This window comes from Paeniglutamicibacter sp. (assembly GCF_046714615.1).
In the GTDB taxonomy this organism is placed as follows: domain Bacteria; phylum Actinomycetota; class Actinomycetes; order Actinomycetales; family Micrococcaceae; genus Paeniglutamicibacter.
Genome location: NZ_JBKKAP010000003.1, coordinates 1 through 46143, shown reverse-complemented (window position 1 = coordinate 46143; position 46143 = coordinate 1). Strand labels below are relative to the sequence as shown.

At 60.3% G+C, this 46143-nt stretch carries 40 protein-coding genes; 21 read left to right on the top strand and 19 right to left on the bottom strand.

Features of this window, described 5'->3' with window-relative positions; all coding sequences use genetic code 11:
- The 12 genes from ACLQ7E_RS00300 to ACLQ7E_RS00245 all read right to left on the bottom strand — a co-directional run.
- On the bottom strand, nucleotides 1–104 hold a 104-nt coding region (locus ACLQ7E_RS00300), incomplete at its 3' end, for a pseudouridine-5'-phosphate glycosidase (protein WP_411730520.1).
- Nucleotides 105–692: 588 nt separating this feature from the next.
- Nucleotides 693–1610: a formylglycine-generating enzyme family protein gene (locus tag ACLQ7E_RS00295; protein WP_411730516.1), complete on the bottom strand. Its 918-nt coding sequence runs from the start codon at nucleotides 1608–1610 to the stop codon at nucleotides 693–695.
- 269 nt (nucleotides 1611–1879) lie between these two features.
- A complete protein-coding gene (locus ACLQ7E_RS00290; RefSeq protein WP_411730519.1) occupies nucleotides 1880–4204 on the bottom strand; it encodes an arylsulfatase in 2325 nt (774 codons plus the stop codon).
- 165 nt (nucleotides 4205–4369) lie between these two features.
- Nucleotides 4370–5140 (bottom strand): amino acid ABC transporter ATP-binding protein, encoded by a 771-nt coding sequence (locus tag ACLQ7E_RS00285; RefSeq protein WP_310293448.1) that lies wholly within the window; start codon nucleotides 5138–5140, stop codon nucleotides 4370–4372.
- Between the two features lie 14 nt (nucleotides 5141–5154).
- Nucleotides 5155–6003: an amino acid ABC transporter permease gene (locus ACLQ7E_RS00280; protein ID WP_310291107.1), complete on the bottom strand. Its 849-nt coding sequence runs from the start codon at nucleotides 6001–6003 to the stop codon at nucleotides 5155–5157.
- A gap of 23 nt (nucleotides 6004–6026) precedes the next feature.
- Complete coding sequence (locus tag ACLQ7E_RS00275) at nucleotides 6027–6944, bottom strand: transporter substrate-binding domain-containing protein (RefSeq protein ID WP_411730518.1); 918 nt, start codon at nucleotides 6942–6944, stop codon at nucleotides 6027–6029.
- A 597-nt stretch (nucleotides 6945–7541) separates the two neighbouring features.
- Entirely contained in the window at nucleotides 7542–9029 is a 1488-nt protein-coding gene (locus ACLQ7E_RS00270) for an aldehyde dehydrogenase family protein (protein WP_411730514.1), read from the bottom strand.
- A gap of 30 nt (nucleotides 9030–9059) precedes the next feature.
- Nucleotides 9060–10160 (bottom strand): NAD(P)-dependent alcohol dehydrogenase, encoded by a 1101-nt coding sequence (locus ACLQ7E_RS00265; RefSeq protein WP_411730513.1) that lies wholly within the window; start codon nucleotides 10158–10160, stop codon nucleotides 9060–9062.
- 46 nt (nucleotides 10161–10206) lie between these two features.
- The gene (locus ACLQ7E_RS00260; RefSeq protein WP_411730512.1) at nucleotides 10207–11712 is read right to left on the bottom strand and encodes a flavin-containing monooxygenase; all 1506 of its coding nucleotides are present in this window, start codon (nucleotides 11710–11712) and stop codon (nucleotides 10207–10209) included.
- Nucleotides 11713–11773: 61 nt separating this feature from the next.
- Nucleotides 11774–12622 carry an alpha/beta fold hydrolase gene (locus ACLQ7E_RS00255; RefSeq protein WP_411730511.1) on the bottom strand — a complete coding sequence of 283 codons (849 nt, stop codon included), beginning with the start codon at nucleotides 12620–12622 and terminating at the stop codon, nucleotides 11774–11776.
- Between the two features lie 111 nt (nucleotides 12623–12733).
- Nucleotides 12734–14071: an MFS transporter gene (locus ACLQ7E_RS00250; RefSeq protein ID WP_411730510.1), complete on the bottom strand. Its 1338-nt coding sequence runs from the start codon at nucleotides 14069–14071 to the stop codon at nucleotides 12734–12736.
- 49 nt (nucleotides 14072–14120) lie between these two features.
- Nucleotides 14121–14885 (bottom strand): SDR family NAD(P)-dependent oxidoreductase, encoded by a 765-nt coding sequence (locus tag ACLQ7E_RS00245; RefSeq protein ID WP_411730509.1) that lies wholly within the window; start codon nucleotides 14883–14885, stop codon nucleotides 14121–14123.
- Nucleotides 14886–15096: 211 nt separating this feature from the next.
- Here ACLQ7E_RS00245 and ACLQ7E_RS00240 point away from each other — a divergent pair, with 211 nt between their 5' ends.
- The 4 genes from ACLQ7E_RS00240 to ACLQ7E_RS00225 all read left to right on the top strand — a co-directional run bounded on the left by ACLQ7E_RS00240 (nucleotide 15097) and on the right by ACLQ7E_RS00225 (nucleotide 18755).
- Nucleotides 15097–15888 (top strand): IclR family transcriptional regulator, encoded by a 792-nt coding sequence (locus ACLQ7E_RS00240; protein ID WP_411730508.1) that lies wholly within the window; start codon nucleotides 15097–15099, stop codon nucleotides 15886–15888.
- Between the two features lie 59 nt (nucleotides 15889–15947).
- A complete protein-coding gene (locus ACLQ7E_RS00235; protein WP_411730507.1) occupies nucleotides 15948–16763 on the top strand; it encodes a 3-ketoacyl-ACP reductase in 816 nt (271 codons plus the stop codon).
- A 310-nt stretch (nucleotides 16764–17073) separates the two neighbouring features.
- Nucleotides 17074–17724: an alpha/beta hydrolase gene (locus ACLQ7E_RS00230; RefSeq protein WP_411730506.1), complete on the top strand. Its 651-nt coding sequence runs from the start codon at nucleotides 17074–17076 to the stop codon at nucleotides 17722–17724.
- Nucleotides 17721–18755, top strand: coding sequence for an LLM class flavin-dependent oxidoreductase (locus ACLQ7E_RS00225; RefSeq protein ID WP_411730505.1), 1035 nt, complete (start codon nucleotides 17721–17723; stop codon nucleotides 18753–18755). The genes ACLQ7E_RS00230 and ACLQ7E_RS00225 overlap by 4 nt, the downstream gene beginning before the upstream one ends.
- Nucleotides 18756–18814: 59 nt before the next feature.
- Here the strand turns inward: ACLQ7E_RS00225 and ACLQ7E_RS00220 are convergent, their stop codons facing one another.
- From ACLQ7E_RS00220 to ACLQ7E_RS00210, 3 genes are all read right to left on the bottom strand, one after another.
- Nucleotides 18815–19111 (bottom strand): hypothetical protein, encoded by a 297-nt coding sequence (locus ACLQ7E_RS00220; protein WP_411730503.1) that lies wholly within the window; start codon nucleotides 19109–19111, stop codon nucleotides 18815–18817.
- 432 nt (nucleotides 19112–19543) lie between these two features.
- Nucleotides 19544–20386, bottom strand: coding sequence for a prephenate dehydratase (locus ACLQ7E_RS00215; protein ID WP_411730502.1), 843 nt, complete (start codon nucleotides 20384–20386; stop codon nucleotides 19544–19546).
- 123 nt (nucleotides 20387–20509) lie between these two features.
- A complete protein-coding gene (locus ACLQ7E_RS00210; RefSeq protein ID WP_411730501.1) occupies nucleotides 20510–22027 on the bottom strand; it encodes an IclR family transcriptional regulator in 1518 nt (505 codons plus the stop codon).
- 185 nt (nucleotides 22028–22212) lie between these two features.
- Between ACLQ7E_RS00210 and ACLQ7E_RS00205 the strand changes: the two genes are divergently transcribed.
- From ACLQ7E_RS00205 to ACLQ7E_RS00195, 3 genes are read left to right on the top strand one after another with little or no spacing between them, the layout of a single operon-like run.
- Nucleotides 22213–23535, top strand: a complete 1323-nt coding sequence (locus ACLQ7E_RS00205; protein WP_411730500.1) for an MFS transporter — start codon at nucleotides 22213–22215, stop codon at nucleotides 23533–23535.
- Nucleotides 23536–23543: 8 nt separating this feature from the next.
- Nucleotides 23544–24530 (top strand): hydroxyacid dehydrogenase, encoded by a 987-nt coding sequence (locus ACLQ7E_RS00200; protein WP_411730499.1) that lies wholly within the window; start codon nucleotides 23544–23546, stop codon nucleotides 24528–24530.
- Nucleotides 24531–24552: 22 nt separating this feature from the next.
- Complete coding sequence (locus ACLQ7E_RS00195; RefSeq protein ID WP_411730498.1) at nucleotides 24553–25188, top strand: RraA family protein; 636 nt, start codon at nucleotides 24553–24555, stop codon at nucleotides 25186–25188.
- 273 nt (nucleotides 25189–25461) lie between these two features.
- Here ACLQ7E_RS00195 and ACLQ7E_RS00190 read toward each other — a convergent pair whose 3' ends face one another.
- The 3 genes from ACLQ7E_RS00190 to ACLQ7E_RS00180 all read right to left on the bottom strand — a co-directional run bounded on the left by ACLQ7E_RS00190 (nucleotide 25462) and on the right by ACLQ7E_RS00180 (nucleotide 30570).
- Nucleotides 25462–26745, bottom strand: coding sequence for an MFS transporter (locus tag ACLQ7E_RS00190; protein WP_411730497.1), 1284 nt, complete (start codon nucleotides 26743–26745; stop codon nucleotides 25462–25464).
- A gap of 311 nt (nucleotides 26746–27056) precedes the next feature.
- Nucleotides 27057–28334, bottom strand: coding sequence for a dihydrolipoamide acetyltransferase family protein (locus ACLQ7E_RS00185; protein ID WP_411730496.1), 1278 nt, complete (start codon nucleotides 28332–28334; stop codon nucleotides 27057–27059).
- A gap of 25 nt (nucleotides 28335–28359) precedes the next feature.
- Nucleotides 28360–30570, bottom strand: coding sequence for a thiamine pyrophosphate-dependent enzyme (locus tag ACLQ7E_RS00180; RefSeq protein WP_411730495.1), 2211 nt, complete (start codon nucleotides 30568–30570; stop codon nucleotides 28360–28362).
- A gap of 214 nt (nucleotides 30571–30784) precedes the next feature.
- Between ACLQ7E_RS00180 and ACLQ7E_RS00175 the strand changes: the two genes are divergently transcribed.
- Nucleotides 30785–31540: an SDR family NAD(P)-dependent oxidoreductase gene (locus ACLQ7E_RS00175; RefSeq protein WP_411730494.1), complete on the top strand. Its 756-nt coding sequence runs from the start codon at nucleotides 30785–30787 to the stop codon at nucleotides 31538–31540.
- Nucleotides 31540–32283, top strand: coding sequence for an SDR family NAD(P)-dependent oxidoreductase (locus tag ACLQ7E_RS00170; RefSeq protein ID WP_411730493.1), 744 nt, complete (start codon nucleotides 31540–31542; stop codon nucleotides 32281–32283). The genes ACLQ7E_RS00175 and ACLQ7E_RS00170 overlap by 1 nt, the downstream gene beginning before the upstream one ends.
- Before the next feature lie 292 nt (nucleotides 32284–32575).
- On the opposite strand, the gene ACLQ7E_RS00165 is transcribed toward ACLQ7E_RS00170, so the two are convergent.
- Nucleotides 32576–33145 (bottom strand): VOC family protein, encoded by a 570-nt coding sequence (locus tag ACLQ7E_RS00165; RefSeq protein WP_411730492.1) that lies wholly within the window; start codon nucleotides 33143–33145, stop codon nucleotides 32576–32578.
- 318 nt (nucleotides 33146–33463) lie between these two features.
- Between ACLQ7E_RS00165 and ACLQ7E_RS00160 the strand changes: the two genes are divergently transcribed.
- From ACLQ7E_RS00160 to lhgO, 12 genes are all read left to right on the top strand, one after another.
- Complete coding sequence (locus ACLQ7E_RS00160) at nucleotides 33464–34141, top strand: GntR family transcriptional regulator (protein ID WP_411730491.1); 678 nt, start codon at nucleotides 33464–33466, stop codon at nucleotides 34139–34141.
- Between the two features lie 309 nt (nucleotides 34142–34450).
- Entirely contained in the window at nucleotides 34451–35647 is a 1197-nt protein-coding gene (locus ACLQ7E_RS00155) for an iron-containing alcohol dehydrogenase (RefSeq protein ID WP_411730490.1), read from the top strand.
- A 23-nt stretch (nucleotides 35648–35670) separates the two neighbouring features.
- Entirely contained in the window at nucleotides 35671–37122 is a 1452-nt protein-coding gene (locus ACLQ7E_RS00150; RefSeq protein WP_411730489.1) for an aldehyde dehydrogenase family protein, read from the top strand.
- A 20-nt stretch (nucleotides 37123–37142) separates the two neighbouring features.
- Nucleotides 37143–37901 carry an SDR family NAD(P)-dependent oxidoreductase gene (locus tag ACLQ7E_RS00145; RefSeq protein ID WP_411730488.1) on the top strand — a complete coding sequence of 253 codons (759 nt, stop codon included), beginning with the start codon at nucleotides 37143–37145 and terminating at the stop codon, nucleotides 37899–37901.
- A gap of 54 nt (nucleotides 37902–37955) precedes the next feature.
- A complete protein-coding gene (locus tag ACLQ7E_RS00140; RefSeq protein ID WP_411730487.1) occupies nucleotides 37956–39218 on the top strand; it encodes an ABC transporter substrate-binding protein in 1263 nt (420 codons plus the stop codon).
- A gap of 16 nt (nucleotides 39219–39234) precedes the next feature.
- Nucleotides 39235–40122 (top strand): branched-chain amino acid ABC transporter permease, encoded by an 888-nt coding sequence (locus tag ACLQ7E_RS00135; RefSeq protein ID WP_411730486.1) that lies wholly within the window; start codon nucleotides 39235–39237, stop codon nucleotides 40120–40122.
- Nucleotides 40119–41153: a branched-chain amino acid ABC transporter permease gene (locus ACLQ7E_RS00130; protein WP_411730484.1), complete on the top strand. Its 1035-nt coding sequence runs from the start codon at nucleotides 40119–40121 to the stop codon at nucleotides 41151–41153. Before ACLQ7E_RS00135 ends, ACLQ7E_RS00130 begins: the two co-directional genes overlap by 4 nt.
- On the top strand, nucleotides 41146–41868 hold the full coding sequence (locus ACLQ7E_RS00125; protein ID WP_411730483.1) for an ABC transporter ATP-binding protein: 723 nt from the start codon (nucleotides 41146–41148) through the stop codon (nucleotides 41866–41868). The genes ACLQ7E_RS00130 and ACLQ7E_RS00125 overlap by 8 nt, the downstream gene beginning before the upstream one ends.
- Nucleotides 41869–41880: 12 nt before the next feature.
- The gene (locus ACLQ7E_RS00120; protein WP_411730482.1) at nucleotides 41881–42585 is read left to right on the top strand and encodes an ABC transporter ATP-binding protein; all 705 of its coding nucleotides are present in this window, start codon (nucleotides 41881–41883) and stop codon (nucleotides 42583–42585) included.
- 9 nt (nucleotides 42586–42594) lie between these two features.
- Nucleotides 42595–43608 (top strand): zinc-dependent alcohol dehydrogenase, encoded by a 1014-nt coding sequence (locus ACLQ7E_RS00115; protein WP_411730481.1) that lies wholly within the window; start codon nucleotides 42595–42597, stop codon nucleotides 43606–43608.
- Nucleotides 43605–44594: an ornithine cyclodeaminase family protein gene (locus tag ACLQ7E_RS00110; RefSeq protein WP_411730480.1), complete on the top strand. Its 990-nt coding sequence runs from the start codon at nucleotides 43605–43607 to the stop codon at nucleotides 44592–44594. Before ACLQ7E_RS00115 ends, ACLQ7E_RS00110 begins: the two co-directional genes overlap by 4 nt.
- A 2-nt stretch (nucleotides 44595–44596) precedes the next feature.
- Nucleotides 44597–45799 carry an L-2-hydroxyglutarate oxidase gene (gene lhgO / locus ACLQ7E_RS00105; protein ID WP_411730517.1) on the top strand — a complete coding sequence of 401 codons (1203 nt, stop codon included), beginning with the start codon at nucleotides 44597–44599 and terminating at the stop codon, nucleotides 45797–45799.
- Nucleotides 45800–46143 lie beyond the last annotated feature (344 nt).

Genomic DNA, 46143 nt, shown 5'->3' with positions numbered 1-46143 from the left:
GGATACGGCAACCCGTGAGCGACGAGCGTGGATTCGAGCGCGACGACGGGGCGCTTGTCGACTTTTGCCTCCGCCAGCTCAGGAGACAGGATCAAATCGAGCACGAAGCCATGCTAACGCAGCTCGTGCAGAACCAACTCAACGCAATTCGAATTCCTTACAAAACGCGACTTCCGTCGGAGTTTCTCCGTTGGAGTCTTTCGCATCGAGTGGCAAACGACGCTGACCCTCGTCGGGCCAATCGTGTTTGCACGTCTCGCGATCTGCGTCGAAGTAGAAGCAATGCCCACACGACGACCGTAGCTCGAAGCGCTTCGCTTCCTCGATCAGCTGCAGCGTCAGCGGAAACTTCATGGCGCCGCCGGCTTCGCGCTGCCCGAGCCTGCCGAGCCTGCCGAGCCTGCCGAGCCTGCGGAGCCGGGTGATGGTGGTACTTGCCCCGGTTGCGGCCGTGGCATATATTTCACGCTGCGCAAACGTTACGTACTGGCAGCCCGTGGGGGTGCCGAGGAGCGGACCGGGCGGATGTCGTAGCGGTGCTCGCCATGAGCGCTGCGGTACGCGGGCTGGGCATCTAGCGGCCGGTTGCGGCGTGCACCGTGTCAACGTTTCGGCAGGCCATTGTTTGCTCGTGGTTGGACTCCACAGGTTCGGACCGTCCCATAGTCTTGGTTCGTCTATGCCTGTCAAGCTCAGGGCAGGGCGACAGTGCGGAATCCGCAATTTCCACTGGAAGAATCTGGCGTGTTCGAAGTGCGGGCGGCGACGCGATACCTATTGCAGTATGAGTCATGGCAAAGGTACGATCCTCCGCGCATGACTCGTCCCGTCCCGATCGTCGGCCCTTGGGGATTATTCTTCGGGGATTTCCGGTAGTACTTCGGCAGGAACCAGTCGGCGCACCATTCCCATACGTTGCCTGCAACCTCGTACAATCCGTATGCATTGGGTTGGAATGACCTTACTGGTGCGGTGCCGAGGTAACCGTCTTCCACAGAATTCTCAGTGGGAAAGCTTCCTTGCCAGATATTGCAGGCGTGGTTTCCTTGTGGCTCCAGGTCGTTGCCCCATGCATAACGCAATTGGCCAAGTCCTCCCCGAGCCGCGTATTCCCATTCGGCTTCGGTGGGAAGGCGTCGCCCTGCCCACTGGCAGTAGGCAAGAGCGTCATTGTGCGAGATATGAACCGCTGGGTGATCGGGGGCTTCCTTCCAATCTGATCCGGGGCCGGTGGGATGGAGCCAGCTGGCACCGCGAATACTTAGCCACCACGGTGCACCCTCGACGGATCCGACTATTTCGCTGCGTGCCGCTGTGGCCAGGAGGTGGAACACGGCTGATGAGCCATAGACCTGGGCCTCGCTCCTGTAACCCGTATCGTTTACGAACGCAGCGAACATGTTGTTGGTTACCGTGGTTGCATCAATCCGGAAGCCTTCCAAAGACACCTCATGTACAGGGGTCTCTCCATCAGCCTCATACCCCTCGTTGAATGCGTCGCCCATCTGGAAGTGCCCTCCAGGTACTTGAACATCAACATGGTGCGCCTTCGCCCGGTTCGCCGTCACGGATGGCTCGCGGCGGTCGATATCGTTGGTTTGATGTTCCATGCGTGCCGGGGAACAGCAGCATGGGGGAGACGAGTCAGTGCCGGCTGCCATGTATATGAATGTCCTTGCGTTCTGGTTTTCCGTTGCTGTGTTCGTCTGGCATGACCGAAGTTCAGATTCTTGTTGGATGGTAGCCCAGCACTGGCACCGCACCAGTGTGAGATGCCAGTGCTGGGCATCGCCAGCGGGAAAATATCATCGTTCTTGTCGAGGGTACATGGCAAGCCCGGGTTGCATCCTGACTCAATATTTCCGGGTCTGCACCGATCCTAATCAAAGACCACGGCGACACGTTCCTCAAGTTCGGCAAAGAGCTCGGGGTTCAGATCGGTTTTCGCTCCCGGTATGTACGTGACAGGACCGAGGGACCCGGTGAAAGGGAAACTCCTGTGTCGTTCAGAGAGGTCCCAATCCACCGGGCCGCATCGATCGGCCCCGACACTAATGCCGGTGAACGGCGCCATTCCGACCATCATGGGAACCACATCAATGAGGACCTTGTTCATGCCATCCCGGTCCGTTAGCGAAATCTGCCACTGCGCATCCGGAAGCGAAAGGAAATGCACCGTCAAGTGGTGATGTCCGGTGTCCAGCGCGTGCCGCCCCCGCAGGACGGTGCCGTAGGCATTGTAGGACAGGTGGAGTTCGTGGTCCTTCACGTAGAGCAGATATCCGCCGCCTTGGTCGCCATGGGAGACCAATACACCGGCGTCGCGGTCGGTGAACTCAAAATCCAGCTCTATGTCGAAGGAACGGAGTTTGGTCAGCTTCAAAGACCTGAACCGTTCCAGGACGCCCGAGGAACGGTAAAGGGTCAGCGGGTTTTCGAGTTCCAGTTCGGATGCCGGGCGAACCCGCAGCAGTGTGCCGTCGTCGTTGAGCGGGAATACGGTGTTGCGCCAGGCCTCGGAGTCCCACCGTGCAGCGAGCTCGCGAACGATCCCGGGGTGTTCAGCGGCCAGATCATGAATCTCCGTGGGATCTGTGAGCACGTTGTATAGCTGCCAGGCGTCGGGATCCCAGCTTGGGCCGAGACGATCGGGGGAGAGCAGCTTCCATTGGTGGGTGCACAGGGCTCGACGGCCCTGAAGCTCAAAATATTGGGTATGGTCCTCGGGTTCGCCGCCAACAAGGGTCTGGACCCGAGAGACTCCATCGAGTTCCAGGGCCATTTCGCCCTGGACGTGTGTCATCGGCGGAACCCCTGCAAGCTCGAGTAACGTTGGCATGACATCGGCGCTGAACATGAAGGCGTTGCGTATGCCGTGAAGTCCTTGACCTTTCCCGGCTGGCCACGACAGCACCAAGGGAACCCGCACGCCTCCGGCCATGGTGTGCGTTTTGTACTTGCGGAAAGGGGTGTTGGATACTGCGGCCCAACCGCGTGGGTAATGAGAATAGACCTGCGGTCCGCCGATAAGATCGATCGGCCGCGGGACGTCGCGTTCCCAACTTCCGGGCAAGCCCGGCATCGATGCGAATTGGCTGAAGTAGCTCCGGGTTCCTTCGGAACCACCCTCGGCGGTGCCGCCGTTATCGGAAGTGAAAACGAAAATCGTGTTGTCGTACTCGCCGATCAACTTGAGGTGTTGGACCAAACGCCCGACGTTCTGGTCCACGTTGTCGAGCGTTGCGGCATAGACCTCCATATGGCGGGCGAAGCGGATTTTCTGCTCGGCAGTGAGGTCCTTCCACGGCTCGACGCCATCCAATGCGCTTTCATCCCTGGCCGGCAGTGAAGTGTTTCCGGCAAAGAGTCCCTTGTCCAGTTGTCGTTTGAAGCGCTGTTCACGCAGGACATCCCAGCCCTCGTCGTAGATGCCTCGATATTTTTCGATGTCTCGGTCCTTGGCTTGGAGGGGGCCGTGGACGGCTTGCTGGGCGAAATACATGAAGAAGGGGCGCCGCGCGCCGGAACCCGCCTGGTGCGATGAAATCATGCCCATAGCTTCGTCAGTCAACGCATCGGTAAGGTAGAAATCTTCGGGGTATTCCTCGGTGTGAACTGCGGAGTTGTCCCGGACCAAACGGTGCGGATGGAACAGGGATGTGAAGCCATCCATGCAGCCAAAATACTTGTCAAAGCCCCGTTGCAAGGGCCACGAGGACTTGTCCCCGCCGTCGGACAGATTGGTTTCCAATGTCAGGTGCCATTTGCCCAAGGCAAATGTCGAATATCCCGCGTTGCGCAGGGTCGCGGCGAGTGTGGGGGCCCGGGCGGGAAGTTCCATGGCATAGTTCGGGAACCCGGGGTCGGCATGCGGAACATAGGCAAATCCTGCCCGGTGTGGGTTGACCCCGGTCAGGAGCGACGCCCTGGCCGGAGCACACATCGGGGGAGTGTGATAGTTGGTTTCCAGTACTCCGGCTGATGCGATGGCGTCGAGGTTAGGAGTGTCGATCTCGCTGCCGTAGGCGCCGATGTCGCTGAAACCCATGTCATCCATCACCATCAGGATTACATTAGGGGCGCCCCCTCCTGCGCGGGGTTGAGCGCTCCAGGAAGGCCGGGAGTTCGACGCCTTCCGATCGATGCGGCCGTCGAAATTCTCGTAGCCGCGTGCCTGTGCGGGGATTCCCGGCGCGGGTTCCATCATCTTCCTCGTTCCTGTAAGACGGAGTGTGACGTTTAAGTGCCTTTAGACCGATATGCCCACAAGTGCGCGATCGATGGGAAATGGGGCCAGAGGTTTCGATCCCGATCCGTTTCCGGCGCCTTTTCCATGGGGCACGTTAGCGGCCTCGGTGTTGTGGCCGTTCTAGATCTCTGACGTCGCCCGCAAGAAGCGTTGGGTACGCTCATGACGAGGATTCTCCAGGACTTCGCGGGGGGTTCCTCTTTCGACGATGAGCCCACCATCCATGAAGACAAGCTCATCACCGACGTCCTTTGCGAACTCCATTTCATGTGTCACCACGATCATTGTCATCCCAGTGGAGGCAAGACCCCTCATCACGTCGAGAACCTCACCAACCAGTTCGGGGTCCAGCGCGGAGGTAGGCTCGTCGAAAAGCATGAGCTTCGGTTCCATGGCCAGTGCCCGTGCTATTGCCACACGCTGCTGCTGGCCTCCGGAGAGCTGGGCAGGATATTTGCGTTCATGCCCGGTCAGTCCGACGCGTTCCAGCGCGGCTTGTGCTCGTTCCCGCACTTCGGCCTTTGGGCGCTTGAGGACCCGCAAAGGAGCTTCCATGACGTTTTCAAGGGCCGACATGTGCGCAAAGAGATTGAACCTTTGGAAGACCATGCCAATGTCCCGCCGCTGGCGCGCCTGTTCTGCCTCAGTGAGGTGGTGCAGCCGGCCGTTCTTTTCCTTGTAGCCGACAAGTTCACCTCCGACACGGATTCGTCCCGCATCGATGGTTTCCAGGCGGTTCATGCAGCGCAGGAAGGTGGATTTGCCCGACCCGGAAGGGCCAAGAAAACACATGACTTGGCCATTACCTACCTCTAAGTCGATGCCTTTGAGGACTTCATGCGCACCAAAAGACTTGCGGACACCTTGTGCCAGGACCATGGGGGTGTTCATTGTTGTTGCTTCTTTCATCGGGTGTATCCACGTGCGGCACGGCGTTCAAGGAAGCCTTGTCCGATGCTGAGGACGGAAACTATGACCAGGTACCAGAACGAGGCGACGAAGAACATCTCGACAGTTCGGTAGTTGACCGCGGCGATGTCATTGATGGCGGTCATGATCTCGCCGCCTGCGATGACCGAAACCAAGGAACTGGACTTGAGCAAAAGAATGAGCTGATTGCCTGTCGGAGGGATGATCATCCGCAGTGCCTGGGGCAGGACGATGCGCCACATGGCAATGCTCGAGCGCATGCCCAAAGCAGCCGCGGCTTCCTTTTGCCCCTCATCGATCCCGAGGATTCCGCCCCGCACGATTTCTGCCATGTAGGCGCCTTCGTGGATGGATAATGCCAAGGCAGCGGCAACGAAAGTGGTCATGACGGCATTGGTTTCCACTTCGAAGAACATGATCCCGGTAAACGGTATCCCGATGCCCAACGTTTCAAATAGCAGTGCAAAGTTTCCGAAGATCAAGATGAGCACCAGCAGAGGAACACCTCGGAAGAACCAGACGTATCCCGAGGCCAGCCCACTGAGGACCTTGTTGTGCGAAAGCTTGGCAATAGCAAGGAGCACGCCGATGATGGTGCCAGCTACGATGCTCACCGCAGTGAGCTGGAACGTGACGAGAAGCCCCTTGAGGATGGATCCGGCGAATAGGTTCGAAGCGACTACGGAGTAGTCAAGGTTTTCGTTGCGCGCCATGGCGAGCAGGAAAGCCGCAAGCAGGACGGTGGCGGCGGCGGCCATGATCCACTGGCCGTAGTGCTTGACCGGAACGGCATCGATGCGCAGATCGTCTGCCTTTCGGTGCACGGTTGGCGAAGTAATTACCACGGCTACTTGCTCTCTGTCCGCACGACGTCGTCGAGAACGCCGCTTGTAGCTGGATTCAGCACGATTTGCTCGGCGGTGAACGTTTCGTTTTCGGCGCCGTACTTTGCGAGGATTTCTTTGTATCGGCCGCTATCGATGACTACCTTGAACGCGGCCTGCAGCGCAGCCGCAAGGTCGGTGTCGCCCTTGGCCAAAGCGATGGCTTGCGCGCCACCAAGGTATTCGATGGGGGCAACGGTGAAGACCGAACCGTTTTCCACGGTATCGGCGACGTAGCGAACCGGCACCGTGATCCCTGCGAACGCATCTACGCGGCCTGAACGCAGCTGGGTCTGTGCCGTGGCTGGGTCGTCGAACAGCGAGATTTCCGGACGGCCGTGAGCCGCCTTTTCGCAATCTTCGGCGATGGAATCAAGAAGTATTTGCGATGTCCCGCCACGCACGGTTGAAAGATGCAGGGAACACAGTGCTTCGGTATTTTCCACTGGCGCCGCGTCCGCTAGCGTCATGAAACTTTGGGAGTTCTTCATGTAGGAGATCATCTCCAGGGTGGTTTCGCGCTCTTCGGTCGCCTGCATCAGGGTCCAGATCCCGTCGATTCGCTTGGCGGTCAATGCCGGGACCAGCCCGGGGAAGGCCATTGCCTCAAATTGGACGTCGACACCCAACACGGCACCCACCTCAGTACCAAGCTCCGGCAACATGCCACCCATCGTGTCGCCGGTTTTCATGGTGAAGGGGGCGTTGTTGGCCGTGCTGCCAAAGACCAGCTTCCCGTCATTGCGGATGTCCTCGGGCAGTAGATTCCGTGCTGATTCGTTGACCGCGCTCTGGGCGGTGGATCCATTCGTTGCCTGTGGGGCTCCCTCCGCCGTGGTGCTGCATGCGGTGAGCGCAATCAGGGCTGCAGTCAGGACCATTGCTCTGGAAAGTTTGCGAGTGCTCATGGTGGGGGTATCTCTTTCGTTGGCGATCGACGCCGTGTCGGCGGAACGATTAGTTCATCTAATGAACTATTTGTGATCTAAGTCTTACGTGATTATTCGATTGTGCCCTACATCACGCAACGTATCAAGCGCAATTCACTACATTTCGTTGACTTTTCCCGATGTTTCTATCGTTTCAAAACAGTCCATTAAATGAACTTTTTGGGCTTGGCTCATGGAAAGTGTGTATCAAGGGTTCCTGAGCTTCCGATCGACCCCTGCCTCAAGCAGGCCTCATTTTGGGCGGCGGGATATGCGCAGGGGAGAGTGATCCCACTGGCGGACCACCATGCAACGTGGCAGGGGTTCTGGGGCAGCATCGTTCGCGGTATCCGTGGCCAGGCTCGAACCTGCCCATTTCCCGGACCATGGCGCGGCTGGCTAAAAGCTGTTTCCTTGGCACATGCGAGTGCCAATCGCCTACCTCCTGTGTCGTACGATTCGACATATGGCGGGCGGCGGGGCCGGCACCGTTTAGGTATCGACCCCGCCGTGGCAGGATTTCAGGCCAAGACCATACTTGGAGAACGACTAGCGTTGGATGCCGATCCAGTGGTCGGTGGTGAATTCGCTGATGGCCCAGTCACCGTTGAAGCGGCCGAGGCCGGAGTTTCGTTCGCCGCCGAAGGGGATATGGGCTTCGTCGTTGATGGGCATGTCGTTGATGTGTGTCATGCCTGCCCTGATCTCCAGCCCGAAGCGGACGCCGCGGTCCACGTCGGTGGTGAACACCGAGCTGCTGAGCCCGAAGCGCGTGTCGTTGGCCAGCTCGAGGGCGTGGGCTTCATCCTGGGCGCGGAGGATTCCGACCAAGGGGCCAAAGATCTCTTCGCGGGCGATCTCCATGTCGGGTGTGACATCGGCGAAGGCGAACGGCGAGACAACCCGCCCGGTGATGGTGCCTTCGAGGGCCATGCGTGCACCCTCGGCCTTGGCCTGGTCGATTTTTCCGGCAATGCTGGCCAGTTGACTGTCGTTGATAATCGGTCCGACCACGGTTTCCGGCAGGGAAGGATCCCCGACGGGCAGTTGGGCCGCGGCGGCGGCGAAGCGTTCCACGAATTCGTCATAAACCGGGGCCTCGACGATGATTCGGTTCACCGCCATGCAGATCTGGCCCTGGTGCAGGTAGGAGCCGAGCACCGCCGACTTCACGGCCAGGTCCAGGTCCGCATCAGCCAGGACGACGAGGGGGCTGTTGCCTCCCAGTTCCAGGGCCACGTGCTTGAGGTGTTGGCCGCCGGTGGCGATGCGTCCGACGTTTTGACCCACCGGGGTGGAGCCGGTGAAGGAGATCAGTGCGGGGACGCGGTGGGCGACGAAGTGGTCCCCGATTTCCGATCCGGCGCCGACAACGACGTTGAGCACGCCGGCCGGTAGCCCAGCTTCCTCGAAGATGCGGGCCAGGAGCAGTGCGCCGGTGACGGGGGTGTCACTGGCCGGCTTGATCACCACCGCATTGCCTAGGGCGAGGGCCGGGGCGACCGAACGCTGGGAGAGGTGCAGCGGGAAGTTCCATGGGCTGATGACCCCGACGACGCCGAGAGGGCGGCGATAGATGCGGTTTTCCTTGCCGGGGTTGTTGGATTCGGCGATGCGGCCGTGGACACGGCCCGGGAAGGATGCTGCCTCCAGGGTGATACCCGCGGCCGCGGAGACCTCGATGTTGGCCTTGATCACGGTGGAGCCGGATTCCTTGACCAGCCAAGCGACAAGTTCCTCGCGGTGTTCCTCCAGCAGTGCTGCTGCACGGAACATGACCTGGGCCCGGACCGCAGGGATTTGGGCGGCCCATGACTTCTGGGCTGATTCGGCAGCGGCGTAGGCCTTGTCGAGATCCGTGGTCGATCCCTGGCGCAGGGTGGCCAAGACTGAATCGTCGTAGGGGTTGGTGACAGTGAGGGTCTTTTCGGATTGGCCCTGAAGCCAGTGGCCGCCGATGAACTGGGCGGCGACGTCAATGTCGCCGAAATCCGGTGCCAGGCGGTGCCCGGTGGTGGTGGTGATGGTGGTGGTCATTGCCGTGCTCCTGTGAAAGAAGGAAAGGGATTAGAAGGTGACGATGGGCTTGATGGTTTCGCCGCTGGCAGAGGCGTCGAAGGCTTCGTTGATCTGCGCGAAGGCGAAGAACTTGGTGAGCTTGTCGAACGGGAACCGGCCCTGGCGCCAGAGGGTAATGAGCTTGGGGATGAAGACCTGAGGCACCGAGTCGCCCTCGATTATGGTGCGGAAATGCCAGCCCTTGGTCAGCGAGGCACCTATTTCGAAGGAGACCTCGGTGCCTGGGGCCGGAGCCCCGACCAGTGCAACGGTCCCGCCGATGGCCAAGACGTCTGCGCCCTGGCGCAGGACGGCAGGGATGCCTGTGGTGTCCAAGGCGAAGTCGACGCCGCGGCCGCCTGTGATGCGCGTGATCTCCTGGGCGACGTCCTGTAAGCGGCTGTTAATCACGTGGGTGGCACCCAGGGTGGCGGCCAGCTCCAGGCGGGAGTCGACGATGTCAACTGCCACGATGGTGGTGGCTCCCGCAACCACTGCCGCCATGAGGGCCGCACAGCCGACTGCCCCGGTTCCGAAGACGATGAAGCTTGATCCGGCGGGTACCTTCAGGGAATTGAGCACAGCTCCGGCACCGGTCTGGATGCCGCAGCCCAACGGGCCAAGCAACTCCAGCGGCAAATCCGCATCGACCTTGACGACACTGCGTTCAACCGCGTTGACGTGGCTGGCAAAGGAGGACTGCCCGAAGAAGTGCGAGGAGACCTTTTTTCCGCCTTCAGTGAATGCGGTACTGCCATCGGCGCGGCTACCGCCGAAATTGCGGTTGAAAAGGTCGGTGCAGTAAGACAAACGCCCGGTCAGGCACGATTCGCAGGTGCCACAGCTATTGGCCGAGAGCACCACGGCGTCCCCGGGTGCCACCGTGGTGACGGCCGAGCCGACGGCCTCGACAATGCCCGCTCCCTCGTGTCCGAGGACAGCGGGAAGCGGTGTCGGGTATACCTGGTCGCGGACAATCGCGTCGGTGTGGCAGACGCCTGTGGCCACCAGCCGGACCCTGACTTCGTCGGCCCGCAGGTCGTCGAGCTCAAGGGTGGTGATTTCGAAGGGCTTTGACTCGCCTCGGACAATTGCTGCGGTAACTTCCATGATTCTTCCTTTGGCTGGTGGTGGATGGTGGGGCGTGCGGTGAAAGTCAGACTCCGGCGAGTTCGCCGGAGCGCGCGGTGGACAGGTATCCCCCGGGCTTGAATGTTCCGTTGGCGTCGCGGAACGCGAACCCGAAGTCGGGCCAAATCAGGGTCAGCCTGCCGCTGCGCTCGTCGACGTACCAGCTCTTGCAGCCGCCGTCGATCCAAACGGTTCCCTGGGCTGCCGCCTGGATCTGCTCGACGTAGGCTTCCTCGGCCCGACTGCTGGGCTCCAGGATCTCGATGTCCAAGGCATCGGCGTGGTCGATCGCCCCGAGGACGTAGTTCACCTGGGATTCGATGATGTACACGATCGAGTTGTGACCCAGGGAAGTGTTGGGTCCGTTCAGGACAAACATGTTGGGGAATCCGCTGACCGTCACGGAATCGTGTGCCTGCATGCCCGACTTCCAGTGCTCAGACAGGTTCAGTCCGTCGCGTCCGTGCACGAGTGCGGCAAAAGGCGGCTCAGTGGCCTCGAAACCGGTGGCGAAGACCAGTACATCGAGTTCGTAGCCGGCGCCGGAGGCTGCCACCACGCGACTGCCCTCGATGCGATCGAGCGCCGATGCCTCGACCGTGGTGGTTTCGGCCTGCAGGGCCGGGTAATAGGTGTTGGAAATCAACAGGCGCTTGCAACCCGGCTCGTAGTCGGGGGTAAGGACTTCCCGCAATTCCGGGTCGGTGATTTGTGCCGCCAGATGGCCAAGCGCCATGCTCCGGGCTGCTTCCAGGTATTGGGGTACGCCGCGCCGCTGCGCATAGTTGTTCTCTCCGGTCCAGAAGAGGTCTGAGCGCAGCGCCGATATGGCCGATGGGTCGCGGCGGAACAGCCGCTTTTCCCCCTCGGTGTAAGATCGTTCCACGCGTGGAATCACATAAGCCGGGGTGCGTTGGAAGACGACCAGTTCGGCTGACGTCCTGGCCAGTTCCGGGATGACTTGGATAGCCGATGCGCCGGTGCCGACCACCCCGATGCGCTTGCCCTCCAATGACGTGGAATGGTCCCAGCGGGCCGAGTGGAACTTGTCTCCGGTGAAGGTTTCAATTCCCGGGACGGAGGGAAAGCGCTCGTCGGCTAGGTGCCCGGTGCCGGTGATCAGGAACTGTGCGGTGAACAGCCCCAACGGAGTGCTGACCCTCCAGCGGCGGGAGGACTCGTCCCAGCTGGCGTCCTGCATATCGGCACCGAAATGGATATGCCCCAGCAGTCCCTCGTCCTTGGCGCAGGCGCGCAGGTAGGCCTGGATTTCCGGGCCGGGGGAGTAGACCCGCGACCAGTCGGGATTGGGACGGAAGGAGAAGGAATAGAGGTGCGAGGGGACGTCGCAGGCAGCACCGGGGTAGTCGTTGTCGCGCCAGGTACCGCCGACGTCGTTGGCTCGTTCGAGAATTGCGAAGTCGTCGTCGCCGCGTCGCTTGAGTTGGATGGCCATCCCCAGCCCGGCGAAGCCGCTGCCGATGATGAGGGACTTGACGTCCCGGGTCATTGTGGTGGTGTTCGTGGTCATTGCGTGTTGTACCAATCTGGGGATATTCGGGCCCGCCCTATGCGGTTGCCCGGGTGCGAGGCTAGGGGCGGGGAGTTGCGATGACGGTGCCTGCCGGGTGTTCTTCCGGTGCGTCCATGAAGCGCTGGATGTGGTGGCACAGTTCGCTGGGGCGTTCGAAAACGACAGCGTGGCCGGTGGGGATTTCGGCGAACCGGGAGTCCTCGATGGCTCCGAAGAGCGCCTTCTGGTGCCGGACGGGAACCATTTGGTCGTGCGTGCATCCGATCACCAGCGTGGGTGCCTTGATGCGGTGCGCGTCGGCCACGATGTCGATGCGCCGGTTCAAGTCCATCTGGCTGTCGCCGAAGCCGTCGAAGGACATCAGGTCCATGCCCGCCTGGATCTCTCCCATGGTCTTTTCCGCGAGGAACGGGCCGCCGAAGGCGCAGAATGTCGAGTAGGCCCGAATGGCCTGGCTGCCGCTGCGGCGCAGGTCGAGCCAGACGTCGTTGCGCAGCTGCTGCTGCAGGTCGGTCTTCATCCATCCGGCGACAAGGACAAGGCGCTTCACCAGCTCGGGATGCCGCGCTGCCAGGGATGCGGTGACGACGGCACCGAGCGAGTAGCCCAGGAGGACCACCTTCCGGCCCGGAAGGATGCCGGCGATGGCCCCGGCGACCTGGGCCACGAGGTCCTCCAGCTCGAGGTTCCCGCGGTGTGCAGGGTAGGCCATGTCGATGGAGACGACTCGCTGCTTTGAGGAGAGGATGGGGAAAAGGAAGCCGAAGTGGCTGGTGGTGGAGCCACCGGTGCCATGGAGCAGGACAAGCACATCGTCGTGGCCCCGGGAATCCTGTGAGTCGTGGTAGGTGATTTGGGTGCCGTCGATGGACAGTATCGATGGTTCTAGGGTGGCAGTGTTCGACATGCTCGTTCCTTTATCTATAGCGCGTTGGACGCGGTGGATCGGGTTGGCCAGGGAGGAGGCGCGGGATGCGCGGTGGCTTCATCGCGCCGCCTCCCTGGTGCGGGGGTTGACCTAGCGCACGTCGCGGAGGTCGATTCCCTTGGTTTCCTTCCAACGCCAAACGACGAAGGCCGAGCCGAGGCAAACCGCAATCATGTAGACGTTGAAGGCCCAGCCGAGATCCACGGAATTGAAGTAGGTGTTCAGGTACGGGGCAGTGCCGCCGAAGAGGGCTACGGCGAGCGGCATTGCCGTTCCCATGATCAAGGTGCGGTAAGCGGTGGGGACCTGTTCGGCCATCATGGCCGGTTGCGTGCCGGCGATGCAGGCGCTGATGCCCATCATCACGGACTGGGCCACGAACAGGGTCCACGCCGAGTCGTTGATCATCGCGAACATCGGAAAGGTAAGCGCGGCGGTGGCCACGTTGTAGAAAATCACCGGTGGGCGGCGGCCGATCTTGTCGGAGACCCAGCCCATGATCGGGGTCAGCGCGATGTTGATGAGCATTGCCCCGAGTGTGGCCCCGAAAGCCGCGGCGGGATCCATACCGTGCTGGGAGATGGCGAACACCGCGGCGTACGAGGACCAGATGTAGTACGGCAGGGTGGTGCCAGCCATGTAAAAGAAGATTTGCACCGAGCGCGAGAAGATCTTGCCGCGCGACCAGTTGGGGAGCGCCGCCGTCTTTTCCTGCAAAGTGGTTCCGGTAGCCTCGACGTGTTCGGTGTGGACCTCGGATTCCATCATGTTCCGGCGGAGCCACAGCACGGCCAGGGCCAGGAGCGCGCCGAAGAAGAACGGGATGCGCCAGCCCCAGGAGGCCATGTCCACGGGTTCGAGCTGTTGGGCCAGAAGACGGCCGAACAGGGTCGCCAGCAAGGTGCCGCCGCTCATCGCTACACCGATGGTCGAGCCGAAGAGGGCACGCTTGTTCTTGGGTGCAATTTCGGGCAGATACACGTTGGAGGCAGTTGACTCGCCACCGTGGGCGAAGCCCTGGATGAGGCGGGCCAGAACCAGCAGGACAGAGGCGAACCCGCCGATGGTTTCGTAGCTAGGGATCAGCGCGATCATCAGGGAACCGCCGGCCATCGTGAGCATGGTGACCATCAGGACCCACTTGCGGCCTTTCTTGTCGGCCAGACGTCCAAAGAACCATCCACCCAGCGGCCGCATGACGAATCCGACGGCAAAGACGGCCAGGGTGCCAAGCAACGCGGAAACCGGGTCCGCCTTGTCGAACAGTGCGCCGGAAATATAGGTGGCGAATACCGCATATACCGCCCAGTCGAACCACTCGAGCAGGTTTCCTACACCCGTCGCAATCAGGGAGCGGCGCTGGTCGGGCCGGGTGGTGGCTGCTTGGTTCTCCGGGATTCGGGTCTGCTCGTAATTCAAATTCGTCATTAAGTCCGTCCTTGCGGGTTTCAACTTGAAGGGTTTTCGAGGATGGAGATTAATAGGTGGCGCGTCCGCCGGAAAGGTCAAAGACTGCCCCGGTGGAGAAGCTGACGGCGGGGCTAGTGAGAAAGGCAATCATCTCCGCCACTTCTTCCGGTTCGCCAACTCTCCCCATGGGAATGCGTCCGAGCAGCTTTTCCTTGACCTCGTCGTTGAACCACGCTTGTTGGAGCATGCCTGAACCGATCAGCGCCGGGGCGATCGCGTTGACGATGACGCCCTGGGCTGCCAGTTCCTTGCCCAGGACCTTGGTCATCGCGATGACCCCGGCCTTGGCCGCCGAGTAGCCGCCGGAGAGCGCATGGCCCTCCATCCCCGCGGCCGAGGCGACATTGAGAATTCGGCCGTAGCCGCTGGCGATCATGGAGGGAACCACCGCCTTGCACATCATGAATTGGCTGGTGAGGTTGATGTCGATATCCCGGCGCCACTCTTCGAGTTCCACTTCCCACAGGGGGCGCATGGCGCTTCCCATGCCGGCGTTGTTGACCAGGATGTCGACACTGCCGAACGTTTCCTGCGCCAGGACAGTAGCGGATAGCCCGAGTGAGGGATCCGTGACGTCGCCGGCGAGGGAAACCGCTTGTCCGCCGGCAGCCACGATCGAAGTGGCCACCTCGGCCGCGGCGTCTGAATCCAGATCGACACAGACGATGCCGGCACCCCGGCCAGCGAGCTTGTGAGCGGTGGCGGCGCCGATTCCACCGGCTGCACCGGTGACAATGGCCGCCTGGCCCCGAAGATCGGAAGTACTAGGCATGGGTCCTCCTGAGGGAAATGTGGTTACTGTTTCAGCTGCAACATGCATAGTCCGATTAGTGAACTTCTTTAATTGATGCCGTACAGTTTTCCATGAGACATAAATGTGTTGACCATCACCGTGTGGCGGCGAATGCAACAATACATAAGGATTAATCGGTGGTAAAGCCGCCAAGCGTCATGTAACGTCGAAATTCCGGAGAGTGGACTTGATGACAGAGAATGAAGTGCCAGAGAGTGGAACCCGAACGCAGGTAGTGGACCGCACAGCAAAGATCCTTGCTGCCCTAGCGGCGTATGGGCTGAGCGGTGGTCGGTTGGTTGACATTGCCCGGGACTCTGGCATCGCCCGACCGACGGTGCACCGGCTCCTCCAAGAGTTGGTGGCCGTGGACTATGTGCGTCAATTGTCGGACAAGCGTTACGGCTTGGGCGCCGGATTGTTCGCGCTGAGCCTGAGCGTGCCGAGCCCGGTTCGCGATATGAATGCGATCAAAGTCGCCGCCCAGGATCTCTCCGATCAGTGCGGGGATACCGTGTATGTGGCAATTCGCCAGTTCAACTCCGTGCACTATCTGGTCCGCACCAGCGGCAGCTTTCCGATTCGCACCCACTCGGTTGCGGTGGGTGACACCATGCCGCTGACCTCAAGCTACTCAGGACTCGTCCTGCTTTCCGGCATGGACCGCCTTGCGCAGGAGGAATTCCTGGACCGGCTGCCGGAGGGTCCAACCAGCCAGTATTGGCCCCGCTCCGCCGAGGAACACGAGGCGGAGATTCGCAGGGCCCTGACGCAGAACGCCAGGGAGGGTTATATCAGCGGAAAAGACGTCGTCATTCCGGGAGTCTCTGGGCTGGCGCTAGCCGTGCCGTCCCGGACGCAGCACCCGTACATGACCGTGAGTATCTCGGCGGTTGAATCGCGATTGGCTACCGAGCGCATCAAGGATTTGCTCCCCTTGCTGCAAAATACGGCCAAACGCATTTCCTCTGCCATTGACTAGCTCCCTCGAAACCCCGCAAAAAACTCCGGCAATAAGCTTTGAAGAAAGGCGCGCTCCCCATGGCACCCACGCATGAAGAAATGACAGCCCCAGCCATCCCAGTTCGACCTGTGGCGATTGTGACCGGCGGGGGACAAGGTCTTGGGCTGGGTTCTGCCCTTGCGCTGGCCGAGGAGGGCTTTGATCTGGCGGTGATCGATCTGGCCCCGGAGGCGGACCCGGCCGTGCTGGAAGGCGTGGTCGCCAGAGGCGCCGCCGTGCGCTACTACCAGCTCGATATTTCCGATTTGGACCGGCAGCCCGAGGTATTGCGGAGGATCCGGGAGGACTTCGGGCGCCTGGACTGTTTGGTCAACAACGCAGGCATCGCCGCCAGGCCGCTCACTGACATCCTTGAGCTTTCTCCCGAGGCTTTTGACCGTTCGGTGGACGTCAACCTCCGCGGAACCTTCTTCCTGACCCAGTGCTTTGCCAACCTGCTGATCGCCTCCGGTGCCCCCGAGGATAGGGTCTACAAGAGCATTGTCATTGTCAGCTCAATCGCCGCGGAGCTGGTCAGTACCGATCGTTCGCAGTACAACGTGACGAAATCAGCACTCAGCATGGTCGTCAAGCTCTATGCGCAGCGCCTTGCGGAATACGATATCCATGTCCACGAGGTGCGACCTGGGCTGATTGCCACGGCGATGACCGCTTCGGCTGGCAACACCATCGCCGACGACTGGATCGAGGGTGGTCGTGTCCCTCTTGCACGGTGGGGGCAGAAGGAAGACGTTGGACGGGCCGTGGCAACACTCGCCGCAGGACGCCTTCCGTACATGACTGGGCAGCCGATCTGGGTGGCCGGCGGGCTGAACATTTCGCAGGCTCCGTAATCCAAATATCTCACTGGGAGCGGCGGCCGGAGGAATCCGGCTCAAGCTCCCGGTGGGTCGATCTGTTCGTCTCCGGGATGTTGTGGCGCGGATCAAGGTTCGAAGTGCCCGTGCGTGCGCACGGGTGAATATGTTGAGCGATCAGTTTAATAGTTGAAGATACAAGTAATTCGTGTATTGTTGAGGAAGGAGTAACGCCAACGACCATGCCTGTGGGCGGTGGCAACCGTTCAATACTCCCCACCGATCCGCTGGGCACCGGAGCCGCTTCCCGGCTCCGGATCCCACAACCCCAGGAGTCGATCCTCGAATGACCACCACACTGCGCGACGTACGCTCGACCGGCTGGATGACCAACGACGTTCCCGACGCGGTCGTGCTCTTCCTGCACGGCTTCGGGTCCAACGAACAGGACCTCAGTTCCCTGGCTCCGGCACTCGGGCTTGACCTTCCGTGGGCCTCGCTGCGGGCACCGCTCGAGCTCGGCAACGGAGGAGCTGCATGGTTTGAGATCACCACTCCCGGCGCCCCTGATGCTGCGCCGGTCGAGGAAGCGACCGCGGCCATCTGGGCCTGGATCGAGGAAAATGTCGACGCGTCGACCCGCATCATTCCCGTCGGTTTCTCCCAGGGCGGGCTCATGGCCAGCCAGCTGCTGCGCACCCGTCCCGAGCGCGTCATCGCCCCGGTGATCCTCGGCGGATTCGTCCTCGGTGCAGCCCAGCCGGGAGACGAGTCGCTGCGCGAAAACCTTCCCTCGGTGTTCTGGGGCCGTGGCGCGGTGGACCGGGTCATTGCCCCGGTGGCGATCACCCGCACCACCGAATTCCTGCCGACCCATTCCTCGCTCATCGAGAAGGTGTACCCGGGGCTGGCACATGGCATCAACGCCGCCGAGCTCGACGACGTGCGCGACTTCATCACCGCCCACATTGGCGCCGAGGTGGTCTCCGGCGCATGAGTGCCGCCAACCCATTCGAAATTGGCATCTTCACCTTCGGCGAGCTCACAAGGGACGCCGACGGAAAGCCGATAAACGCCGCGACGCGCATGCGCGACATCCTTGAATGGGCCCGCGTAGCGGATCAGGCCGGTTTGGATGTCTTTGGTGTGGGGGAGCACCACCGCGAGGACTTCGCGGTTTCCTCCCCGCCGGTCGTGCTTGCCGCCGCCGCGGCGCAGACCAAGAACATCCGCTTGACCAGCACGGTCACCGTGCTTTCCAGTGCCGACCCGGTTCGCGTCTTCGAGGACTTCGCAACACTGGATCTGATCAGCTCCGGGCGGGCCGAGATCACCGCAGGCCGTGGTGCCTACCTGGAGTCCTTCCCGCTCTTCGGCCAGGACCTGCAGCGCTACGACGAGTACTTTGATGACCGGCTCGAACTGCTGCTGAAAATCCGCGACGAAAACCCCGTCACCTGGAACGGCAGCACGCGCGCGCCACTGCACGAGGCCGGGGTCTTCCCGCGCCCGGTCCAGGATTCACTGCCGATTTGGGCCGCCGTGGGCGGAACGCCCGCCTCCGCGGTGCGTGCCGGAAAGCTGGGACTGCCGCTGTATCTGGCGATCCTGGGTGGACCGGAGCGGTTCGCGCCGCTTGCCGACCTCTACCGACGTTCCGCCACGGCCGCCGGCCGGGAACCCGGGCGGATCGGGGTGACCTCGCACTTCTATGTCGAGGAAACGTCTCAAGGAGCTCGCGATACGTTCTACCCGCACTACAGCTCCTACATCGGACAGAACATGCCGCGCACCGGCCGGCTGGACCGCGACAGCTTCGAGGCGTGGGCATCCCCGCGCGGGGCACTGTTCGCCGGAAGCCCGGCGGAGATCGTGGAGAAGATCCTCTGGGAACACGAGATCCTGGGCCACACGCGTTTCCTCGCCCAGGTGGGACTGGGTGGTTTGTCGCAGGCGCAGACCTTGCGCTCCATCGAGCTGTTGGCCACCGAGGTGCTGCCGGCGGTTCGCGCGGCGTTGAAGAAATAGCCGTTGCATGAAGGGACCCGGCCCCCGCGTCAAAGCGCGGACCGGGTCCCTTTGAGTATCTACTCCATGGCCGCCGAGTTGACCTCGTCTTGGATCTCTTCCGGGACTTCGGAAACGGCCTTGCGGGAACCGGGCATCAGGAACAGGCTGGCCGCGGCAAGGAAGCACAGGACCGCGGCGGTGATCCAGGCAATCAGGTAGCTGCCGGATAGATCTCGACCGATTCCCGCGGTCAGGGCTATCCGCCAGCCGGTGCCGACCATGTGGAAGGCGAAGACCCAGCCAGAAACCACGGCGGCCCGCGCGGGACCAAAGTACTCGCGGCACAGCACCACCGTGGGCGGAACGGATGCCACCCAGTTCAGGCCATGGAGAAGAACGTCAGATGCAGACGAGTGTCGAGAGGGGAAGAGGACAATCTTCCGGCGGGATTTTACGTTCTGGGCTTTTTCTTTTGCCTGACGTTCGGGCCCGAGGCAAGGGGCCGGAGCCTTCAGCCGGTCGAACATGACCTGCACGACCGTCCAGTCTCCCTCGCGGCGTCCGCGCGTTGATGAAGGAGAATCTGCCGCATGGCGCAAGGAAGCGGGAGCCGTCGAACGGTTCCCGGTTCCTACTTTTCCGCTGGGCGGGGTCGACCATAAAGCGCTCGGCGACGTTTACACGATATTGACCATCGGACCCGACCTGCAGGGAGGAATCTACTCAGCATTTATGGCACAACTAGGAGCAGGGAACCCTAGGCAGGAAATATCGGTGATTCATTGCTCTGGTTGTGGGGAAGGCTTTTAGTTTGATCGATGGGAATGAGCGGCATAGACGCCGAGGATTTTCACTTCCGAGGTGAAAAACGCCAGTTCCTCGAGGGCTGTTTTCATGGGATGGTCCTCGGGATGCCCCTGCAGGTCCACCAAGAACATGGTGGCCGCAAATTCCGCACCCACCATATAGCTCTCAATACGCGTCATGTTGACCCCGCACGTAGCGAATCCACCGAGCGCCTTGAATAGTGCAGATGGAACGTTTCGAACACGAAATACCAGGGTGGTGATCACGTGCTCGGGCAGGTCACCGCGTTTGGGCAAGGGCCTTTCCCTGCCGAGGATCACAAAACGTGTCGTGTTGGTCGGGTCGTCCTCGACCCCTGAAGCAAGAACGTCAAGCCCATACATTTCTGCTGCCTTGGGTGGTGCAAGAGAAACCTTGGTCGGGTCGTTCCAGTCTCTGACTTCTCGCGCCGAACCGGCCGTGTCGCCAGCGATGACGGGTGTCAGATTGAGCGACTGAATGATCCCGCGGCACTGGCCCAGTGCGTGGATGTGACTGTGTACTTCCTTTGCGTCCTCGATCTTGCTGCCGGGGATCCCCAGCAGGTCAAAGCGTATGCGCAGAAAATGTTCCCCGATGATTTGGAGGTTGGATGCAGGCAGGAGGCTATGGATGTCGGCCACCCTGCCAGCGATGGAGTTTTCGATGGGGATCATCGCCAGTTCCGCTGATCCGTCGGCTAGGTGGGAAAATGCCTCCTCAAAGCTTGAGCAGGCAAGAGGTTTCAGATGCGGGTACACCTCCTGGCAGGCGATGCTCGAATTGGAGCCGGGCTCGCCTTGGTATGCAATTTTAGGGTCCATGCGTGCAAATTTTCCTTGTTCTTCAGCCTAGTTAAGGCCAGTGATTGTTTTATCAATGAGAGTGCATGGACCACAGGGGCGGTGCACCTGGCCTTCGTCCACGAATACCGTTGTCGTCCAGGGCTATGCGACAGTGAGTAGTTGGGTGAGCTGCTGGGCTGCCTGTTTGACCTTCTGGGCCAATTCCTCGATATCGAGCTCGGACAATCGCATGCGGGCGACTGTCGCAGTGATCGATCCGGCAATGGCATCGCATACGAAATATGGTGCACTCACGCCGAAGGCATCCGGAAGCCGCTCACCGGTGCCCGTGGCCCATCCGCGTGTGCGGATCGTCTCCAGCTCGGCGGCGAGGATGCTTCGATCGGTTTGAGTGTTTTCCGTGAAGGAGTGGAGGGTGAGAGTGTCGAGTTTGGCCGGCGGGCAGTGGGCCAGAATGGCTTTTCCTGCGGCCCCTGCATGGAGCGGGATCTGAACGCCGGAGGCCAGCCCGTAGTGCAGGGGCTTTACGCCGTTGACCACCATGGTCATCTCTGCCTCGAGGGTGTCTTGGTTCAATTGTGCCAACCCAATGGTCTCGCCAGTCTCCTGCGCCAAGTTCTGCACAATGTGGCGTGCTGTGGTGGGGATATCCAGGGCTGGACCGAGCAGCGCGGCCCACTGAAGCAGTCGTGGACCAGGCAACAAGAAACCCTGGCGCTCCAGCGCCACTCCCGTGGCGAGGAGGCTGGATATCAGCCGGTTAGTGGTCGCGATGTTGGCGCCGATCCGCCGTGCAAGATTCGGGCCGCAGCCGATCCCGGTAGGGTGCGAACAGAGTGCTGTCATGATGCGGATGATTCGGGCCAATGCAGTGGATCCAGCGGGGTAGGTGATCGGCTCTCCGTCCGATGGCGTCGGGAGCAACTGGCAGGCCACTTCGAGATTCATGGCCGCCTGGCGGGCCATCGGTCCGAAGCGTTCGAGGTCTTCGTCGCTGGTCAGAAAACGGGGGCGCGTGATCGACACGGACCCGGTCAGGCCCATGCACTGGAAGGAAGCGGCAGCTCCGGCTGCCAAGGGAAATTGCTGCCCCACGCTGATGGTGTATCCGGCGCGGCGGTCCACCGCGAGCAACCTTTCGATTTCCGCCCGGTCAGTCACCGTATCGGGAGTGCGCGGATCGAGGGGCTCGTCGCCCAGCGCCTGGAGGCCGACGCGTCCGAGGATCGAACGGCCGGTCGCGCCGGCATGCAGCGGCACAATCGTTCCCGGGTCCAAGTGATAGGTGACCGGGCCCGGGCGGCGGCGCGACACGATAACGGCCACCTGCGGCCGGGGTGCGTCATGGACTGCGGCCAGGACCGTGGAGTCCGAGTCTTCCGCCAAGTGCTCGATGATTCCGCCGGCGGCGCGGGTCAAGGGGTGTCGGGCATGGAGCGCGGCACCAAGCACGCGCATGCGGGGGCCGACCTCGTAGGTTCCCTGCGGCGTGGCAGTGGCGAGCCCATGCTCCACCAAACCCAGGAGGACGCGGCTGACGGTGCTACGGCTTGCCCCCAACACCTGGGCCAGCTCGCGCACGCCGGTGGGCTCGTTGCGGGTCACCAGCGCATGCAACACGGCGAGAATCCGTTCATTTCCCGCAACTACTTCATCCATGTTTGCCCTTGATCATCCATGCAGTTTCCTCGATCCACCGCTGCAGTGGACCATAGTTACGCTACCGCTACCTGCTTCGGAGTAACGAATGTACGAAAAAGTGGGACTTGACACCCCCTCGTGCTGCCAGTCACACTTGATCTAGAATGTAGGACAGTGTCCCAGTTTTTATCAAAGGAGATGAAATGTTGGAAACCAACCAGAAGGCCACGCCCGTGGCAGATCCGGAGCGCATGAAGCGTGCCAAGAAAGCCACGGGGGTCGCGGCGTTCGGAACATTCATCGAGTACTACGACTTCAGCGTCTTCGGTTACGTGGCGGCAACCATCGCCATCGTGTTCTTCCCGAGCGGCGATCCACTGGTCAACCTGATGAATACGTTCCTGGTCTTCGGCACGGCGTTCTTCGTCCGCCCGCTGGGCGCCATCTTCTTCGGCCGCCTCGGGGACAAGGTCGGGCGTCGAACCAGCCTGATCGGATCCGTGATCCTCATGAGCGCGGCAGCCGGTCTCACGGCGCTGCTGCCAACCTACGCACAGATCGGGATCTGGGCACCGATCCTGCTCGGCGTGCTGAGGATGCTCCAGGGATTCTCCGCCGGCGGAGAAATCGGCGGCGCGACGAGCTACATCCGTGAATGGGCGCCGGTCGAACGGCGCAACCTCTACATCTCCTTCATCCCCAGCGTCGCAGTCCTCGGCAAGGGCTTCGCAGCCGGCCTTGCCGCCCTCGCAGCCACGCTGGTGCCGGCCGCGGCCATGGAATCGTGGGGCTGGCGCATCCCCTTCCTGATCGCCATCCCCTTGGGCATCCTGTGCCTGATCATGCGCCTGAAAATCGAGGACAGCCCAGAATTCACCCACAGCGCGGAAAAGGGCGAGACCACCAAGACGCCTTTCTCCACGCTGATGCGAGACCACCGCTCCGCGCTGGCCAAGGTATTCGGCATTGCCCTCGTGCAGAACGTCGGGACCTACATCGGCACGGTCTTCGTGGCGGTCTACTTCAGCTCGATCCTTGGGTTCTCGAAGGCGCAGGCTTCGACCATTGTGCTCATCGCAGTCATCGCCGCGGCATTCCTGATTCCCCTTGCAGGCCAGCTTGGGAGCCGAATTGGTAGCAAGCGCCTGCTTGTCACTGCCTATATCGCCTACGTCGTAATCACCGTTCCCTCCTTCATGATGATGAACGTCGGGTCCATGTCCCTGGCAGTCTTCGGATTGCTGCTGGGCATGTTGCCGTACGCACTTTGCCAGGCGGGCACGTACGCCGCGATGCCGGAGTTCTTCCCCGTTGAGGTCCGCCACACCGGTGTCGCCTTCGGCCACAGCGTCGGCGCCGTTCTCGGCGGAGCAGGGGCACCATACGTTGCGACCTGGCTAATCGGCGCGACCGGGGACACGATGATCCCCGCCTACATGCTCGTAATCTTCGGCATCATCGGCGTGGCCGTCGTCCTTGGCACGGTCCGCCACACCCCCAAATCCACCACCCACCTCTACCGCTGAGGAACCGAATGCCCACCTTCTATGTCTCCGACCAGATCCACGAGGATGTCCTGGCGCAACTCGCTTCCCTCGGGCAGGTCCACCTGGGCTACGGCAAGGATGCCGTCACCTATGAGTCGATCAGCCACGAGGTCGACGCGGTCCTGCTCCGCGCCGAGCGCTTCGATCGAGACAAGATCGCTGCTTCCCCGCGCCTGCGCATCATCGCCCGCCACGGCGTGGGCACCGACAACGTGGACATCGACTCCGCCACCGCCGCGGGTATCTGGGTGACCACCACCCCGGGCAGCAACAGCCGCGCCGTCGCCGAACATGTCTTCGCGCTCCTGTTGTCCATGGCCCGCAACGTCCCCTACGGGTCTGCTGCCACCGCCCAGGGCCAATGGTCCGAGGCCAAGCCCCACATGGTCGGCTTTGAACTGCATGGCAAGACCCTGGGCCTGCTCGGCTTCGGGAACATCTCCCGCATGGTCCTGGACATCGCGAAGGGATTCGGGATGCACGCACTGGTCCACGACCCCTACGTGGAGGCGGCCGGCATCGAGGCCGCCGGCGCACAACCGGCCACCCTGGCCCAGGCCATCGCCGGATCCGACGTCCTGAGCCTGCACCTGCCGCTCACCGAGCAAACCACCCACCTCATCGACGCGGTCGCGCTGGCCACCATGCGGCGGGGAGCGGTCCTGATCAACACCTCCCGCGGTGGCCTTGTCGATGAAACCGCACTGGTTACGGCCTTGCGCGACGGACACCTGGCCGCCGCCGGACTCGATGTCCTGGAAGGCGAATCGGTGGACATGAAGGACCCTCTGCCCCACTCGCGCATACCCGTCGGCGGCGTGCCAAACCTGATTGTCACCCCACACGTCGCCGGGCAGAGCGCCGAGGCCTTCCTCGCCGCCGGCACCGCGGCCCTGGCAGCCATCCGCTGCGCACTGGCGGGCGACGTCCCACCGCACGCCGTCAACACGGTCGCCATCCCCGCCTACAAGTAACACCAGAAAAGAGCACCCCCCCATGATCATCACCGACCCCACCGAATCCCTCCAGCTCACCCCCCACTGGGAACGCCCCGACCTGATGAACATCCGGCAACTGGCCCAGTTCCCCGTCGCCCTGATCGGCGACGCCCAGGGGCGCATGGGCGTCATGCACTCGGCCCTGCGCTCGGTGACGCCCGGGCTGAAGCTGGCCGGCACCGTCCTGCCGATCAACACCCGGGAGGGCGACAACCTCGCCATCCACCGGGCGCTTGATGATGCGCGCGAGGGCGACGTCCTGGTCATCAATGCCAACAGCGACACCAACCGTGCATGTTTCGGCGATATCCTCGGCGAGATCTGTGTCAGCCGGGGCATCGCCGGGGTCGTCATCGACGGCGCGACCCGCGACATCGACGAGCTGCTTGCCATGGGACTGCCCGTCTTCGCCCGCGGGATCAGCCCTGCCGGACCCTTCAAATACGGTCCGGGTACCATCGGGGCGCCCGTCGCCTGCGGCAACGTCGTGTGCCACCCGGGTGATGCCATCCTGGGGGACAGCGACGGCCTGGTCGTCGTGCCGCAACACCTTATCGCCACGGCCCTCGAACGGACCGCCTCGCAAGCGGGCAAGGAAGACAACTTGCGCGCCTTGATACCGTCCCTGGGCTAACACAGGACAGCAACACGGGGAGGCCACCGGTTCGAACCGAACCGGCGGCCTCCCCGTGTCCAGGATCTGCAAGGAAAAATGCTGCGCCCAGGGTAGCAAGACCAATATGGAACACCTGGCAGGAGCGCCAAGCCTGAGTGGATCGTGGCAGTCAACACGGCGAGATCGCCATCTGTGCCTTCCGCCGGCTGCGAGTTGGGCGCGGAGACCGATTTCGGGCTACGCCGAGGGGCTCTGCCGGTGCATGTACGCGCGGACCGGGCCCTTCGGCATCTACTCCTTGGTCGCCGGTTCAACCGCGTCCGGGATCTCTTCCGGAACTTCGACAACGGCCTTGCGGGATCCGGGCATCAGGAACAGGCTTGCAGCGGCAAGGAAACACAGGACCGCGGCGGTGATCCAGGCAATCAGGTAGCTGCCGGAGAGATCGCGGCCGATTCCGGCGGTGAGCGCGCCAACTCCGGCACCGACCATGTGGAAGGCGAAGACCCAGCCAAAGACGACAGCGGCGCGCACGGGACCGAAGTATTCGCGGCACAGCACCACCGTGGGCGGAACGGTGGCCACCCAATCTAGGCCGTAGAAAAGAATGAAAATCCACAGCACCGGCTCCACCGTGGGGCCGAGCAACGAGTGGACGGTCAGCAGCGATATCCCGCGCAACCCGTAATAGAAGACCAGCAGCAGCCAGGGGCGGACCCGGTCGGTGAGCCAACCCGAGGCAATGGTGCCGATGATGTCAAAGACGCCAATCAAGGCCAGGAGCCCTGACGCGGTGGTCGCCGGCATTCCGTGGTCATGGGCCGCGGGAATGAAATGCGTTTGGATCAGGCCATTGGTGGACCAGCCGCAAATCCAGAACGTGAACGCCAGGATCCAGAAGGCCCTGAACGTCATGGCATGGCGGAGTACGCCGATGGTCTCGGCCATGGCCCCGCCGGTGGGTCGGGCCTTGGCCGCAGTCGTCCCGGCGGTCGAATCTTCGGTGGCCCCGTATGCGGTGGTCTTCGCTTCCGCCGGGCTGTTGGCGAAGGGCCAGAACAACAGGGGAACGATCGCCAGCGCGAACCCTGCCACCAACAACGAAGCCATGCGCCATCCATGGTGGCCGGTGAGGTGAACGATGGTGGGCAGGAAGATCAGTTGTCCGCAAGCATTGGCGGCAGAGAAGATTCCCATCACCAGTCCGCGTCGGGTGGCAAACCAGCGGTTCGCCACCACGGCCCCGAAGACCAACGCAATGGCGCCGGTGCCGATTCCGACCAGCCCGCCCCACAGCAGCCACAGCTGCCATACCTGGGAAACGAAAACTGCCAGGCCGGCACCGGCCGAGACCAGGCCCAGGGCCATGGCGGCAACGAAGCGCATCGAGAACCGTTCCAGAAGCGTCGCGGCAAATGGCGCCACCAATCCGTAGACCACGAGGTTGATGGTGACCGCGGTGGAAAGTTGGGAGCGCGTCCAGCCGAATTCGGCTTCCAACGGTTCAAAGAACGCCCCGGTGGTGGAGCGGAAGGCGGCGGCCGCAACCAGGGCAAGAACCGTCACCGCAGCCACGAGCCATGCCCGGTGGATCCGAGGCGTTTTGCGCAGCGCTACATCACGAGCGGGATCGGCGGGTGGCGAAGGCAGTGTCAAGGGTTCGGCTCTCTCGGTGGGATCATCGGTCAAACCACAATTTCACACTTTGGACGGGTGGCCGAAAAGTGTCACGAGGCCTCATGCGCCCGGAAGTCACCTGAACGACAGAGTGCTGGGATCGGGCGAACCCGATCCCAGCACTATTGGATGGTTGCTACGTATCGGCATTGAATTCCATTTAGGCCGTGGGCGTTGGCGAAAGTGCAGCTGCTGCCGGCTGCCATTCGCTAAAGCAGGATACTGAGCGGGTTCTCCAACAACTCCTTGAACTTGGCCATAAGCCGCGCTGCGACCGCACCATCAATGACACGGTGGTCAGCTGACAACGTGCAAGTCATGACCGTAGCTATCGCCAATTCGTCATCGACCACAACTGCCCGCTTCTCCGCGGCTCCCACAGCCAGGATGCCCGATTGAGGTGGATTGAGTATGGCGGAGAACTCCTTGGTTCCGAACATCCCCAGGTTGCTGACGGTGAACGTTCCGCCGGAGATTTCGTCCGGGCGGATCCTGTTCTCCTGCGCGCGTGCGACAAAGTCGGCAATCGTGGCACTGATGTGGCTGATCGACCGGGACTGGGCGGCCCGGACGATCGGGGTGATCAGGCCGCCTTCCGTGGCAATCGCCACCGAAATGTCGGAATCCTCGTGGCGCGCAATGCTGTTGCCGGCAAAGGCAACGTTGGCATCCGGTACCTGCTGCAGTGCCAAGGCAATCGTACGAACGATGAGGTCGTTGACGGTGATTTTTCGGTTGGCGCTGGCGTTGGCTTGCTTTCGCATTTCCAGGAGCTTGTCCAAGTGGACATCCGCGCTCAGGTAGAAGTGCGGAACCGTCGTCTTCGATTCCGTGAGGCGCCGGGCGATTGCCTGGCGCATCCTGGACATCGGAACCAACTCGACGCCCGCGGCTGGAATCTTCGTGGGTTCCTTTCGCGCCGGCATTGGGCTCGGGACGACGTTCTTGTCTTGAGACGTCTGCACGATTTTTGTTTCTTGGACGGCGGATTCAACGTCAGAGCGTAGTATGCGTCCATTGGGTCCGCGCCCGGCCAGTGTTGCCAGATCGATTCCGCTTTCTTTGGCGAGTCTTCTGGCCAAGGGCGAGGCGAATTGCCGCGTTGGGACAGCGACGTTCGTGGCGTCGCCGAACTTCGCCGAGTGGCTTGGGTCGGCGAGTTCTCCTGGGGTGGGCGCGGCGCCGGGCTTCGGCACCGGGGTGAGGGTTCCCTCGCCAAATACCTCAGAGATTTCTTTGTCGCTGTCGCCCGGTGCCGCGATGACGGCGATGGGTGAGCCGACAGCTACTTGGGCACCGGCATCAATGAGTAGGCGTGCAACGCGTCCGGTGGTCTCGGACGCCAGCTCGACGGTCGCCTTTTCAGTTTCTATGTCGGCCAACGGAGCACCCGCAACGATCTCTGTTCCGATCTGCACAAGCCAGGCCGCAAGGACCGCATCCGTGGCATCCGCGACGATGGCGGGCATGGTGATAAGTGTTGCCATGGGATTCCTCCTTTCCTTGAGTGGGCTAACCGCGGGCGAGATTCCGGGCGGCGTCCCGGATTCCTGCAGTTATTTGTGTGGCACCGGCGATGGCTGCCTGTTCGAGCACCTTCGAAATGCTTGGGGAAGATTCGGCGCCGGTGACGCGCTGCACCGGCTGGTCCAAGTAGTCAAAGTACCGGCGCTGGATCTCGTCGGACAGCCAGGCTCCATAGCCGGTACCTGAGGCCCCTTGCTCGGCGATAATGACATTGTTGGTCTTCTTGATCGATTCCCCGATGGTGTCCCAGTCGATGCTTGCGCGGTCCAGCCAGCGGAGATCGATGACCTCAGGGTCAAGGACGGCGTCGGCAGCAGCCTCGAGCGCGGGGGCAACCATTCCCAGGTACGTCAGGATCGTGACGTCGGCTCCTTGGCGACGTATTGAGGCCTTGCCCACGGGTAGTCGGTAGTCGAAGTCGTTCACGGGCCCGGTACCGGTGGAGGCGTAGAGGTCGGTGTGTTCGAGTACCACCACCGGGTCATTGAGGTCCAACGCCGTATTCATGAGTCCGACATAGTCGTAGGGCGTGGACGCAGCGACGATGCGCCATCCCGGCTGGGTCGCAAATACGCCGGCGGGATCCATGGAATGCTGCGACCCGTAGCCCGTGCCCATTGCGACCTTGGACCGCAAGACCACTGGCATGCTGCACTGGCCGCCAAACATGTGTCGTGCCTTGCCGATTTGGTTGAACAGCTGGTCGGCAGCCACCCACATGAAATCCGCATACATGAACTCAACGACCGGCTTGAACCGGCCGTCCATGGCCATGCCACCGGCGAGGCCGGTGAAGGCATTCTCGGAGATGGGCGTGCCCAACACCCGATCGGGGTAGGCCGCCTTCAGGCCGCGGGTTGCGCCGTTGGTTCCGCCCTTGAGTCGGTGTACGTCTTCGCCCATGATGACGATCGACTCATCGTGATCCATGCGATGTTGCAGTACATCGGCGATGACGTCGATGAACTTGCGTTCCGCGAGTTCCCCGGAGAAGTCTTTTTGTTCCTTGAGCCCGCTGGGTGATGTTCCGGAAAGGTCGCTTCGGATTCCGACATCTACAAAATCCGGCTGTGGCCATAGTTCGGGACGAATACGGCGTTTCCCGTTCTTCCCATCCGGATCGATCTCGGTCAACGCTGAAACCGCGGCCGCACAGGCCTCCTTGACAACCTTGGTCATGGAATCGATGGTTTGCTGGTCCAGATGCCCTAACTGGATCATTTCCCGGGCCATGCGCAAGATTGGGTCGCGTTCGCGCCACGATTTTTCTTCGTCCTTGGACCTGTACCCAAAGGCACTTCCCGGGAAGGGCCCGTTTTGGTGGAAGAAGCGGTAAACCTCCGCCTCTATGAGGGTTGGGCCCTGGCCGGTGCGCATATGTTCGGCGGCCGCTTGCGTCGCCAGGTGGACTGCCAACGGATCCATTCCGTCCACGCGCCATGAGGCAATTCCGAACCCAGGCCCGCGTGCCGAGAGCCGTGCTTCGGCCGTTACTTCCGAGACGTGTGTTGAGACCGCGTAGAGGTTGTTCTCGATGAAGAAGCACAAAGGTAGCTTCCATGCCGCAGCGAGATTCATGGTTTCCAAGGTGGAGCCGATATTGGAGGCGCCGTCCCCGAAGTAAGTGAGAGTCAGGTCCGTGGATCGCGATTCCGGGTCTGCATGTTTTTGTGCCCACGCGTTGCCGGCAGCCAATGGAACGCCTCCACCGACAATCGCGTTGGTTCCTAGTGCGCCGGCCTCGAGCCATTGCAGGTGCATGGAGCCGCCGCGTCCACCGCTGAATCCTTGCTCAAGGCCCAGAATTTCGGCAAGTGTCCGTTGCAGGAGTTGCTGAACGGGAGCACTGACGGGAAAATCCAGAGCCATCCTTCCGCCAGTGTCACTGCACAGGAACGCCAAGGACTTGGCGAGGAACTGGTGGTGTCCACGGTGTGTACCATTCACGCCGTCGCCCGGACGCAGGAAAACTGCGGAGCCGACCGCGCCGCCCTCTTGGCCGATGCTCGAATGCGCGGGGCCGTGAACAAGGCCTTCGCCGGCCAATTCCAGAACAGATTCCTCGAAGGCGCGGATGATTTGCATCTGAATCAGCATGGTTTCGAGCAGCTTGGGATCGGCGTTCGCCCAGTCATCAGATGTCGTGCGTAGTTCAATCCACTGTGCCAGCGGTTCAAGCGAAATGGTTTCAGCCATGGGTTCTCTCCGTGGGCGGAAGTTCTAAACCTTGCATTCCATCGATGGAGCAGGTTACGTGAACGGCGTCACGATGATCCAACGCTAAGTTGTAATTGGATCCAATGCAAGCCGAAGGTTCGAGTGATCTGGTATTCCATGGCATCTTCACCCTAGTATTGGATCCAAGGTGAATTGAGCGGAGTCAGTGGACTCCCAAAGACAAGGAGCACGAATGACTGGCAAGTCTCGAATAGCAGCGATCACAGGTGGTGCCTCCGGCATCGGTCTTGCTTTCGCGAGGCGCTGGATCGAGAGTGGGGGCAAAGCGGTCTTGCTTGACATGCATTCAGCCGCCCTGCGCAGTGCCGTTGAGGCCTTGGGCCCCACCGCTCGAGGATTCGAAATCGATGTAACCGACCGTTCCAGCGTCGATGGCGCTTTCAGAAGTATCCAGACGAATGAAGGCAGCTTGGATGTTCTGGTCAATTGCGCCGGAATAGCAGATCCTGGCCCTAGCCACGAAGTCAGTGATGAGTCATTTAGCAGAATGCTGGATATCCACGTGACAGGTTCCATGCGCTGCGCCAGAGCAGCATATCCACTCCTGATCAATTCCGACGCTGCCAGCATCGTCAACCTTGGTTCGGTCGCAACTTACACCGGCATGCCGCAGCGGGCCAGCTATACAGCTGCCAAGGCGGGCATTGGTGGGTTGACTCGAACTCTCGCTGCAGAGTGGGCCCAGGTCGGAATACGCGTCAATGCCGTGGGGCCAGGATATGTGCGCACCGCGCTGACCGACAGTCTTGTCGCCGAAGGGAAGCTTCGCGACGAACCCATCAAAGCAAGGACGCCATTAGGACGTTTTGCCGAACCGGATGAGATCGCGGACGCAATCCATTTTCTGGCCGGGTGTACCTCGACGTACATAACGGGACATATGTTGATGGCAGATGGCGGCATGAGCATCGACGGGTCGTGGTACTGATGAATGCAACGTTCGATTTTGCCGGAAAGACGCTCCTGATTACTGGAGCGACCGGAGGCATCGGTCGGCAGACTGCCGAGCTGTTCCACCGAAGCGGCGCCAACGTTATCCTCATGGATCTTGATGCCGACCGGTTGGAATCAATGCGGAGCGAAATGGCGATGCGTGTGGTGGCAGTTGCCGGCGATGCTTCGGCCAACGAGCCCATTCAGACTGCGCTTCGGCTGGGTGCCGAGTCGTTTGGCGGCGGCCTGGACTTCGTGGTTCCCGCCGCGGGGATTTACCCCGAGAGTTCGATCTTGGACACTGGCGAAGAACTATGGCGCAAGGTGATGTCCGTAAACCTTGACGGTGTTTATCGACTCCTGCATGCGGCCATTCCTCATATGAACGATGGCGGATCAATCGTGAATTTTGCTTCGGTCGCGGGACACCGAGGAAGCAAAAACCACGGACACTACGCCGCGTCGAAGGGCGCGATCCTTGCCTTGACTCGGAGTCTCGCTCATGAACTTGGGCCAAAATTGCGTGTGAACGCAGTTTCGCCAGGCACCATCCGAACACCAATGGTCGAATCGTTGGTTGCCGCAAGGGGCTCAGCGATGCTTTCGGAGACACCATTGGCACGTTACGGAGAAGCCACTGAGGTGGCTTCCGTTGTTGCATTCTTGTGTTCGGATGCTGCGAGCTTCATTACGGGTGAAGCCCTCCATGTCAACGGGGGGCTTTTTATGGCTGGCTAACGCGCCCAGGCGGCCCTGAGTGCAAAGCTGTTGGATCATGCGCGGATAGCTGCCCCCTCAGCTCGAAATGCATCGTGTCGTCGGAAGGGAGACACAGGTCCGTATGATTCACCGGCCATTGCCGCCCGAGGGATGTGGACGCATCTCGGAGGGATTCATCGCGCGCTCACAATGGTCGATGCGGTCGGTGAACCGGGGATCTTCTTCGAGTAAGAATTGAGCGATTGGCTCAAGCGCAGGAATTCGCCATCGACGCCTCCCTCATCAGCGGGGAAGTCCTTGCCCAAACGGATTAGTTTTTTGACGGGCCAGCTGACGCGCTGGGTGCGGAGGATCCATCCCGAGGATCCCAGAGTAGAGTCTCGGCTTGTTGTTCGTAGGCCTTGCCATCGGGGTAGGAGACCAGCTCAAATTGCATGCCCCACGGCGATAGGAAATACACCCACCGCTGGCCCTCGCTTGCTCCGATGCTATGAGTTGGTTTGCCGAGAATTTGGATGCCGTGACTTTCCAGATAGGCCATCGCGACATCGAGGTCATCTACGTAAAGAGCCAGGTGATGGCCACCAACGTCGCTGTTTCTCGGTTGGAGAAATCGTTGGTCGGGCGAAGAATAGTGGAAGACTTCGAAGTTGGATCCATTGAAACAACGATAAAAGCGAATCTCATGCATGACTGCATCATCATTAACATTGAGGTGGGTGCTCATCCAATTGCCGCTAGGCTTCACAGGTCCTAGTGAATAGACGTGGTCACAGCCTAGGACCTCTACAAAGAAGTCGTGGGCCTCGTCGATGTCTGGAACAGTAAAGCCGATGTGGTCTGTACCGCGTAGCCCAGGTACTCCTTTTTTAACGTTCACATAACACCTTCTCACTAGCTTTGGATCCAACCTACCGCATTTTGTGTCAAAGATCGACGAATTCGGATATAGTTGGTTTGATTGGGATCCAATTAAGCATCCATGTGATATCGACCCGTGCAACGGGGCTGAATGCTCGACCGATGCCATCATGGATTCGCATGCGAAGCGACGCTGAATGCGACATCATGATGAGAGCGCTCAGGCCGCAATGCATGGTTGGCGCATTAAGAATGAAATGCCCGGGCTTTGAGCCGCTGGGCCGCCCGTGCGAATTGGAAACTGGATCGCCCCGAAAACCGCCTCACTAGGAGAACAATGAACCGCCCCAAGACAAGCGCCACTGACGTAAGTGGTCGTCGCATTGCGGATGAGATGCGGGATTCGATATTGCAGGGCGAGTATCAGCCGGGAACCCGGATGGGGCAAGAAATGCTTGCTGAAAGATTCAAGGCCAGCCGCATGCCCGTTCGAGAGGCCCTTCGGCAGTTGGAATCCGAAGGTTTGGTGTCGATCGTCCCTCATAGTGGGGCATGGGTGGCAAAACTGGACCCGTTCGAGTTCGACCAGACCTATAAGCTTCGTGAAGCGGTTGAGCCACTTGCCATCCGTGAGAGCATTCCACATTTGGACGATCAGCAAAAGCAGCGCATTCTCGAACTCGCACGGGAGATCGAAGCCAATGCGAAGTCCGAGGAGTCAATTGACGTGGAACGTTTCCTGGACCTGGACCGCCAGTTTCACCTGCTCACCTATGCCGGCGTGCGTTCCCAGTATCTCAATGAGGTAGTTCAACGGTTGTGGAATACCACGCAGCACTATCGGCGTGTGCTAATGACTTCCCTGCCGACTGAGCAGCTGGAAGCTACCAACGCTGACCACTTCCTGATTGCCGACAGCGTACGTCGGGGTGATGCCGAAGCCGCGGCCACGTTGGTCCAGCTTCACATTCGTCGCACGCGAAGCAATTTGTCGCCAATCACCTCGATGATGTAATTGGATCCTAAAATAGTTATCCCGCGGTTTACGGACCGCGGGATTTTTCGTGCCCAACGGGAACGGGGTGGACTTTATCCCTTGAGATATCAATGATCCTGGCCCATTTTGGACTCAAAATGAACACGCGTGCTCGGGGTTCGAGTTGGTGATCACGAGGTAATGAATCATTGCTTTGGATACAATCGGGTTGACGTGGGTCACATGGTGTGGTTATCTATCTCTCATTGGATCCAAACTCCATGTAACGGACGGCGCTAGAGCGCGAAGTGCCGATTATTGGATACAAAACCGAAAGTTGAGAAGAAGATGTCACAGACTTGGCGCCCACCAGTAGCGGCTGCTTCAGTATTCCTTTCCCCCGGAGTGGTAATCGGCGGAAACAACTCGGCGCTTGAATTGGCGTCGGTCCTGAATAGCCAGTTCGGCGTCCAAGACGGCCCGGTGCTCCTGGCCATAGACGATGCCGTGAACGCAGCGGGCCTGATCGAACCGATCGAGGTTGCGCTTCGGGGTGCCGGCTTCACCGTGCACTTGCGTGGCGGGTTCGGTGCTGAACCCACGGACGAGATCGTCAACGTTGTTGCGAATGAAGCGCGCTCCAACAATGTGCAGGCAGTGATCGGCATCGGCGGGGGATCGGTCCTAGATTCGGCCAAGCTTGTTGCTCTGCTCCTGAAGAACGAGGGGCTGTGCGCTGATTGGACCGGCGTCGTGGAACCGGCCAATGGCGTGGCGCCGCTCGTGTTGGTCCCCACCACCTGTGGCACAGGAGCCGAGGCTACGCGCATCGCCATGGTGACGATTGACGGAAACAAGCGTGCGTCATCATGCAGCCTTTATGTTCCGCGTGTTGCAGTTCTAGATCCGGTGTTGGTGTCGTCGCTGCCTGGAAAGGTTGTTGCTGCGACAGGCATGGACGCTCTGGCCCACGCCACCGAGGCGCTAATGTCCACAACTGCATCGCCTTTGAGCGTGCACCACTCCCTACGGGCCATCGAATTACTTGTGGATCACCTCGAAGCGGCGTCACTTGGTGACCAGGATGCGCTGGGCCAAGTTCTGTGGGCATCACACTTTGCCGGTCAAGCCTTGAACGCAGGCGTTGTGCTAGGCCATTCGCTTGCATACTGCCTTGCCCACGCAAATCCCATGCCGCATGGAGTCTCCTGCGCCATGGCGCTTCCCTACTGCATCGCATACAACCAAAACCTGGAGCCGTCCCTGGCCAAGCTTATTGCGAGCGCACTTACGGCAGGTCAAAGCGAAGACTTGCAGGTAGCGGCAAAATCCGTTTCCGAGTTGGCCGGTCGCATAGGCCTGCCAACCACGTTGGCTGATGCAGGAATTGGCGACGACCAGACCCCTTCGATGGCTGAGCTCTGCGTTGCGGACTACCAGCGGCCTACGAATCCGGAGCCAATGACCCGGGAAGCCGTCCAGAGCCTATTTGACGCCATGATTACCGGCGACATTGCGCACGCCTTCAGCGTGACTGCCCGTTGATACCCAAGAAGCGAGGATTAACAATGGAAACCATCGAAGCAAAAAACCTTGTCAATGGACAGTTCAAGGATGCCAGTAACGGCGCCACGATTGAGGTCAGCAACCCGGCTACGGATGGCGAGCTCGTTGGAACGGTGCCTGCCATGTCTTCAGAGGACGTACGAGAGGTCTTTGAAGCGGCTGTACAAGGAGCCCGCACGTGGAAGAGCGCATCCCAACTCGAGCGGGGACGAATCCTCCTTCGCACCGCAGAACTCCTTCGCGAACGTAGTGAATCGCTCGTCGATCTAATTGTTCGGGAAATGGGAAAGACCCGCACCGAGGCCACCGGCGAAGTCGGCAAGACTGCAGAATTCTTCGAGTACTACGGTGGAATGGGGCGAGATGCGTTTGGCGAAATGCTGAGCGACGCACGCCCTGGCACCTTTGCTGCACGCATCACCGAACCGCTGGGGGTGGTCCTGCTGGTCACACCCTGGAACGATCCTCTGCTCACGCCAGCCCGCAAGCTTGGCCCGGCCCTGATCGCGGGGAATGCCGTTGTCATCAAGCCGGCATCCGTCACTCCGTTGATTACCCTGGCCCTGGCCGAAATCATGGTCGACGCGGGACTTCCGCAGGGCGTGTTGGGAACAGTGACTGGTCGGGGACGCGAAATTTCCGAGGAACTTTTCGCCTCTGAACATATTCGTGCCGTCTCCTTCACCGGATCGACGGAGGTAGGCCTCGACATCCAACGTCGTCTGGCCGGCCGTGGAATCCGGATCCAAACGGAAATGGGCGGGAAGAACGCCGCCGTCATCATGAACGATGCCGATCTGGACCTGGCGGTGCCCACCATCGTGGCGGGCGCCTTCGCCCAGGCCGGACAACGCTGCACCGCCACAAGTCGCCTTATCGTCCAGCGCGGGGTTGCGGAAGAAGTCCGCAAACGCATCGCGGCTGCTGTCAGTGACCTGCAGGTTGCTCCCGGACAGACTCCCGGTGCCGACCTTGGCCCGGTGGTGGACTCCGGTGCACAGAAACAAATTCAGCTCCACCTGGAAACCGCGCAACAGGAGGGTGCATCAGTCCTCGCCACTGCCCAACTGAATGACCAGACCTCCAACGTTGGTTGCTTCGTCGCTCCCACATTCCTTGCAGTTTCGCAGGAACACTCGATCTGGCGCGATGAAGTCTTTGGCCCGGTTCTCGCCATGCTCGAGGTAGACACACTCGATGAGGCCGTCGATGCCGTCAACGATTCCGACTATGGACTTTCCTCGGCGATCTTCACAAAGGACCTGGAAACCTCATTCGCGTTTCTTCGGCGTGTTGACACCGGTCAGGTGTCGGTAAACCAGCCAACCACCGGCTGGGACATCCACCACCCCTTCGGTGGATTCAAGGACTCAGGTTCCGGCTACAAAGAACAGGGGCGCGACGCGCTGACGTTCTACACGCGCATCAAGACCGCAGCAATACGCACCCACTGATTCACAAAGGAACCGGAATCATGAATGAATCCTTTTCACTCGTAGGCCGCCGTGCATTGGTTACGGGAGGGAGCCGTGGCCTGGGGCGAGCAATCGCCGCAGGCTTGGTTGACGCCGGTGCAAGCGTCGCGATTGTTTCCCGTACTGCATCCGAGGTCCAGGATGCGGCCGCCGATTTGGGGGCAACCGCATATCCGTTGGCACTAGACGTTGCCATCGCCGGCCAAGAAGCCTCCGTGATAGATCAGGCGGAGAGCGTCCTTGAGGGGCCACTCGACATAGTGGTCCATGCCGCCGGTGTCCAACATCGCCAGCCCGCGGAACATTTCGACCCTGCTGAATGGGAACGGATTCTTCGCATTAACCTGACTGCCCCCTTCATGCTTAGCCGTGAAATCGGTGCCCGTCAGCTTCAGCGCGGCACCAAGGGAAGCCACATCTTTATTGGCTCGCTGACGAGCTTATTGTCGGTTCCGGACATCAGCGCTTACACCGCAAGCAAATCTGGAATTTATGGAGTGTTGCGCAGCCTGTCCACCGAATGGTCGGGACGCGGAATTCGGGCCAACGGCATCGCACCAGGATACTTCCGCACCGAACTGACCGAGGCAGTCTTCGCGGACACCGAGCGGTACCAAAAGATGCTCGATCGTATTCCCATGGGACGTTTCGGCAACCCCGAGGAACTGGCAGGGACGGCTGTGTTCCTTGCATCGGATGCTTCCAGCTATACAACGGGACAACTACTGGTTGTCGACGGCGGTTGGACCGCTTCGTAGTCACTGCACCATTCCACTCGTCTTACCCCATCTTGATTGGAGTAGAAAATGCACATGAGAAGCAACAGCTTTGATCGTCGCAGTTTCCTGAAAATTACCGGTGCATCATTGGCCACCCTGGCGGCGGCGCCGATGTTGGCCAGCTGCGCAAGTCCCGGCACAGATTCGTCTACATTGCGCATCGGCGCGATGTACCCCATAAGTGGCACGAACGCCTTGCTGGGTGAGGAATCCTGGCGTGGCGCCCAGATTGCTGCCGAGTTACGCAACCGAGCCGGCGGCGTTGCTGGCAAGGCCGTGGAACTGGTCTTTGCAGACGTCCCGGATGTTAATACGGCGACCTCCGAAGCCCGGCGGCTCGTGTTTAACAAAAACATCAAGATGGCGATCGGAACCTACGGATCGTCGCTGTGCCTGGCTGCATCGGAAGTCTTCGCACGGACTGGCAACGCCTTCGTTGAACTTGGTGCCGTGTCAGAAGCCATCACAAACCGGGGCTATGAGAACGTATTTCGTTTCAACCCCACGGCGCACACCATGGCGGTTCTGCACATGCAGTTCATTGATCAATTCCTTGCGGGAGCGCTTGGTAAGGACCTGAAGGACCTCAGAGTACTGATGGTGCACGAGGATTCCTCATATGGGCAATCCATTGTCGAATTGGCCCGTCGCGAGGCCGAGAAGATCGGACTGAAGCACTTCGAAACCGAGCCATACAGTGCGAAATCCACCGACTTGTCCTCGACGGTGTTGCGCATGAAGAACCAGAATCCCGATGTGGTTCTGGCGGTGTCCTACGCGGCCGATGCTGTACTTCTGGGTCGCCAGATTCGCGACAACAAGCTGAAACTCGGTGCATTTATCGGAACCGGCGGTGGGCACTCGTTGGCGAACTTCCAGAAAGCTCTGGGCTCCGCCGCGGATGGTGTCTTCGATGTGGACTTCACCCAGATCCACGTGAATCCCGATTTCGCACCGGGGATTGATGAGTTCCTTCAAGAATATCGAAACCGCTTTGGCCAGGATCCGGCCTCGGGGCACTCGATTGCCAACTTCACCGGCACGAACTTGCTTCTGGATATCTTGGAGAAGACCGGAGGATCCGATGACCCGGCAGTGTTCGGTGCAGCCGCGCACGCAATGAAGGTCCCGGAAGGCAGCACCGCTTCCGGCTGGGGACTTGACTTGGATGAGCACAACCAAAACTTGCTTGGAACCATGAATGTCATGCAATGGAACGGGACGAAACTCGAAACAGTTTTCCCACCGACGGCCGCCGTGCGTGAACCCCAACTCATTACGCCCTTCGGGCTATGACAGATAGGACCATCTAATGGACTACCTTGTGCAAACAGTTGTTGCGGGCTTGATGTTGGGCGGTGTGTATGCGCTGGTTGCCGTTGGGCTGAACTTGATTTTCGGCGTTGTGAAAATCATCAACTTCGCCCACGGTGAGCTGGTCATGATGGCCATGTACATGACCTGGTGGTTGTGGAACAGCTGGAATCTCAATCCATACCTTTCTCTGGTGATCGTGACGCCAACGATGTTCCTCTTCGGCGTCTTGCTGCAAAAGGTCATGATCGGTCCCATGCAGAATTCGTCACCAATCATGAAGATCTTTGCGACCCTTGGCCTGTCGGTGTTGCTGCAGAACCTGGCGCTTTTCGTGTTCGGTGGGCAGTTCCGTTCGGTAAGCATTCCGTGGGCGGAACAAAACACCACCATTCTTGGCGTCAGCGCCACCTATGGGCGAATCACGGCATTCGTGGTGGCCCTGGCATTGGTGCTCGGGCTGTTCCTGCTGATGAACCGTACCTTGGTTGGCACCGTCCTCCGTTCGCTGGCTGAGGACCGTGAGACCGCAGGGTTGATTGGTATCCCCGTCCAGCGTTACTACCTGTTGGCGATGGGTCTCGGTGCGGCATTGACTGGTGTCGCCGGAACCCTGATTATCCCGTTCCAGGCGGCCTACCCGTTGGTGGGCGCCCACTTCACGCTTTTGGCATTCGTAGTTGTGGTGCTAGGTGGACTGGGGAACATGGCTGGTTCGTTGATCGGTGGATTGCTGTTGGGGATCGTTGAGACCATCGTAGGAACCTATATTGACCCCGCGCTCCAGCAGGTTGCCGTATTCGTCGTGTTTATTCTCGTGCTCATTGTTCGTCCGCAGGGCATCTTCGGCGGGTCGGCGCGCAACGCGGAAGTTGGTTTGAAGTGAAAAAGAAGGATCTTATCTGGCTCGGTGCAGGGACCCTGGCAGCCATTGCGCTTCCGCTATTCGTCCGTGACCAATATATGTTGCACATCGGTGTGATGATCTTGATTTACGTGGGCATCACCGTCGCCTGGAACATCATGGCCGTCGGCGGCATCCTGTCGCTCGGCCACGCCGCATTCTTCGGCGTGGGGGCCTACACCGTTGCAATCCTGTATACGCATCATCAGGTCAACCCATGGCTTGGGCTCCTTCTCGCCGGGATCGCGGCAGCCGTTTCTTCACTGATTCTGGTCATACCTTTGGTTCGCTTGCGCGGTCCGTTCTTCACCCTTGCAACCTTGGCCTTCGTGGAAGTCCTCAGGCTGCTTTCCATCTGGGCAGTGCCCATAACAAAGGGGTCGGTGGGCATTACCACCCCGCCGCTCCAAGGCTTCGCATACATTTCCTTCGAAAATCGCGAACCTTACTATTTCATTGCGCTGGTTCTGACTTTCCTCACGGTTTTGCTCTCGATATGGATCTACCGCTCCAAGCTCGGATACCACCTGAGGGCCACCGACTCCAATGAGGAGGCCGTCCGCGCACTGGGCGTGAGGTCCAATCGTGTCAAGATCGGGTCAATGCTCATCAGCTCCGCAGTGACCGGCGTCTTCGGTGCCTTCGCAGCCCTGTACTACTTCGTGATCGAACCAGACACGCAGTTTTCCTCTACGCTGTACTCGATTCAGCCTGCACTGAATGGAATTATTGGCGGTATGGGGACCATTGCCGGACCCATCATTGGTGCGATCATCATGACCCCGCTTGGCGAATGGTTGCGTGTGACATTCTCCGGGGCCAGCCAGGGCGTGAACTTCATGATCTACGGCTTGGTGCTGATCGTCATGGTCAGGATGATGCCCGGGGGCTTGGTCGATGGCTTCCATCGCCTGGCCGCGAAGTTCAAGAAGACCGGTCCGGACGTAGATGCCGATTTGGAACCTGAGCCCGAGCTAACGACCGTAGGAAAGGCAGCGTCAGGCAATGACTGAACCGCTATTGAAAGTTGATAACGTTTCCAAGAGATTCGGTGGCGTGCAAGCGGTTGGCGGAGTCAGCCTGGAACTGGCACCTGCGGAAATCATCGGAATCATTGGCCCCAACGGCGCCGGCAAAACATCGTTCTTCAACCTCATCTCAGGCATGTTCTTCACCGACACCGGATCAGTTACCTTCGACGGTGTTGATATCACCCGGCAGAATTCGGTGAAGCGTGCCCGAAACGGCATTGGGCGAACCTTCCAGGTGGTCAAGCCGTTCACCGGCATGAGTGTTGCCGAAAACGTGATGGTCCCATTGCTGGTGAAGAGCGCCTCCGTCGCCACGGCCCGCCGTGGCGCCATGGAGCTGCTCGACGACCTGGGGATCGCCAGTCTCGCCGACACCCCCAGCGAGTCCTTGACACTGGCACAACGCAAACGCGTCGAAGTTGCGCGGGCGCTGGCCACCGGCCCCAAGTTATTGCTCCTGGATGAGGTCCTTGCCGGGTTGAATAGCCGCGAAGTCGTGGATGTCTTGCCCTTCGTCACCCGGGTACGCGACCGAGGCGTTGCCATTTTGATGATTGAACATATTGTTTCTGCGGTCATGGAAGTCTCGGACCGCATGATGGTGCTCGATCACGGACAGCAAATCGCTTTTGGTGACCCGGAAGAGGTCATTAAGGATCCTAAGGTCGTCGAGGCCTACCTCGGCACCTCAGAGTAGGAGACAGAAAAGATGCTTGAAGTAAAGAACATCTCGGCATACTACGGCGATGCACAGGCGCTCGAAGACGTCAGTCTGCAGATGCCGTTCAACGGGATTACGGCCCTGCTGGGGCCCAACGCCGCAGGTAAATCCACCACCTTGCGAGTCATATCCGGGCTGATTCCAGCCAAGACAGGCGACATCCAGTTCAAAGGACAAAGCATTCTGCGGCTCAGCCCCCAGCAGCGAGTCCGCCTCGGAATCGTGCATGTTCCCGAGGGGCGGAAGCTCTTTGGTTCACTCACGGTTGAAGAAAACCTGATTCTTGGCGGCTATGTGAACCGCAAAGACAACAAGATGCAGTCACGGCTCGACGCGATCTATGACCACTTCCCGCGCTTGGCCGAACGCCGCAATCAAGAGGCAGGTCTGATGTCCGGTGGCGAGCAACAGATGTGCGCCGTGGGACGCGGTCTAATGGCCGAACCCAAGGCCCTGATGATCGATGAGATGTCCCTGGGACTGGCTCCCGTGATCGTCACCCAAATGTTCGCTATCGTCAAGGACATCGCGTCCACCGGTGTTGGCGTGCTTCTGGTCGAACAGCACGTGAAAAACGCCCTCGAAGTGGCTGACTTCGCGACGATCATTGACGGAGGGCAAACCCGCGTCTCTGGAACTGCCGCGGACCTGCGCGAAAGCGACTTGGTCCGCGAATCGTATCTTGGAAAGTGACTAACCTTCATGTTTGCTCTGCAGAAAGTTTCGTCTGCCCCATGGGATCTGCGGATCTCAGATGTGCAGACCCCGCAGCTTGCCGACGGCGAAGTATTGTTGCAGCCGCAAGCCGTTGGAATTTGCGGATCGGATGTCCATGCGGCGCGATCAGACGAAGGCTATGAGTGGTTGCGCCCGCCACTGATATTGGGGCATGAAGTCACTGGGCTCATTGCCGCAGCGGCTCCCGGACTCGAGTCGTTGATCGGCCGTCGAGCCGTCGTCATTGCTATCGACGGGTGCGGTGAATGTTCGATCTGCCGCCAAGGTGACACCAACTATTGCGAGGCCCGCGACTGTATTGGCATCCACGCCGATGGCGGTTTGGCGGAATACCTGGCCATCCCAGCAATCCGGTTGTTTCTCCTGCCCCGTGACAGTGAACTGGATCCTGTGCTTGCTGCGCTTATTGAGCCGGCTGCAATTGCGCTTCAGGCAATCAGCCGACTTGAAATGGAACTTGCCGGAGCTCCGATAGGTGTATCCGGTCCCGGTGCCATTGGCTTGTTCTCCGGACTTGCTCTGCTCGATGCTGGCGCCTCGGTGCACATGTACGGCCCAGCAGAAGGCGCAGAATCGCGAGTGGCCTTCGCCAAGCGACTAGGTATGCATGTCGGTCAGCAAGACGACAGCTTTGCCGCAGTTGGATGGGTGGAAGCATCGGGATCGGCGGCTGCCCTCAACGCGGCTCTGCAGCGGCTGGGATTACACTCCAAAATTGTGGTGCCGGCCATGTTCCCGAATCTCACCGGCGTCAACATGAACCTGATAGTGCGCAAGGGACTGAGCTTCCATGGCACCTACGGTTATGTCCGCAGCGATTACGAAGCGGCACATCGCTTGATTCAAAAGTACCAAGGCCAGCTTAAAGAAATGATCACGATCTTTCCGTTCGAAGATTCAATCGACGCCATCGAGCGCACATCAAGGGCTGAACTGATCAAAGCAGTCATCTTAAAGGATGTGAAGCATTCACAGTGAACATCGTCAGATTTCTTACCGAAGCGGATGTCGAGTCCCTTCTGGACATGGACGACGCGCTTGAAGCCGTTGAACGTGCACTGATTGCCGTGGAAATAGGCCACGGCTCGAATGCCAAGCGCACACGGACCTCCACGGGCCCCGCTCGACTCAATCTCTTGGGCGGTACGTTCAGGGATGAAGACGGCCGCGGCATGATCGGAGCCAAGACATATGTAACCGGCTCCGGTGGTGCAAAGTTTTGGGGAATGCTCTTTGACCAAGCAGGATCCCTACTGTGCCTTTATGAAGCGGACCGTCTTGGCCAGCTGCGAACAGGAGCCGCCAGCGGAATATCCGCCCGTGCATTGGCCGCCCCGGGAGCCAGGAAGTTGGCAATGATAGGGGCTGGATACCAGGCACTCACACAAGCCGAGGCCATCGTTCGAGCAGTCGGTCTGGAAGAAGTGGCGGTTTTTGGTCGCACATACGACAAGGCTGCGGCGATGGCGGAGTCCTTGTCGAGCAAGCTCGGCATCAATGTGTATCCAGTGAAACGTCTTGAAGCGGCTTTGGAAAACGCAGATATTGTAGCCACCATGACCAACTCCCAGCAACCTGTTTTGGATGTCTGCCACCTTCGCTCGGGCGTTCACTACGTCTTTGCGGGATCCAACAACCCGGCCAACGCGGAGGCTTCGCCGGACCTTCTTGGCGCAATCGACCAGGTGTTCACCGATGACGTGGAACAAGCCAAGAACGAAGGCGGAACGCTGATTCGGGCCACCGAAGCAGGCAAGCTGAGTTGGGCGGAAGTCCGCACCCTTGGCAGCGCCCTTGCCGGTGAGAATCAGTGCCGTGATGCCTCGGCCACCACCGGCTTCGTTTCACAGGGCGTCGGTAGTTGGGACACCGCGCTCGCTGCAACGCTGTATCACCGCGCCGTATCGGTCGGCGTCGGGTCTATGACGGAAATCAACGGGGAACCAGTAAAGGGAAGACGATAAAAATGGTTGAAAGAATCGGAATTATTGGTGGCGGAATTGTCGGAATTGCCGTTGCCCGAGCCTTGAGCTCCTCCGGAGACTTCGAAGTTACCGTCTTGGAAAAGGAAGCACGCCTTGCGGCGCACCAAACTGGACACAATTCCGGGGTGGTCCATGCCGGGTTGTACTACCAGCCGGGTTCCTTGAAAGCCGAGCTATGTTCACGGGGCCGTGAGATGACACGCGACTACTGCCTGGAACGTGGTCTTCCATACCGCGAGGTCGGAAAGCTCGTGGTTGCGCTTTCGGAAGACGAATTGGGGCGGCTGGATGATATCCAGCAGCGGGCTTCAACAAACCAGGTGCCGGGACTTCGGCGGTTGTCAGCGGAAGAAATGCGTGAGGTCGAGCCGAATGTGGCCGGTGTCGCCGCAGTGCATTCCCCGCACACCGCAGTGGTTGATTACGCGGCCATCACCGAATGCATGGCTGGTGATGTGAGGGCAAACGGCGGGAGCATATTGCTGCATCAGGAAGTCACGGCCATTTCGACAACCGGCGGAGTGACCACGGTGTCGACCACCTCCGGAACTCACACATTCGATCGACTTCTGGTCTGTGCCGGCCTGCAATCAGACATCTTGGCCAAGATGGTGGGTGCCAGTCCGTCGCCAAAGATCCTGCCGTTCCGAGGCGAATACTGGTCCATGAGTGCTGAGTCAGCGCCCATGATCAAGGGCATGATCTACCCGGTACCCGACCCGCGCTTCCCGTTTCTGGGTGTCCACTTCACTCGTGGCGTCTATGACGATGTCCATGTCGGGCCCAACGCCGTTCCCGCTCTGGCGCGCGAGGGATATTCGTGGGGCAAGATTTCGTTCAAGGACACCTTCGAGTCGCTCGCCTGGCCCGGTGCCGGGGTCTTGGCCAAGAACCATTGGCTGATGGGGGTGAGGGAGGTCAGTGCTTCGTTGCTGAAGCCGCTCTACTACAAACAAGCCCAGTCCTTCGTCCCGGCGCTGAAATCTTCGCACCTGGAATCGAAAACGGCGGCAGGCGTACGTGCCCAGGCTTGGAACAAGGACGGATCGTTGCTGGACGACTTCGCGGTGGATCAGGTTGGATCTGTGACCCTGCTGAGAAATGCACCCTCTCCGGCCGCAACCTCGGCTATGGCAATCGCCGACTACGTTTTGAAGAACTTCATGAAGATCGCGACGAGATAAATCAAAGCCGCAAATATCGCATCAATAGCCGCAAGCCCCTAGACGGTCGTCCGGGGAGCTTGCTGGTATTTCTGCTTGTGCGGTTTCTGGGAGAGCTGCGCTTGTCATGAGGCTCGGGCACCGGTGAGAGCAGATTCGAACGAAATCGAAGTGAAGGCTCCCCGATACGCAATTGGTCCTAGTCCTCCGGGAGCTTTACTGCCGGTTCCAGGCATAATGCTGCCGCTCAACGAGAAAGGGCCCTCCTGACTCACCTCTATCCGCTGCCACTGAACAAAGACAGAGGGGGGGGGGGGGGGGGGCCCCCAACCCCCCCCCCGAATTTGGGGGGGAGGGGATTGGGG

Bases quoted from the DNA above. Each gene is read 5' to 3' on its own strand.
- ACLQ7E_RS00135 (WP_411730486.1), top strand. From the start codon at position 39,235: ATGGACTACCTTGTGCAAACAGTTGTTGCGGGCTTGATGTTGGGCGGT.
- ACLQ7E_RS00285 (WP_310293448.1), bottom strand. From the start codon at position 5,140: ATGAACACCCCCATGGTCCTGGCACAAGGTGTCCGCAAGTCTTTTGGT.
- ACLQ7E_RS00215 (WP_411730502.1), bottom strand. From the start codon at position 20,386: ATGGACCCTAAAATTGCATACCAAGGCGAGCCCGGCTCCAATTCGAGC.
- ACLQ7E_RS00200 (WP_411730499.1), top strand. From the start codon at position 23,544: ATGCCCACCTTCTATGTCTCCGACCAGATCCACGAGGATGTCCTGGCG.
- ACLQ7E_RS00275 (WP_411730518.1), bottom strand. From the start codon at position 6,944: ATGGTCCTGACTGCAGCCCTGATTGCGCTCACCGCATGCAGCACCACG.
- ACLQ7E_RS00225 (WP_411730505.1), top strand. From the start codon at position 17,721: ATGAGTGCCGCCAACCCATTCGAAATTGGCATCTTCACCTTCGGCGAG.
- ACLQ7E_RS00195 (WP_411730498.1), top strand. From the start codon at position 24,553: ATGATCATCACCGACCCCACCGAATCCCTCCAGCTCACCCCCCACTGG.
- ACLQ7E_RS00265 (WP_411730513.1), bottom strand. From the start codon at position 10,160: ATGGAAGTTACCGCAGCAATTGTCCGAGGCGAGTCAAAGCCCTTCGAA.
- ACLQ7E_RS00205 (WP_411730500.1), top strand. From the start codon at position 22,213: ATGTTGGAAACCAACCAGAAGGCCACGCCCGTGGCAGATCCGGAGCGC.
- ACLQ7E_RS00120 (WP_411730482.1), top strand. From the start codon at position 41,881: ATGCTTGAAGTAAAGAACATCTCGGCATACTACGGCGATGCACAGGCG.
- ACLQ7E_RS00250 (WP_411730510.1), bottom strand. From the start codon at position 14,071: ATGACGAATTTGAATTACGAGCAGACCCGAATCCCGGAGAACCAAGCA.
- ACLQ7E_RS00245 (WP_411730509.1), bottom strand. From the start codon at position 14,885: ATGCCTAGTACTTCCGATCTTCGGGGCCAGGCGGCCATTGTCACCGGT.
- ACLQ7E_RS00290 (WP_411730519.1), bottom strand. From the start codon at position 4,204: ATGGAACCCGCGCCGGGAATCCCCGCACAGGCACGCGGCTACGAGAAT.
- ACLQ7E_RS00125 (WP_411730483.1), top strand. From the start codon at position 41,146: ATGACTGAACCGCTATTGAAAGTTGATAACGTTTCCAAGAGATTCGGT.
- ACLQ7E_RS00145 (WP_411730488.1), top strand. From the start codon at position 37,143: ATGAATGAATCCTTTTCACTCGTAGGCCGCCGTGCATTGGTTACGGGA.
- ACLQ7E_RS00270 (WP_411730514.1), bottom strand. From the start codon at position 9,029: ATGACCACCACCATCACCACCACCACCGGGCACCGCCTGGCACCGGAT.
- ACLQ7E_RS00150 (WP_411730489.1), top strand. From the start codon at position 35,671: ATGGAAACCATCGAAGCAAAAAACCTTGTCAATGGACAGTTCAAGGAT.
- ACLQ7E_RS00175 (WP_411730494.1), top strand. From the start codon at position 30,785: ATGACTGGCAAGTCTCGAATAGCAGCGATCACAGGTGGTGCCTCCGGC.
- ACLQ7E_RS00185 (WP_411730496.1), bottom strand. From the start codon at position 28,334: ATGGCAACACTTATCACCATGCCCGCCATCGTCGCGGATGCCACGGAT.
- lhgO (WP_411730517.1), top strand. From the start codon at position 44,597: ATGGTTGAAAGAATCGGAATTATTGGTGGCGGAATTGTCGGAATTGCC.
- ACLQ7E_RS00255 (WP_411730511.1), bottom strand. From the start codon at position 12,622: ATGTCGAACACTGCCACCCTAGAACCATCGATACTGTCCATCGACGGC.
- ACLQ7E_RS00140 (WP_411730487.1), top strand. From the start codon at position 37,956: ATGAGAAGCAACAGCTTTGATCGTCGCAGTTTCCTGAAAATTACCGGT.
- ACLQ7E_RS00295 (WP_411730516.1), bottom strand. From the start codon at position 1,610: ATGGAACATCAAACCAACGATATCGACCGCCGCGAGCCATCCGTGACG.
- ACLQ7E_RS00260 (WP_411730512.1), bottom strand. From the start codon at position 11,712: ATGACCACGAACACCACCACAATGACCCGGGACGTCAAGTCCCTCATC.
- ACLQ7E_RS00230 (WP_411730506.1), top strand. From the start codon at position 17,074: ATGACCACCACACTGCGCGACGTACGCTCGACCGGCTGGATGACCAAC.
- ACLQ7E_RS00180 (WP_411730495.1), bottom strand. From the start codon at position 30,570: ATGGCTGAAACCATTTCGCTTGAACCGCTGGCACAGTGGATTGAACTA.
- ACLQ7E_RS00115 (WP_411730481.1), top strand. From the start codon at position 42,595: ATGTTTGCTCTGCAGAAAGTTTCGTCTGCCCCATGGGATCTGCGGATC.
- ACLQ7E_RS00170 (WP_411730493.1), top strand. From the start codon at position 31,540: ATGAATGCAACGTTCGATTTTGCCGGAAAGACGCTCCTGATTACTGGA.
- ACLQ7E_RS00210 (WP_411730501.1), bottom strand. From the start codon at position 22,027: ATGGATGAAGTAGTTGCGGGAAATGAACGGATTCTCGCCGTGTTGCAT.
- ACLQ7E_RS00160 (WP_411730491.1), top strand. From the start codon at position 33,464: ATGAACCGCCCCAAGACAAGCGCCACTGACGTAAGTGGTCGTCGCATT.
- ACLQ7E_RS00235 (WP_411730507.1), top strand. From the start codon at position 15,948: ATGGCACCCACGCATGAAGAAATGACAGCCCCAGCCATCCCAGTTCGA.
- ACLQ7E_RS00240 (WP_411730508.1), top strand. From the start codon at position 15,097: ATGACAGAGAATGAAGTGCCAGAGAGTGGAACCCGAACGCAGGTAGTG.
- ACLQ7E_RS00155 (WP_411730490.1), top strand. From the start codon at position 34,451: ATGTCACAGACTTGGCGCCCACCAGTAGCGGCTGCTTCAGTATTCCTT.